Origin of the sequence: Pseudomonas fluorescens (genome assembly GCF_902497785.1) — a bacterium.
Taxonomy (GTDB): domain Bacteria; phylum Pseudomonadota; class Gammaproteobacteria; order Pseudomonadales; family Pseudomonadaceae; genus Aquipseudomonas; species Aquipseudomonas fluorescens_BO.
Map to the genome: position 1 here is coordinate 173015 of NZ_CABVHK010000012.1, position 57671 is coordinate 230685.

56 protein-coding genes (2 of these 56 running past the window's edge) are annotated in these 57671 nt (G+C 60.1%); 3 read left to right on the top strand and 53 right to left on the bottom strand.

The genetic code is table 11. From position 1 onward, the window contains the following. The 3 genes from F8N62_RS19175 to F8N62_RS19185 all read left to right on the top strand — a co-directional run. Window positions 1-115, top strand: partial view of an RHS repeat-associated core domain-containing protein gene (locus F8N62_RS19175; RefSeq protein WP_150712146.1) — the 3' portion only. Its footprint begins 956 nt before the window's first position; only the last 115 of its 1071 coding nucleotides appear in the window; the start codon falls outside the window, past its left edge; its stop codon occupies window positions 113-115. Window positions 116-323: 208 nt separating this feature from the next. Next, window positions 324-650 (top strand): hypothetical protein, encoded by a 327-nt coding sequence (locus tag F8N62_RS19180; protein WP_150712147.1) that lies wholly within the window; start codon window positions 324-326, stop codon window positions 648-650. 170 nt (window positions 651-820) lie between these two features. Then, complete coding sequence (locus F8N62_RS19185; RefSeq protein ID WP_150712148.1) at window positions 821-1825, top strand: RHS repeat-associated core domain-containing protein; 1005 nt, start codon at window positions 821-823, stop codon at window positions 1823-1825. 284 nt (window positions 1826-2109) lie between these two features. Here F8N62_RS19185 and flhB read toward each other — a convergent pair whose 3' ends face one another. The 53 genes from flhB to F8N62_RS19460 all read right to left on the bottom strand — a co-directional run. Continuing rightward, complete coding sequence (gene flhB / locus F8N62_RS19190; RefSeq protein WP_150712149.1) at window positions 2110-3249, bottom strand: flagellar biosynthesis protein FlhB; 1140 nt, start codon at window positions 3247-3249, stop codon at window positions 2110-2112. Between the two features lie 2 nt (window positions 3250-3251). Beyond that, on the bottom strand, window positions 3252-4034 hold the full coding sequence (gene fliR, locus F8N62_RS19195) for a flagellar biosynthetic protein FliR (protein ID WP_150712150.1): 783 nt from the start codon (window positions 4032-4034) through the stop codon (window positions 3252-3254). Between the two features lie 3 nt (window positions 4035-4037). Further along, window positions 4038-4307, bottom strand: coding sequence for a flagellar biosynthesis protein FliQ (fliQ, locus tag F8N62_RS19200; RefSeq protein WP_150712151.1), 270 nt, complete (start codon window positions 4305-4307; stop codon window positions 4038-4040). Continuing rightward, window positions 4304-5062 carry a flagellar type III secretion system pore protein FliP gene (fliP, locus tag F8N62_RS19205; protein WP_150712152.1) on the bottom strand — a complete coding sequence of 253 codons (759 nt, stop codon included), beginning with the start codon at window positions 5060-5062 and terminating at the stop codon, window positions 4304-4306. Before fliP ends, fliQ begins: the two co-directional genes overlap by 4 nt. Then, the gene (gene fliO / locus F8N62_RS19210) at window positions 5062-5505 is read right to left on the bottom strand and encodes a flagellar biosynthetic protein FliO (RefSeq protein WP_150712153.1); all 444 of its coding nucleotides are present in this window, start codon (window positions 5503-5505) and stop codon (window positions 5062-5064) included. The genes fliP and fliO overlap by 1 nt, the downstream gene beginning before the upstream one ends. Continuing rightward, window positions 5506-5964, bottom strand: coding sequence for a flagellar motor switch protein FliN (gene fliN, locus F8N62_RS19215; protein ID WP_150712154.1), 459 nt, complete (start codon window positions 5962-5964; stop codon window positions 5506-5508). Between the two features lie 67 nt (window positions 5965-6031). Further along, window positions 6032-7000 carry a flagellar motor switch protein FliM gene (gene fliM, locus F8N62_RS19220; protein WP_150712155.1) on the bottom strand — a complete coding sequence of 323 codons (969 nt, stop codon included), beginning with the start codon at window positions 6998-7000 and terminating at the stop codon, window positions 6032-6034. A gap of 9 nt (window positions 7001-7009) precedes the next feature. Continuing rightward, window positions 7010-7513, bottom strand: a complete 504-nt coding sequence (gene fliL, locus F8N62_RS19225) for a flagellar basal body-associated protein FliL (protein ID WP_150712156.1) — start codon at window positions 7511-7513, stop codon at window positions 7010-7012. A gap of 198 nt (window positions 7514-7711) precedes the next feature. Next, window positions 7712-9091: a flagellar hook-length control protein FliK gene (locus F8N62_RS19230; RefSeq protein ID WP_150712157.1), complete on the bottom strand. Its 1380-nt coding sequence runs from the start codon at window positions 9089-9091 to the stop codon at window positions 7712-7714. Between the two features lie 81 nt (window positions 9092-9172). Then, a complete protein-coding gene (locus F8N62_RS19235; RefSeq protein ID WP_150712158.1) occupies window positions 9173-9541 on the bottom strand; it encodes an Hpt domain-containing protein in 369 nt (122 codons plus the stop codon). Between the two features lie 30 nt (window positions 9542-9571). Beyond that, window positions 9572-11278: a fused response regulator/phosphatase gene (locus F8N62_RS19240; RefSeq protein WP_150712211.1), complete on the bottom strand. Its 1707-nt coding sequence runs from the start codon at window positions 11276-11278 to the stop codon at window positions 9572-9574. Between the two features lie 5 nt (window positions 11279-11283). Further along, window positions 11284-11589: an STAS domain-containing protein gene (locus F8N62_RS19245; protein ID WP_150712159.1), complete on the bottom strand. Its 306-nt coding sequence runs from the start codon at window positions 11587-11589 to the stop codon at window positions 11284-11286. A 153-nt stretch (window positions 11590-11742) separates the two neighbouring features. Beyond that, the gene (gene fliJ, locus F8N62_RS19250; protein WP_150712160.1) at window positions 11743-12192 is read right to left on the bottom strand and encodes a flagellar export protein FliJ; all 450 of its coding nucleotides are present in this window, start codon (window positions 12190-12192) and stop codon (window positions 11743-11745) included. A gap of 6 nt (window positions 12193-12198) precedes the next feature. Then, the gene (gene fliI / locus F8N62_RS19255) at window positions 12199-13557 is read right to left on the bottom strand and encodes a flagellar protein export ATPase FliI (RefSeq protein WP_150712161.1); all 1359 of its coding nucleotides are present in this window, start codon (window positions 13555-13557) and stop codon (window positions 12199-12201) included. Next, a complete protein-coding gene (fliH, locus tag F8N62_RS19260) occupies window positions 13547-14347 on the bottom strand; it encodes a flagellar assembly protein FliH (protein ID WP_150712162.1) in 801 nt (266 codons plus the stop codon). Before fliH ends, fliI begins: the two co-directional genes overlap by 11 nt. Window positions 14348-14354: 7 nt before the next feature. Continuing rightward, a complete protein-coding gene (gene fliG / locus F8N62_RS19265) occupies window positions 14355-15374 on the bottom strand; it encodes a flagellar motor switch protein FliG (protein ID WP_007958288.1) in 1020 nt (339 codons plus the stop codon). Further along, complete coding sequence (fliF, locus tag F8N62_RS19270) at window positions 15367-17151, bottom strand: flagellar basal-body MS-ring/collar protein FliF (protein ID WP_150712163.1); 1785 nt, start codon at window positions 17149-17151, stop codon at window positions 15367-15369. Before fliF ends, fliG begins: the two co-directional genes overlap by 8 nt. Before the next feature lie 15 nt (window positions 17152-17166). Continuing rightward, the gene (gene fliE, locus F8N62_RS19275) at window positions 17167-17496 is read right to left on the bottom strand and encodes a flagellar hook-basal body complex protein FliE (protein WP_150712164.1); all 330 of its coding nucleotides are present in this window, start codon (window positions 17494-17496) and stop codon (window positions 17167-17169) included. Between the two features lie 244 nt (window positions 17497-17740). Further along, on the bottom strand, window positions 17741-19126 hold the full coding sequence (gene fleR, locus F8N62_RS19280; protein WP_150712165.1) for a sigma-54-dependent response regulator transcription factor FleR: 1386 nt from the start codon (window positions 19124-19126) through the stop codon (window positions 17741-17743). Between the two features lie 5 nt (window positions 19127-19131). Next, entirely contained in the window at window positions 19132-20337 is a 1206-nt protein-coding gene (locus F8N62_RS19285) for a sensor histidine kinase (protein ID WP_191632405.1), read from the bottom strand. Between the two features lie 128 nt (window positions 20338-20465). After that, window positions 20466-21941: a sigma-54 dependent transcriptional regulator gene (locus tag F8N62_RS19290; RefSeq protein WP_150712167.1), complete on the bottom strand. Its 1476-nt coding sequence runs from the start codon at window positions 21939-21941 to the stop codon at window positions 20466-20468. Between the two features lie 172 nt (window positions 21942-22113). Then, complete coding sequence (locus F8N62_RS19295; RefSeq protein WP_150712168.1) at window positions 22114-22410, bottom strand: flagellar protein FliT; 297 nt, start codon at window positions 22408-22410, stop codon at window positions 22114-22116. A 10-nt stretch (window positions 22411-22420) separates the two neighbouring features. Further along, entirely contained in the window at window positions 22421-22816 is a 396-nt protein-coding gene (gene fliS, locus F8N62_RS19300; RefSeq protein ID WP_008035229.1) for a flagellar export chaperone FliS, read from the bottom strand. Window positions 22817-22945: 129 nt separating this feature from the next. Further along, complete coding sequence (gene fliD, locus F8N62_RS19305) at window positions 22946-24385, bottom strand: flagellar filament capping protein FliD (protein WP_150712169.1); 1440 nt, start codon at window positions 24383-24385, stop codon at window positions 22946-22948. Between the two features lie 82 nt (window positions 24386-24467). After that, a complete protein-coding gene (locus F8N62_RS19310) occupies window positions 24468-24830 on the bottom strand; it encodes a flagellar protein FlaG (RefSeq protein WP_150712170.1) in 363 nt (120 codons plus the stop codon). Window positions 24831-24902: 72 nt separating this feature from the next. After that, the gene (locus F8N62_RS19315) at window positions 24903-25748 is read right to left on the bottom strand and encodes a flagellin domain-containing protein (RefSeq protein ID WP_150712171.1); all 846 of its coding nucleotides are present in this window, start codon (window positions 25746-25748) and stop codon (window positions 24903-24905) included. Window positions 25749-25993: 245 nt separating this feature from the next. After that, window positions 25994-26269 (bottom strand): hypothetical protein, encoded by a 276-nt coding sequence (locus F8N62_RS19320; RefSeq protein ID WP_150712172.1) that lies wholly within the window; start codon window positions 26267-26269, stop codon window positions 25994-25996. Beyond that, entirely contained in the window at window positions 26266-27558 is a 1293-nt protein-coding gene (locus tag F8N62_RS19325; RefSeq protein WP_150712173.1) for a motility associated factor glycosyltransferase family protein, read from the bottom strand. The genes F8N62_RS19320 and F8N62_RS19325 overlap by 4 nt, the downstream gene beginning before the upstream one ends. An 85-nt stretch (window positions 27559-27643) precedes the next feature. Continuing rightward, the gene (locus F8N62_RS19330) at window positions 27644-28570 is read right to left on the bottom strand and encodes a ketoacyl-ACP synthase III (RefSeq protein WP_150712174.1); all 927 of its coding nucleotides are present in this window, start codon (window positions 28568-28570) and stop codon (window positions 27644-27646) included. Between the two features lie 194 nt (window positions 28571-28764). Then, on the bottom strand, window positions 28765-29478 hold the full coding sequence (locus F8N62_RS19335; protein ID WP_150712175.1) for an HAD family hydrolase: 714 nt from the start codon (window positions 29476-29478) through the stop codon (window positions 28765-28767). Then, window positions 29462-30454, bottom strand: coding sequence for an ATP-grasp domain-containing protein (locus tag F8N62_RS19340; protein ID WP_150712176.1), 993 nt, complete (start codon window positions 30452-30454; stop codon window positions 29462-29464). The genes F8N62_RS19335 and F8N62_RS19340 overlap by 17 nt, the downstream gene beginning before the upstream one ends. Next, a complete protein-coding gene (locus tag F8N62_RS19345) occupies window positions 30436-31026 on the bottom strand; it encodes a GNAT family N-acetyltransferase (RefSeq protein ID WP_150712177.1) in 591 nt (196 codons plus the stop codon). Before F8N62_RS19345 ends, F8N62_RS19340 begins: the two co-directional genes overlap by 19 nt. After that, window positions 31023-31775, bottom strand: a complete 753-nt coding sequence (locus tag F8N62_RS19350; RefSeq protein WP_150712178.1) for a TylF/MycF/NovP-related O-methyltransferase — start codon at window positions 31773-31775, stop codon at window positions 31023-31025. Before F8N62_RS19350 ends, F8N62_RS19345 begins: the two co-directional genes overlap by 4 nt. An 11-nt stretch (window positions 31776-31786) precedes the next feature. Further along, entirely contained in the window at window positions 31787-32674 is an 888-nt protein-coding gene (locus F8N62_RS19355) for a class I SAM-dependent methyltransferase (protein WP_150712179.1), read from the bottom strand. Further along, a complete protein-coding gene (gene pseF, locus F8N62_RS19360; RefSeq protein ID WP_150712180.1) occupies window positions 32671-33372 on the bottom strand; it encodes a pseudaminic acid cytidylyltransferase in 702 nt (233 codons plus the stop codon). Before pseF ends, F8N62_RS19355 begins: the two co-directional genes overlap by 4 nt. Continuing rightward, window positions 33369-34469 carry a pseudaminic acid synthase gene (gene pseI, locus F8N62_RS19365; RefSeq protein WP_224791388.1) on the bottom strand — a complete coding sequence of 367 codons (1101 nt, stop codon included), beginning with the start codon at window positions 34467-34469 and terminating at the stop codon, window positions 33369-33371. The genes pseF and pseI overlap by 4 nt, the downstream gene beginning before the upstream one ends. A gap of 36 nt (window positions 34470-34505) precedes the next feature. Next, on the bottom strand, window positions 34506-35675 hold the full coding sequence (pseC, locus tag F8N62_RS19370; protein WP_150712181.1) for a UDP-4-amino-4,6-dideoxy-N-acetyl-beta-L-altrosamine transaminase: 1170 nt from the start codon (window positions 35673-35675) through the stop codon (window positions 34506-34508). Between the two features lie 104 nt (window positions 35676-35779). Then, the gene (locus F8N62_RS19375) at window positions 35780-38713 is read right to left on the bottom strand and encodes a glycosyltransferase family 2 protein (RefSeq protein ID WP_150712182.1); all 2934 of its coding nucleotides are present in this window, start codon (window positions 38711-38713) and stop codon (window positions 35780-35782) included. 55 nt (window positions 38714-38768) lie between these two features. Further along, window positions 38769-39497 carry a cephalosporin hydroxylase family protein gene (locus F8N62_RS19380; protein WP_150712183.1) on the bottom strand — a complete coding sequence of 243 codons (729 nt, stop codon included), beginning with the start codon at window positions 39495-39497 and terminating at the stop codon, window positions 38769-38771. A gap of 30 nt (window positions 39498-39527) precedes the next feature. Next, a complete protein-coding gene (locus F8N62_RS19385; protein WP_150712184.1) occupies window positions 39528-40193 on the bottom strand; it encodes an acetyltransferase in 666 nt (221 codons plus the stop codon). Then, entirely contained in the window at window positions 40190-41311 is a 1122-nt protein-coding gene (locus F8N62_RS19390; RefSeq protein WP_150712185.1) for a DegT/DnrJ/EryC1/StrS family aminotransferase, read from the bottom strand. Before F8N62_RS19390 ends, F8N62_RS19385 begins: the two co-directional genes overlap by 4 nt. Continuing rightward, entirely contained in the window at window positions 41308-42534 is a 1227-nt protein-coding gene (locus tag F8N62_RS19395; RefSeq protein WP_150712186.1) for a class I SAM-dependent methyltransferase, read from the bottom strand. Before F8N62_RS19395 ends, F8N62_RS19390 begins: the two co-directional genes overlap by 4 nt. Further along, the gene (locus tag F8N62_RS19400) at window positions 42531-43091 is read right to left on the bottom strand and encodes a dTDP-4-dehydrorhamnose 3,5-epimerase family protein (RefSeq protein WP_150712187.1); all 561 of its coding nucleotides are present in this window, start codon (window positions 43089-43091) and stop codon (window positions 42531-42533) included. The genes F8N62_RS19395 and F8N62_RS19400 overlap by 4 nt, the downstream gene beginning before the upstream one ends. Beyond that, window positions 43088-44170 (bottom strand): CDP-glucose 4,6-dehydratase, encoded by a 1083-nt coding sequence (gene rfbG / locus F8N62_RS19405; RefSeq protein WP_150712188.1) that lies wholly within the window; start codon window positions 44168-44170, stop codon window positions 43088-43090. The genes F8N62_RS19400 and rfbG overlap by 4 nt, the downstream gene beginning before the upstream one ends. Further along, window positions 44152-44925, bottom strand: coding sequence for a glucose-1-phosphate cytidylyltransferase (gene rfbF, locus F8N62_RS19410; RefSeq protein WP_150712189.1), 774 nt, complete (start codon window positions 44923-44925; stop codon window positions 44152-44154). The genes rfbG and rfbF overlap by 19 nt, the downstream gene beginning before the upstream one ends. A 1051-nt stretch (window positions 44926-45976) precedes the next feature. Continuing rightward, window positions 45977-49555, bottom strand: a complete 3579-nt coding sequence (locus F8N62_RS19425; RefSeq protein WP_150712190.1) for a glycosyltransferase — start codon at window positions 49553-49555, stop codon at window positions 45977-45979. 126 nt (window positions 49556-49681) lie between these two features. After that, complete coding sequence (locus F8N62_RS19430; RefSeq protein ID WP_150712191.1) at window positions 49682-51286, bottom strand: flagellar hook-associated protein 3; 1605 nt, start codon at window positions 51284-51286, stop codon at window positions 49682-49684. Between the two features lie 13 nt (window positions 51287-51299). Beyond that, window positions 51300-53366: a flagellar hook-associated protein FlgK gene (flgK, locus tag F8N62_RS19435; RefSeq protein WP_150712192.1), complete on the bottom strand. Its 2067-nt coding sequence runs from the start codon at window positions 53364-53366 to the stop codon at window positions 51300-51302. A gap of 23 nt (window positions 53367-53389) precedes the next feature. Continuing rightward, on the bottom strand, window positions 53390-54694 hold the full coding sequence (gene flgJ, locus F8N62_RS19440) for a flagellar assembly peptidoglycan hydrolase FlgJ (protein WP_150712193.1): 1305 nt from the start codon (window positions 54692-54694) through the stop codon (window positions 53390-53392). An 11-nt stretch (window positions 54695-54705) separates the two neighbouring features. Then, window positions 54706-55794 carry a flagellar basal body P-ring protein FlgI gene (locus F8N62_RS19445; protein WP_150712213.1) on the bottom strand — a complete coding sequence of 363 codons (1089 nt, stop codon included), beginning with the start codon at window positions 55792-55794 and terminating at the stop codon, window positions 54706-54708. 27 nt (window positions 55795-55821) lie between these two features. After that, window positions 55822-56517 carry a flagellar basal body L-ring protein FlgH gene (gene flgH / locus F8N62_RS19450; protein WP_150712194.1) on the bottom strand — a complete coding sequence of 232 codons (696 nt, stop codon included), beginning with the start codon at window positions 56515-56517 and terminating at the stop codon, window positions 55822-55824. Window positions 56518-56569: 52 nt separating this feature from the next. Continuing rightward, the gene (flgG, locus tag F8N62_RS19455; RefSeq protein ID WP_150712195.1) at window positions 56570-57355 is read right to left on the bottom strand and encodes a flagellar basal-body rod protein FlgG; all 786 of its coding nucleotides are present in this window, start codon (window positions 57353-57355) and stop codon (window positions 56570-56572) included. 45 nt (window positions 57356-57400) lie between these two features. Beyond that, window positions 57401-57671, bottom strand: partial view of a flagellar basal body rod protein FlgF gene (locus tag F8N62_RS19460; protein ID WP_150712196.1) — the end only. It continues 470 nt past the right edge of the window; the window shows 271 of its 741 coding nt (coding positions 471-741); its start codon lies beyond the right edge, outside the window; the stop codon is at window positions 57401-57403.

Genomic DNA, 57671 nt, shown 5'->3' on the forward strand with positions numbered 1-57671 from the left:
CCCAATTTTTAAAGATATAGCAACATCATATAGAGATGAGATGCATGCGATCAGAAATGCAGGGAGCGTTATCAATAGAGCTAAAGAACTAAAAAAATATATACGGATTTATTAAACAACTAAAAACCTCTTTAAAATAAACACAATAAAGAAATAAAAATAAAGGGGACGGATTTATTTACGGACTAAAAAAGGGGACAGATTTAATTTCCAAAAAAAAAGGGGACAGACTCCAAAGAAAGGGGACAGATTTATTTACACGTAGTGAGTCAGTTGGCGATACCTATTTAATGGCGTGCAGCCGATACATTGAGCTAAATCCTGTGAGAGCTCATATCGTTTCCAGAGCGGAAAACTATCCGTGGTCGAGCTATCGTCTGCATGTAACAGAAACGACAAAAAACAACTGGCTGGATATAGAACCATGTTTCAAGGCGTTTGGTACAACTAAAATCGCTCGCCGTGAACATTATAGAAAATTTGTGGAGCAGGCCGCTCCAAGTGGAGAACTGAAGCTAATAAGAAATGCGCTTCAACGCGGGCAATTGACAGGTGCACCGCGCTTCGTGGAGGAAATAGAACACATCACAGGGCTTCGAATACTGGACAGAGGGCAAGGCAGGCCCGCTAAAGATCCCAACATCGATTAACGTGATCGCAATCCGCTTTTTTTCATGCAGCAAATAAATCCGTCCCCTTTTATCCTAAATCCGTCCCCTTTTATCTTTTTTTTCGCGAACCTATCAGTTCTGTCAGTACCCAGCCTGTGTGAATTCGCCAATACTGAAATCTGCACCTTTGGCTTTCGGAGCTCTTACCCATGCAATCGCCGAGCACGACCCCACTCTGCCAATATCACTACGATGCCCTCGACAAACTGGTCGCCAGCGCATTACCGAATGAGCCGAAGTATCAGCGTTTCTACTGCAAAGGTCGTTTGGCCACTGAAATTCATGGTGCGACGATCTATTCCATCGTTCAGCACGAAGACCAGTTGCTGGCACAGCAGCAAAGCCAGGGCAATGCGATCGACACCGCGTTACTGTCCACCGATCCACAGCGTTCGGTGCTGAACACAGGCAAGGCTAATCAACCGCGACAACACATTGCGTACACACCTTATGGCCATCGACCCGCTTCTAGCGGGCTGCTGAGTCTGGTCGCTTTCTGCGGGGAACGGCAGGATTCCAAGACGGGATGGTATTTGTTGGGGAATGGTTATAGGCCGTTTAATCCGGTGTTGATGAGGTTTACCAGCCCGGATAGTATAAGTCCATTTGGGAAGGGAGGTCTTAACGCGTATGTATATTGCGGTGGAGATCCTAGAAATCGGATAGATCCCACGGGACAAAATTGGTTCAGCAATATCAGTAACATGATAAAGATCTCGGCACCCAAAGAACTGAGCAGCGTTAAAACCGACAAAGTAATTAAGGCACTTAAAAAAGCTAACGAGTATTACGGAAGTGATTTTGAGCGCAACCTGCAAAACCTAACCGAAGTTCAACGCGCAGACGCCCTTTTTGAGCGCACCATCTTTATAAAAACACTATCGATAGAAGATTTAACAAAAAAAATAGCTGCATACCAACTTACTGGATCGCCGACTTTTCAGAAAGTCATTGAGTCACTTCATCGGACCACCACTAAAAAATTTGCTTCTCTCGACAACATCCAACAGCACTACCGTAACTTTCAGGCTGAAACAATTCTCGACCGCACTGTCTTAAAAGACCTCAGGAGGACGCAGCGCGCACCAAATACAAATTCTTCTCTAAACACCGCCCGCCCTACTTCGACCGCGAAAAACATCCGCAAGATTTAATCAAGAGTAAAAAAGACAAACAAAAGCGACCCAATAAACAAATAGTGATAAAGGGGACAGATTTATTTACACGTAGTGGGTCAGTTGGTGATACACACGTCGGCTTCAAGGAAAAAGAAAAAGGAGATTTATTTTTCGCAGGGCCTTTGCGTTGTTCAAGCTCAATCCATCGCGGGCAAGCCCGGCTCCCACAATGATCGCGGTGCTCTACAAAATTAGGGTCCACCACAGGACCTGTGGGAGCCGGGCTTGCCCGCGATGAGGCAGACCCTGTCAGCGCATTTTCAGGAATCGCGCCGCAGATCCGGTGGAATCGGCAGATTATCCTTGAGCGGTTCAGGGCGTTTGCCCTTGCCGGCGCGGTGCTGGCGGATCTGGTAGACGTAGGCCAGCACCTGAGCGACGGCAAGATAAAGGCCGCCCGGAATTTCTTCCTCGAGTTCCGTGGAGTAAAAGATCGACCGCGCCAGGGCCGGCGATTCCAGCAACAGCACCTCATTGGCCACGGCGATTTCACGGATCTTCAAGGCGAGGAAGTCGCTGCCCTTCGCCAGCAGCACCGGCGCACCGCCTTTTTCCGCATCGTACTTGAGCGCCACGGCGTAGTGGGTCGGGTTGGTGATGACCACGTCGGCCTCGGGAATCGCCGCCATCATCCGCCGCTGCGACATCTCCCGCTGCAGTTGACGGATGCGCTGTTTAACCTCTGGCTTCCCTTCCTGCTCCTTGTGCTCGTCGCGCACTTCCTGCTTGGTCATCAGCAGTTTCTGCTGGCTTTGGTAGATTTGCACCGGCACATCCACCGCCGCAATCAGAATCAGCCCGCACGCCATCCACAACGTGCTCCAGCCCACCAGTTGCACACTGTGGATGATCGCCTGCTCAAGCGGCTCATGGGCAATGCGCAACAGGTCGTCGATGTCGGATTGCAGGACGGTCAAGGCCACAAACAGGATCAGCAGAAATTTTGCCAGCGCCTTCAGCAGCTCGATCAGGGCCGTGCTGGAGAACATGCGCTTGAGCCCCGCCGCCGGGTTCATCCGGCTGAATTTCGGCGCCAGGCTCTTGCCGGAGAACAACCAGCCGCCCAAAGAAATCGGCCCCAAAAAGGCCGCCAGCAACAGCACCAAAAGTATCGGCTGCACCGCCAGTATTGCGATCTTGCCCGAGTGCATGAGGTAGCGACCCATCGCCTCCGGGGAGAGCAACACTTCCCGTGGCAGGGAAAAGTTCAGGCGCATGATTTCCAGCAGGTCCTGGGCCAGACCGCCGCCGTAGATCAACAAGCCGCCAGCACCGGCCAGCATGGTTGCCAGGGTATTAAGCTCCTTGGACCGGGCAATTTCGCCCTTGTCCCGCGAGTCCTTTTTGCGTTTCTCCGTGGGGTCTTCTGTTTTGTCCTGACCGCTCTCGCTCTCGGCCATGGCTAGCGCGCCTGTGCCATATCACGTAACAGCTGCAGGGCCTCGGTGGCCAATGGCCGATACTGATTGAGAATGTCGCCGAGACCGACCCAGAAAATCACCAGACCCAGGACCAGGGTCAGGGGAAAACCGATGGAAAAAATGTTCAGCTGAGGCGCCGCGCGCGTCATCACGCCAAAGGCGATGTTGACCACCAGCAACGCCGTGATCGCCGGCATGACCAGCAGCATCGCCGCCCCCAGTACCCAGCCCATCTTGTTGGCCAGTTCCCAAAAATGGTTGACCAGCATCGCGCTGCCGACCGGCAAGGTGGTGAAGCTTTCCGTCAACACTTCGAACACCACCAAGTGTCCGTTCATGCCGAGAAACAGCAGGGTTACCAGCATCGTCAAAAACTGCCCGATGACTGCCGCCGAGACGCCGTTGGTGGGGTCGACCATCGAAGCGAAGCCCATGCCCATTTGAATGGAAATGATCTGCCCGGCGACGACGAACGCCTGGAAAAACAGCTGGAGAGAGAGCCCCATCAAGGCGCCGATAATCACCTGTTCGGCGATCAGCAACAGCGCACTCAGGTCCAGCGCATGCACCTGCGGCATGGGTGGCAGGCCGGGCACGACGACCACGGTGATTGCCAGGGCGAAATACAGGCGGACGCGGGTCGGCACCAGGGTCGTGCCGAAGATCGGCATGGTCATCAGGACCGCGCCGATGCGAAACAACGGCAATATGAACGAAGCGACCCAGGTACTGATCTGGGTGTCGGTCAGCTGCAGCAGTGACATGGTTTAGCCGATGACCCGAGGAATGTTGCCGTACAACTGCAGGATGTATTCCATGAAGGTCTGCACCAGCCACGGGCCTGCCACAATCAGCGTGACCAGCATCACCAGCAGGCGCGGCAGGAAGCTCAGGGTCTGTTCGTTGATCTGGGTGGCGGCCTGGAACATGGCCACCAACAGCCCGACCAGCAGGCTCGGAATCACCAGCACGGCGACCATCAAGGTGGTCAGCCAGAGCGCTTCACGAAAGATGTCTACCGCGACTTCCGGCGTCATGGCGATACACCGCCGAAGCTGCTGGCCAGCGTGCCGATAATCAACGCCCAGCCATCCACCAGCACGAACAGCATGATTTTGAACGGCAGGGAAATGATCAGCGGCGAGAGCATCATCATGCCCATGGCCATCAGCACACTGGCGACGACCAGGTCGATGATCAGGAACGGAATGAAGATCATAAAGCCGATCTGGAACGCGGTTTTCAATTCAGAAGTGACAAAGGCCGGCACCAGAATGGTCAGGGGCGCCTGATCCGGCGTCGCAATATCCGTGCGCTTGGACAGGCGCATGAACAGCTCCAGATCACTGCTGCGGGTCTGGGCCAGCATGAAGTCCTTGATCGGCACCTGGGCCTTGGCCACGGCATCCTGAGCGGTGAGTTTTTCCGCCAGATACGGCTGCAAGGCGTCCTGATTCACTCGGTCAAAAACCGGCGCCATGATGAACATGGTCAGGAACAGTGCCATCCCCGTAAGGATCTGGTTCGACGGTGTCTGCTGCAGGCCCAGGGCCTGACGCAGGATCGAGAAGACAATGATGATCCGGGTGAAACTGGTCATCAGCATGACGAACGCCGGAATAAAACTCAGCGCGGTCATGATCAGCAGGATTTGCAGGCTGACCGAATATTCCTGAGCGCCTTCGGCATTGGTGCCCAGGGTGATCGCCGGGATCGACAACGGATCAGCAGCGAACGCCAGGGGCGCGGCCAGCATCAGGGCCAGCGTCAAAATGATGCGTAGCGCACCCATTACTTCTTATCCTTCTGATCCTTGCCCATCAGCTCCATCAGGCGCTGGGCAAATTCCGGGGTGGCTTTCTCGGTGACCGGCACGTGCACCGGCTCCTTGAGCACATGCAATGCGGTGATGGTGCCGGGGCTCAACCCGAGCAGAATCTGCTCGTTGCCGACCTGCACCAGCATCAATCGATCACGCGGACCCAGCGCGCGGGAGCCGATCAGTTCGATCACCTGCCCCTTGCCCGCCGGCCCTGCCTGCTGGACCCGACGCAGCAGCCAGGCGAGGAAAAAGATCAACCCCAGCACCAGCAGCAACCCCAGCACCAGCTGCGTCAATTGCCCCGCCACCCCGCTTCCGACCGCAGGTGCGGCTGCCGCGGCGGCGTTTGCCACGGGTTCGGCCGCCAGCGCACTGAACGGCAAGGCCAGCAACAACCCTGTCAGCGTTTTCACTCAGCGCAGCTTCTTGATGCGTTCGCTTGGGCTGATCACGTCGGTCAGGCGAATGCCGAACTTCTCGTTGACCACAACCACTTCGCCATGAGCGATCAACGTGCCGTTGACCAACACGTCCAGCGGTTCGCCGGCCAGACGATCAAGCTCGATCACCGAGCCCTGGTTGAGTTGCAGCAGGTTGCGGATGTTGATGTCAGTGCTGCCCACTTCCATGGAAATCGACACCGGAATGTCGAGGATCACGTCCAGGTTCGGACCGTCCAGCGTGACCGGGTCGTGGTTCTTCGGCACGCTGCCGAACTCTTCCATTGGCAGACGGTTGGACGGCGAGCTTGCGGCGTCGGCGGCCAGCAAGGCGTCGATGTCGTCCTGCCCGGCGTCACCGGTTTCTTCCAGGGCAGCAGCCCATTCATCGGCCAGTGCCTGGTCGTCCTGGGTATTCATATCGTTAGCCATCATGTGTCCTCGGCGGGCGCCCTTGAGCGGGAGCCGGCAGTTAATAGCAAAGGGGTTGGAGCGCCGCTTAACGGCGCTCTATCGGCTCGATCACTTGCAACGCGAGGTTGCCTTTGTGCGAGCCCATCTTGACCTTGAACGCAGGCACGCCGTTGGCGCGCATGATCATTTCGTCCGGCATTTCCACCGGAATGATGTCTCCCGGCTGCATGTGCAGAATGTCCCGCAGGCGCAACTGGCGGCGGGCAACCGTGGCGCCGATCGGCACATCAACGTCCAGCACGTCCTGACGCAGGGCATTGACCCAGCGCTCGTCCTGATCGTCGAGGTCCGACTGGAAGCCGGCGTCGAGCATTTCGCGCACCGGCTCGATCATCGAGTACGGCATGGTCACGTGCAGATCGCCGCCACCGCCGTCGAGTTCGATGTGGAACGTCGACACCACAACGGCTTCGCTCGGACCAACGATGTTGGCCATGGCCGGGTTCACTTCCGAGTTGATGTACTCGAAGTTCACTTCCATGATCGCCTGCCAGGCTTCCTTCAAGTCGACGAAGGCCTGCTCCAGCACCATGCGCACCACGCGCAACTCGGTCGGGGTGAACTCTCGCCCCTCGATCTTGGCGTGACGGCCATCGCCGCCGAAGAAGTTGTCCACCAGCTTAAACACCAGTTTGGCGTCGAGGATGAACAACGCAGTGCCGCGCAGCGGTTTGATCTTGACCAGGTTGAGGCTGGTCGGCACGTACAGCGAGTGCACGTATTCGCCGAACTTCATCACCTGCACGCCACCGACGGCAACGTCCGCCGAGCGGCGCAGCATGTTGAACATGCTGATGCGGGTGTAGCGGGCGAAACGCTCGTTGATCATTTCCAGGGTCGGCATGCGTCCGCGGACGATCCGGTCCTGACTGGTCAGGTCGTAGCTTTTGACGCTGCCGGGCTCGGCAGCGGTGTCGGTCTGTACCAGACCGTCGTCGACACCATGCAACAGCGCATCGATCTCATCCTGGGACAGCAGGTCCTGCACGGCCATGTCGTGTTCCTACTGCAGTACGAAATTGGTGAAAAGCAACTGTTCGATGACCACTTTGCCGAGTTCTTTCTGCGCCACTTCCTGGACGCTGGCGGTCGCCTTCTGGCGCAACATTTCCTGACCGACCGGCGACGCGAGCGTCGCGAAATCCTGTCCGGAGAACAACATGACGAGGTTATTGCGGATCACCGGCATGTGCACTTTGAGCGCTTCCAGATCGGCCTGATTGCGGCCCTGCATGGTGATGCTCACCTGCATGTAGCGCTGGCGGCCATTCTGGTTGTAATTGGCCACGAACGCCGGCGCCATTGGCTCGAAAAGCGCTGGCTGCTTGCCGACCGGGGCGGCTTCAGCCGTGGCGGCAGGCTTGCTCTGGGCGTTGTGCATGAAGAACCAGGTCGCCCCCACGGACAAGCCGATCGCCAGCAGCAGGGCCACCACGATCACAATGATCAGCTTGAGTTTGCCTTTGGTTGCGGGGTCTTTTACTGCTGCAGCTTCACTCTTCGCCATGCCAATAATCCGTCACTATTCGGGTTTTCACAGTCGCACGGCAAGGCAAGAGCAAGTGTTATGCCAGAAGTGTCGGGAGGGTAAAGGGTGTTCGGCAGGCTGGCGCTGAAATCAAAAGATCGCAGCCTCCGGCAGCTCCTACATTTAGATGACGTACACCCTGTAGGAGCTGCCGAAGGCTGCGATCTTTTGCGTTTATCAGGCGTAATAATCGACGGCGCTGGAACCGATGACACTGGTGGTGCTGGCCGCCACTTCGGCCACCGTCGGCGCAAGTTCTTCATCCATGCCATCAACACGACCACCACCGGCGCTGGTGCGTCCGCCTTGCCCCTGCTGCGCCTGTTCCTGACCCTGGCCCTGCCAGCCACGGGACTGGTCGGAAACGTTGACATCGACCTGACCCATGCCCTGCTGCGCAAACATCTCACGCAAGCGGTGCATCTGGCCGTCCAGTGCTTCGCGAACACTTGGGTGCGCGCTCATGAACGTCACTTGGGTCTGCTGATCCGGAACCATGTTCACCCGAATGTCGAGGCGGCCCAACTCGGCCGGTTGCAGCTGGATGTCCGCCGCCTTGAGGTTGACGCTGGACAGGTACATGACCCGGTTGACCACTTCTTCAGTCCAGCCGCTCTGATTCATGGTGATCGGCTGGTTCACCGGCAAGGCATTCGCGGTTTTCGGCGTGGCCGCTTGAGTCAGTGCCGCCAGACGGTTGGCGAAATCGTCGACACGGGTATCACTGCTGGCAGACTTCAAATCTTTTAGGCCGTCATCGATCAACCCGCTGAACGCCTTCTCGCCGCCCTGGCTGGTGCTGTCCTGGTCCGCCTGCACGTCGAGCATGCCTACCATGCCGGCGGCAAAGTTCTGCGCCGACGTAGGCTCGCCGTCAGCCTGCAATTGGGCAGAGGTCGGTGCTGCCTTGGACTGCGCCTGACTCGCCGCCGAAATATGACCGCCCTGCTCCATGGCCAAGCGCACCGCTGGCAATGCATCGAGAGGATCGGCTTCAGGATCGAAATCGCTGTCAATCGTTGCGGCAACAGGCGTCGCCGTTGCTGCGGACGCCGCGGCCATGCCCGGCACTTCGGCTAAGGGCTGTGCGGCGGCGACTGCTGGAGGTGCCTCGGCAACCGGGGTGGTCACCACGGGCTGCAACGCTGGCACCAACGAAGGATCGAGGGTCGGATCGGCGGGATTGGCCGGCGCGGTATCGGCCACTGGCGTTGCGGCGGCAGCTGGTGCCTCATCGCTGGCGGTCTTGTCGTCGCTCGGCGCCGGTTTGTCGGCGGGCAAGGAATTGCCGCTATCGGCAACTGCCGACTCAGGGGCGGCAGACTTGTCGTTGCCGATGTCTTTTTTGCCGGGACTGTCCGGGGTTTTATCGCGCACCGGCTTCACCGGGCTGTCAGTCGCCGCAGAGGGTTTGTTCTGGGCCTGATTGGCATACACCTGAGCGAAGCTGGACGCCTTGTCCCCGGGCTCAGCGGTCAGCGCCGATGAATTGGCGGAGGCAGCCTGAGTCTTGGCCTGTGCGGTGGCCTGTAAAAGAATATTGGGGGTAACGGGCATGAACGGTCTCCGCTGCACTGCAATCGTTGGTGCAATTGCGGAGATTGCTGCAAGGCTTGAGCCAGCTTTGCCCTGGCTGCTTTAAAAACGCCGGACGGTCGCTTTGTCAGCCATTGAACGCTGGCGTTCCGCCTCATAAAGCGGACGCACCAAGGCGAATTCGTCATTGATTTCCCGGACCAGCTGCTCGACACCTTTCAGGGTTGCGTGCCGGGTGATCTGCTCGAGCTCATGACACAGCTCTGCCAGTCGAAGGGCGCCCATGTTGCTGCAACTGCCTTTGAAACTGTGCGCCGTGGCGCCGAGCGTCTCGGCATCGCCAGCCTTGAGCAACAAACTCAAGCGCTCTTGGGAATCGGCGAGAAAGGTATCCAGCAACGTCGGATACTCATCCTCCATGACCTCTTGCAACGCGCTAAGCACATCGCGGTCCAGGTGTTTGTCAGCCACTTGCTCACTCCTTGATCAAGAATGCGTGGATTATGCCTGAGCCTCCCAGAAAAACTCCACGCGGGCACTTCGACCATCGTCGGCCCAGCTCGCATTACGGCTCAACTGGCGGATCAGGCTGACGCCACGTCCCGACAGACGGACGCCATCCACAGGGCGCGCCATCACCCGTTCGACATCAAATCCCTTGCCACTGTCTTCGACCCGAATCGCCAGGCAACCGCCCTCGCCTTTTGGCGTCACCTGCAGATACACCCGCACGTAGCCGTCCTGCAATTCGTCCAAGCGTGTATTGCGCTGCTGATAATAGCGGGTGAAACCCAGGGCATCGCGCTTGAGGCTCGAATCCAGTCCCAGCACGCCATGCTCCAGCGCATTGGAATACAGCTCCGCGAGCACACTGTAGAGCGCGCCGCTCTGGGCGCGCAAACCATGAACCTCCAACAGCAACTGCAATAAGTACGGCAGCGGATTGAAGCGTTTCAGGGTGGCGGCGCGAAACTCGAAACTCACCGACCAGTCCAGCGGGCAGGATTGACCACTGTCGGAGTAGACCAGGGCCGGCGGGCTCAATTGCGCCGCTTCCAGCAGACTGACCTCGACCATGCTGACATCGTCGCGGGCGTTGCCACCGAAAACGCGCAACGCCTGCTCGATCTCTTCGAACAGGTTATCCGGTTGAAGATTGGCCGCGAACACTCGCTGCAATCGCTCGACGCCGAACAACTGCTCGTTGGCATCACACGTATCGATCACCCCGTCGGACAACAGGAACACTCGATCGCCCACGGCCATCGGGAACACTTCGGTGCGGTCATCAAAGGTCTGCGGGCTGAGCACGCCGAGCGGCAAATGCCGCGCCGTCAGCGGTGTGCGCTCGCCAGTGACGATGTTGTGCAGGTAGCCGTCCGGCATCCCGCCGTTCCAGACTTCCACCGAGCGCCGCTGAAAACTCAGGCACAGCAGCGTTGCACAACAGAACATGTCGACCGGCAGAATGCGCTTGAGCTTGGCGTTCATTTCGCGCAGGGTTTCCGACAGGCCGTAGCCCTTGGCGGTCATGCCGTAGAACACTTCGGCCAGCGGCATGGCCCCGACCGCAGCGGGCAAGCCGTGGCCGGTGAAATCTCCGAGCAATACATGCATGTCGCCGGCCGGGGTAAACGCCGCCAGCAGCAGGTCGCCGTTGAACAGCGCATAGGGCGATTGCGAGTAGCGAATATTGGGAGCGTTGAGGCAGCCGGAATGGGCAACCTTGTCGAACACGGCCTTCGCCACGCGCTGCTCGTTCAGCAGGTAGTCGTGATGCCTGGCGATCTGGTCTCGTTGCTGCAGCACCGTCGCCTGCAGCCGGCGCAAGCGGTCCATCGCCTTGATTTTGGCGGCGAGGATCACCTGGTTGTAAGGTTTTGCCAGAAAGTCGTCACCGCCAGCCTCCAGACAGCGGGCCAAGGCTTCGCTTTCGCTCAGCGACGTCAGGAAGATGATCGGCACGAGGGTTTCGCCGGCAAGCGCCTTGATCTGCCGCGCCGCCTCGAAGCCGTCCATCACCGGCATCATCGCGTCCATCAGCACCAGTTGCGGTCGTTGCTGACGAAACACCTCAACCGCTTCGGCACCGTTGGCCGCCGTCAACACTTCGTGACCCTGACGGCGGACGATACTCGACAGCAGCATGCGGTCAGCCGCGCTGTCTTCGGCGATCAGGATCGTCAGGGTTTCGAACAACGATTGCACCGCTGTCACGCGACGTCGAAGATCTGTTCGAAATTGGAGATGGCGAGGATTTTCCGCACATCGGCATTGGCGTTGGTCAAGGTGACCTCGGCATTCTCGCCGCCCGCGTGATCACGCAACAGCAACAGCATGCCGAGCGCGGAACTGTCGAGGTAAGTGGCATCCTTCAAATCGACCTCGAAGGATTCAGGCTTTGGCTTAAGGTTTTCGTAGGACTCGCGAAATTCCTGATGCTTGGCGAAATCGAATCGTCCCTTGATCGATATCGTCAGCTTCTGCCCATCTTGGGAAATTTCTGTGACAACTGACATTGGACGGCTTCCTTGTCATTGGTGAACACGCTTGTACAAGGTTTAGCATCTGGTGAGGGTCGGGGCAAGATCAAAAAATCGCAGCCTGCGGCAGCTCCTACACAAGCCGTGTGCAAACCCGATTCTGTAGGAGCTGCCGCAGGCTGCGATCTTCTAGTACGGACTCTCACGCGGCAACCGCTGGGACAACTCGTCCAGCAGTTTCTGCTCGCGCCGGTCTTCCAGCTGCCGCGCCTCGTCCGCGTAGCGCTGAACCAGTTTGCGCAAGCCTTCGACACGGGCGAACGCCTGCTGCCAGGCTTCCCGCGCCTTGTTCAAATTGTTCTGATGCCACGCCAGACTCTGGCGCTGCTGATCGATAGCGACGCCCAGTTGCGCAAGGAAGCCCTGGTAGCCCAGTAACCATTGGCCGGAGACGCCGCTGCTGCCACGAATGATCCACTGTTCCTGATAGTCGAGGCGGAAGGCTTCAAGGTCGGCGAGTTTGCTTTCAGCCAGGCGCACCTGACCCTGAAAATGACCCAGGCGCTGGACGGCGGTTTTTTCGACCTTCTCGGCCATGTCCACCACTGGCGCGAGACGCCCTGCCCGACTCTGGGCCATGACCGCTTAACCGCCCGCCGCAGGCGCGAAGATCGAGCCGAGATAGGCTTCGCTTTCGCCCAGGCTGATGCTGTCGTTCAACCCCTGACGCAGGTATTTGACCAACTGTGGTTGCAGGGAAATCGCCAGGTCGGTTTCGCGATCACCGCCGGCCACATAGGCGCCAACACTGATCAGGTCGCGACTCTGTTGATAGCGCGACCACAGCTGCTTGAAGTATTGGGCGCGCTTCATGTGTTCCGGCGTGACCACCGACGGCATGACACGGCTGATCGACGCTTCGATGTCGATGGCCGGGTAATGCCCTTCTTCGGCCAGGCGCCGCGACAACACGATGTGCCCGTCGAGCACGCCCCGCGCCGCATCGGCAATCGGGTCCTGCTGGTCATCGCCTTCGGACAGCACGGTGTAAAACGCGGTGATCGAACCGCCGCCCTTCTCGGCGTTACCGGCGCGCTCTACCAGTTTCGGCAACTTGGCGAATACCGATGGCGGATAACCCTTGGTGGCCGGCGGTTCGCCAATGGCCAGGGCGATTTCCCGCTGGGCCTGGGCGAAACGGGTCAGCGAATCCATCAGCAACAAAACGTTCTTGCCCTTGTCGCGGAAATACTCGGCGATCCGCGTGCAATACATCGCGGCGCGCAGGCGCATCAGCGGCGCATCGTCCGCCGGCGAGGCGACGACCACCGAACGCTTGAGGCCTTCTTCACCGAGGATGTGCTCGATGAATTCCTTGACTTCACGACCCCGCTCACCGATCAGTCCGACGACAATAATGTCGGCCTCGGTGAAGCGGGTCATCATGCCCAACAGCACACTCTTGCCGACGCCGGTACCGGCGAACAGCCCGAGCCGCTGGCCGCGACCGACCGTCAACAAACCGTTGATCGAACGAATGCCCACGTCCAGCGGTTCGCTGATCGGATGGCGCTTGAGCGGGTTGATCGTCGGGCCGTCCATCGGCACCCAGTCTTCGGCCTTCATCCCGCCCTTGCCGTCCAGCGCACGGCCGGCGCCATCGAGCACCCGCCCGAGCATGCTCATGCCCATCGGCAGGCGACCGGTATCCGCCAACGGCACCACACGCGCGCCGGGCGCAATGCCAGCGACGCTGCCGACCGGCATCAGGAAAACTTTGCTGCCAGCGAAGCCCATGACTTCGGCTTCGACCTGCACCGGGTGATAACTGTCATCGTTGATGACCATGCAGCGACTGCCCATGGCAGCGCGCAAGCCTTCGGCTTCGAGTGTCAGGCCGACCATGCGCAGCAGACGGCCTTCGAGGATTGGCGCGCCGGCCAGCTCCGTGGCCTCGGCATAGGTGCCCAGGCGCTTGGCGAAGCTGGTGCGTTCAAGGCGCATCGGGATCTTCCGGTTCAGCGTCGACGACAGGCCTCGTGTCGATTGGCAACTCCAGGCTCAGGTCCGGCGCAGCCGGGTGCAGGGCCTGTTCGTGCATCTGATCGAACAGCTTGTCCATCACTCGCGCGACACGAGTCTCGACGGTAGCGTCAATGCGACTGTGCTCGGTCTCGACCCGGCAACCACCGGGCAACAACGTATCGTCCTCGACGATGCGCCAGGTTTCTTCATGGCGCTCGCGCAAGCTTTTGACCTGCTCGAAATCCTGCGGATTGATGTAGAGCCGCACATTGCCCACACCCAGCGGCAACAGCTTGAGGGCGTCGCGCATGACCAGTTCGATTTGCGTCGAGTCGATGGCCAGCTCGCGCTGAACCACCTGTTTGGTGATGTGCTGCACGAGGTCGACCAGGGACTTCTCGATCAGGGTGTCCTGTTCGGCGATGGGCTCGAACAGATGCCCCATCAATTGCTCCAGAGCGGCGACCTTGGCGGCCAGCGCCACGTCGGCTTCCTGACGGACCCTGAGCGTGGTGCTGTGAAAGCCTTCTTTCTCGCCGACCGCGAAGCCTTCGTTGTAGGCCTCCTGGCGAATGCTTTCGAGCTCTTCGAGGGTCAGTGGCTGGACTTCTTCCAGCGGCACTTCTTCCATCTCCGGCGGCTCGGGCTCGGGTTCCGGCTCGGGCTCCGGCACATGCGGATCGAAACTGGGCAGCGACCAGATGTCAAAACCCGCGACATCCTTGCCACGGATCAGGTCGGTCTGGGACTCATCATGTTTGGACGACATAGTGACCTTAGATCATCTCTTCGCCGCCCTTCCCGCCGAGAACGATTTCTCCGGCTTCGGCCATACGGCGAGCAATGGTGAGGATTTCTTTCTGCGCGGTTTCCACGTCGCTGACGCGCACCGGGCCTTTGGCCTCGAGGTCGTCGCGCAACAGTTCGGCCGCCCGTTTGGACATGTTCTTGAAGATCTTCTCCTTGACGCCTTCGTCCGACCCCTTGAGGGCCAGCACCAGCACGTCGGAGGACACTTCGCGCAGCAACGCCTGAATGCCGCGGTCGTCGACATCCGCCAGGTTGTTGAACACGAACATGAGGTCTTCGATCTGACCGGACAGGTCTTCGTCGACTTCGCGGATCGAGTCCATCAATTGACCTTCGATCGAGCTGTCGAGGAAGTTCATGATGTCAGCCGCACGCTTGATGCCACCCAGGGTGGTGCGCGAAGCATTCGAGTTGCCGGAGAACTGCTTCTCGAGAATCTGGTTGAGTTCTTTCAAGGCCGCTGGCTGCACGGTGTTCAACGAAGACACCCGCAGAATGATGTCCAGACGCACCTTGTGGTCGAAGTTGCCCAACACTTCGCCGGCCTGGTCCGGGTCGAGATACGCCACGACAATCGCCTGAATCTGCGGGTGCTCGTAACGGATCACGTCGGCGACGGCGCGCGGTTCCATCCACTTCAGGCTGTCGAGGCCACTGGTGTTGCCGCCCAGCAGGATCCGGTCGATCAGGCCGTTGGCCTTGTCTTCGCCCAGTGCCTGGGTGAGCATTTTGCGCACGTAGTCGTCGGAGCCGACGCCCAGGCTGGTCTGGTCGCCGACGATGTCGACGAACTCGCTCATGACCTGCTCGACCTGCTCGCGGTGCACGTTACCCATCTGCGCCATGGCCACACCGACACGCTGGACCTCTTTGGGCCCCATGTGGCGCAACACTTGTGCGGCATCGGTCGAACCGAGGGACAGCAGCAGAATCGCGGCTTTGTCGACCCGGGACAGTTTGGCGACAGCGGCTCGGTTATCACTCATCTGCGTTAATCCACTCTTTCACGACCTGGGCCACACGACCCGGATCTTCTGCCACCAGACTCTTGATTGCGTTCAACTGTGCGTCATAGCCTTCGCTCGGGCTCGGCAGCAGGATGCTGGTCGGGCCGCCGAGGCTGACGCGGTCGTTGGCCAGTTCGCCGTCCAGGCCGCCCATGCCACCGAGTTCGACGTCGCTGCCCAGGCCCAGCTGTTTGTTTTTGCCGCCATTGGTGATGTTGTTGAGCACCGGACGCAGCACGCCAAACACCAGGATCAGGATGAACAAGACACCCAACACTTGCTTGACGATGTCCCAGAACCACGGCTGGGAATAGAACGGAATATCGGCAATCACCTCGGCACGCTCGGCGGAGAACGGCATGTTGATCACGCTGACACTGTCGCCACGGCTGGCGTCGAAACCGACCGCGTCCTGAACCAGACGGGTGAAGCGCGCCAATTCGTCGGCGCTCCACGGCGCACGGGTGGTTTCGCCGTTGGCCGCGTTGAGCTTGACCTGATCGTCCACCACCACCGACACCGACAGGCGATTCAACCGGCCCTGTTGCTGTTTGGTGTGGCTGATGGAGCGGTCGAGTTCGAAGTTCTTGGTGGATTGTTGACGCTTGTCTGCCGGGTACGGCGCGAGCATCGGCTGGCCGGTGGCCGGGTCCATGATTTGCTGGCCGTTGGCATCAAGCAGCGGCTGACCTGGCTGCACCATGCCGGCCGACGCGGTGGCGCCACCGGTGGTTTGCGGCGCGGAAGCAGGCGCGGGCGGTTGGTTGCTCAGAGCACCCGGCACGCCTTGCGGGCCATTGCTGGCGGTGCGTTGCTCGTTGACCGACTGCTCGCTGCGCAACGCCGGTTGATCCGGGTTGAACTGCTCGGAAGTCGATTCGACGGCACTGAAGTCCACGTCGGCCGAAACTTCGGCTTTATAGCGGTCGTTACCCAGCACCGGTTGCAGAATGTTGTGCACACGCTGGGTGAGCATGCTTTCCATGCGACGGCTGTAATCGAATTGCTTGCCGGCCATGGTCAGTTCGGAGTTCTCCGCCTGATCCGACAGCAGGTTGCCCTTCTGGTCGACGACGGTGATTTGCGATTTGCTCAGTTCCGGAACGCTGGTGGCGACCAGGTTGATGATCGCCACGACCTGGCCTGGCTCCAGCGAGCGGCCGGAGTACAGCTCCACCAGAACCGACGCGCTTGGCTTGCGCTCATCGCGCACGAACACCGAGCTTTTCGGAATCGCCAGGTGCACGCGGGCACCCTTGACGTTGTTCAGGCTGGAGATGGTCCGCGCCAGTTCGCCTTCGAGGCCACGACGATACCGGGTCGCTTCCATGAACTGGCTGGTGCCCAGCCCCTGGTCCTTGTCGAGGATCTCGAAACCGATGTTGCCGTCGCTGGGAGTGACACCAGCGCCCGCGAGTTTGATGCGCGCACGGGACAGATCATCGGCCTTGACCAGCAAGGCACCGGAGTTCGGTTCAACGGTGTAAGGAATATCAGCGGCGGCCAGGGTGTCCATGACCTGCTTGGCGTCCATACCGGCAAGGCTGCCGTACAGAGGCCGGTAGTCCGGCTGTTGGGACCACAACACCACGGCGAAGCCAATCGCCACGCTCGCAGCCAGGCCGACCAACAGGCCCACCTGACGCAACATGGTCATCTCGGAGAGGTTTTCCAGGAAGGACAACCCGAACAGCGGCGGTTTGCCGTCTACCGGAGTGGCCTTGGCCGGAACATTATCGGCGATTGCTTCTGCCATGACTCAATATCGTCCTTAAACCGGCATCTGCATGATGTCTTGATAGGCCTGAACCAGCTTGTTACGCACTTGAGTCAACGCCTGGAAAGACACGCTGGCCTTCTGCGAGGAAATCATCACATCCGTCAGGTCGACGCCGCTCTTGCCAATTTCGAAGGCATTGGACAACTGACTCGACGCCTGCTGGGTGTCATTCACTTTATTGACGGCCTGGCCGAGCATGTCGGAAAAGCTGCTGCCACTCATTTCAGGGACGGCGGCAGTCGATTTCGACGCAGACATGGCATCCATTTGCATGGAACGCATGTCCAGCATCAATCGATTGAATTCAATACCTTGGCTCATGATCTACTCTCAATGGCAATCCGCAATTTTTTGACACTCACTCGGCGGGTAGTGAGGTGTTAGCAACAAGGGTGCCAGCTCGGTGGCTTTGCTTAACAAAAGCCTTTGCGGGGCTTCCTTGCGCAAACCTCATTGTGGGAGCGAGCCTGCTCGCGAAGGCGGCGTGACAGCCACATAAATGTCGACTGACACGCCCACTTCGCGAGCAGGCTCGCTCCCACAGAGGTTTCGCATGCATCCATTTTCAGGTGGCGAACAGGTAGGCCTCGACGTCCATGCCGGCATCGCGCATCTGCGCCAGCTTGTAGCGCAAGGTGCGCGGGCTGATGCCCAGGCGTTCGGCCGCTTCTTTGCGGCGACCGCGCTCGGAGCGCAAGGTGTCGATGATCATCTGGAACTCGCGACGCCGCAGATCGTCGCCCAGCGCTCCGGCAGATTCCGACTCAACCTCCACGGCGCGCACCGGCGCAGGCGTCAACGCTGGCAGCGGCGCGCAGGCCACAGGCCCGGTAAGGCAGAAATCCTGCGGCTGGATCAACCCGCCCTGCTGCAGAATCAATGCACGCTGAATCGCGTTATCCAGCTCGCGCACATTGCCTGGCCATGGATAACCGATCAGGCACGCCTGCGCCTCGGGCGAGAGTCTCGCCGCGGCATGCTTCATTTTATTGACGTGTTTGGCCAGCAGACGCTCGGCCAGCGGCAGGATGTCGGCAGTGCGCTCGCGCAAAGGACGCCAGGCCAACGGGAATACTGACAGCCGATAGTAAAGGTCTTCGCGAAAACGCCCCGCCGCCACTTCGCCGGCGAGGTCACGGTTGGTGGTCGCGACCACCCGGATATCCAGGATAATCGGCTTGCGTGCGCCGACCCGCTCGACTTCACGCTCTTGCAACACGCGCAACAACTTGGCCTGCAGACCCAGGGGCATTTCCGATATTTCGTCGAGCAGAATGGTGCCGCCGTCGGCTTGCTCGAACTTGCCCGCCTGCGCTGCAATAGCGCCGGTGAACGAGCCCTTTTCGTGGCCGAACAGCGTCGCTTCAAGCATGTTGTCCGGGATCGCGGCGCAGTTGATCGCAATGAACGGCTGGCTGGCACGATGAGAATGCTGATGGATGTAACGCGCCAACACTTCTTTACCGGTCCCGGATTCACCGGAGATCAGTACCGTGGAATCACTGCGCGCCACGCGTGCGGCCAATTCCAGTAACTGCGCACTGGCCGGCTCGAACGCGATTGGCCCCTCGCTGTCGGCAGCGCCGAGGCTGCCCAGCGCATGACGCGCCACCAGATCGAGCAGCGCTTTGGGCTCGAACGGCTTGACCAGGTAATCCGCCGCGCCCTGGCGCATCGCATCGACTGCCCGCTCCACAGCCCCGTGCGCCGTCATCAGCAACACCGGCAGTTGCGGCTGACGCGCGCGCAACAAGCCAAGCAGTTGGTGGCCATCCATGCCGGGCATGTTGACGTCGCTGAGCACCAGATTGAACGCCTCGCCTGCGACCGCCTCCAGCGCCTCTTCTGCCGAACCGACAGCCTTGTAATCGTGCCCCGCAAGCATCAGCGTATCCGCCAGCGCTTCACGCAACGCGCGGTCATCCTCGACCAGTAAAACCTTGATTGCCATGTCCTTCACTCCGCTCCCTGAGCGCCACGTTTCTCATCAGCAAACAGCGGCAGAATGACCTGCGCGCGAGTCCCGCGACCTGGCCGCGAGCGCAGTTGCAATTCTCCCTGATGGGCACGCGCCACCGCCTTGACCACCGTCAGGCCGAGGCCGGTTCCGGTGGTTTTGGTGGTAAAAAACGGTTCACCCAGACGCGCCAGCACCTTCGCATCGATGCCGCTGCCGCTATCGCTGACCGACACCCGCAGGTGGCTGTCACGGCTGTAGAGATGCACTTTCAAACGCACGTCACCGGCACTGGCCTGAATGGCGTTCTCGATCAGATTGAGAATCGCCCCGACCAGCGTGTCGCGGTTGCACAGCAATTCGCCCGCATGGCTGTCGCACTGCCAGCGGATCGGCAAATCCTGTACGTGAGTCAACGCGGCCGACTGCAAGGACTGCATCAGCATCTTCGGCGTGATGCGGTCGGTCAGCGGCAGTTCGCCGCGAGCGAACACCAGCATGTCGCGCACCTGATGTTCGAGCTCGTGCAGACGCTCTTTCAAGCGTCCGGCAAAGCGCTGTTGCGTGGCGACCGGCAGCTCTTGCTCAGTCAAGTGACTGGCGTAGAGCAACGCGGCGGACAAGGGTGTGCGAATTTGATGCGCCAGCGACGCGACCATTCGACCGAGGGACGACAGGCGTTCGTGACGGGCCAGTTGATCCTGCAGATGACGGGTTTCAGTCAAGTCATTGAGCAGCACCAACTGACCCGGCTCGGCATCCAGCGAGCGCGTGGCAATCGACAGCCGCCGACCGTCCTTGAGAGAAATTTCATGACCGTCGTCCTCGCGCGGCGCGAAACAACGAGCAATCACATGCCGCCAGAGCTCGCCTTCGAGGGGCAGACCGAGCAGTTCGCAGGCTGCGGGATTGGCTTCGCGCACGATGCCTTGTGCGTCAATGACAATGACGCCGCCGGGCAACAGATCAAGGAGGTTTTGCAGACGATTGGCCAGACGTTCCTTTTCCGCCAGTTCCTGCATCCGCTGAGCGCTGACCACCGCCAGCTCGCCCTTGAGCTCGGTGACCCGGGCTTCGAGCAGGCTGTAGGAATCGGTCAACTGGCTCGACATCTGATTGAACAGTGCAAATGCCTGCTCGAGACCAAGCCGGCTCGCCTGCTCTACGGACGACGGTTGCCCCAAGGTGTCAGGGACAGGAGACATCTGGGCGGCTTGGGGCATCGTGCTCTCTCGCGTGGCTGACCGTCAGTTAAACGGAACGTTGCGAGGGACGTAGCAATACCCGTGCCTAAAAAAAACCGCCTATAAATGAAGGACTTGAAAAACAGGCGTCAATCATCTGCCTGTTCATCACCGTCGCGACGGCTCATGCCGTACTTGCGCATCTTCTCCACCAGCGTGGTACGGCGAATGCGCAACCGTTCGGCGGCGCGTGCCACGATACCGTTGGCATCATCCAGCGCCTGCTGAATCAGGCCCTGCTCCAGACCACCGAGATAGTCTTTCAGGTCCAGGCCTTCCGGCGGCAGCATGGCGTTGGCGGTGAAGTCAGGCGTGTGACCATTGATGGCCACGCGCTCTTCCAGATCACTGCGCAGGCTGTCGACCAGTTGCTCGTCCTCGTCGTCGACGTAGCGGAATTTCTTCGGCAGCTCGACCACGCCGATCACCCCGTACGGGTGCATGATCGCCATGCGCTCCACCAGGTTGGCGAGTTCGCGGACGTTGCCCGGCCAGCCATGTCGGCACAGCGACATGATGGCTGCGGAGTTGAAGCGGATCGAACCGCGCTTCTCGTGCTCCATGCGCGAGATCAACTCGTTCATCAGCAACGGGATATCTTCGACACGTTCGCGCAATGGCGCCATTTCGATCGGGAACACGTTCAGACGGTAGTACAGGTCTTCGCGGAAGGTGCCGATCTCGATCATGCTTTCGAGATTCTTGTGGGTGGCCGCGATGATGCGCACATCGACGCTTTGGGTCTTGTTGCTGCCCACGCGCTCGAAGGTGCGCTCCTGCAATACGCGCAGCAGCTTGACCTGCATCGGCAACGGCATGTCGCCGATTTCATCGAGGAACAGCGTGCCGCCATTGGCCAGCTCGAAACGCCCGGCACGACTGGTGATGGCCCCGGTGAAAGCGCCCTTCTCGTGGCCGAACAATTCGCTTTCCAGCAACTCGGCCGGAATCGCGCCGCAGTTGACTGGAACGAACGGCGCATCGCGACGCTTGGAGTGATAGTGCAGGTTGCGCGCGACCACTTCCTTGCCCGTCCCGGACTCGCCGAGGATCAGCACGCTGGCGTCGGTGTCGGCGACTTGCTGCATCATCTGGCGGACGTGTTGAATCGCCCGGCTGGTGCCGACAAGACTGCGGAAAAGATTGGGTTCGCGATGACGACCGCGCTCGCGGGCCTGGTCATACATCTCGCGATAGACCTGGGCACGGTGCAGCGAATCGAGCAGCTTGCTGTAGCTGGGCGGCATTTCCAGGGTCGAAAGCACCCGGCGACGCTGGTCTTCAGGCAAGTCAACGGAAGAATTATCGCCCATCAACAAAACCGGAAGGAACTCATCCCAGGTAGCGAGTGTCTTTAACAAGCCCGGAAGTGCGCCAGGAGCATTGACCGTCCCGATCAGGACACAGATCACTTCACGACTTGATGACAAAGAGCCGACCGCCTGCTGCCAGTCATGGCTACCGCAGGGTAAATTTTCTTCGCCAAGAAAATTTAAAATCACCGCCAGGTCGCGGCGACGGACGCTATCGTCATCAATCAGCAGAATTTTGGTTTCACGCCACATGCAATAGCAACTTCCCTAGTCAACTCGATGCCCGAAAAATGAAGGGCAAGCTAGACGCTTGCAGGCACGTTAAACCTGTAGACGCCTGAAATCTGTTACCAGCCACTAGTTAAGTCAAAAAACCGTGCACAGTCAAATTTATGGCGCACATGTCTGGATTAACTGCGGATTATTAACCAAACAGATGGTAAACCTTTGCCGCGTTCTGTGCTTGGTGGATCTGCGACATCTCATCGACTATCGCCTGCCTCTCCCCCGTCGCGGCGTCTAGAAGCTGCTTGTACACCCCCAGCAATTCTTCGAGGTTGTCGCGCAACGCGGCCTCGTCCACCGAAGCTTCACTCAAGACGTCTTCCATGCAGGATCGGCAAGCCAGGTCCAATTCACCAATGGCTTCCCAGTTTCGCTCGGCCAGAGCACCGACCAGGCCTTCGCGGGTTGCTTCGATTCGCTGCAATACAAGACTCATGGTGATCTCCTTAAAACTGCGGACCCGGCGCGGCGATAGCATCCCAGCCGTCTTTGACGGTGCGAAGCAGGTCGGCGACTTCGTCGAGAATCTTTGGATCGGTTTTGACGTTGGCTTCAGTCAGACGCTTCATCATGTAGGTGTACAACTTGTCCAGCTCACCCACGGACTCGACGGAATTCTCCAGGTCCAGACCCTCACGCAAGCCGCCGATGATGCCGATCGCCTTACCGATGAAAATGCCTTTGTTCGGAATGTCTTTGCGCTCCATGGCTCCCTTGGCCTGAGCGATACGATCCAGGCCACCCTCCATGAGCATTTGCACCAGGCGATGGGGGCTGGCTTCGGAAGTCTGGGCCTGAGCGCCAATCTTCTGGTACTGCCGAAGGGCTAACATCGGGTTCATGCTTTACCTCATCAAAACTGTGTGATTCGTATAGCCAGTGTATCGACACGGCGTCAAAAATCTTTAGATCGAAACAAAAAAAGCCCGACAAGCGGAAATCGCTGCCGGGCTTTTGGCGCTTGCGCGCTATCAGGCGTTTTTCTGGGCGTTCATCGCGTCGAACATCGAGGTGATGTTGGCAGCCGTTGCCTTGAGCTTGCCGACCAGGTTGTCCATGTCGTTGTACTTCTTGGTCAGCACGTCTGTCAGCGTCTTGACCCGACGGTCCAGTGCCTCCTGCTGGTTGGCCAGGTTGGTTTTGACCTTCGCCAGATTGGTCGAACGCGCATCCAGAATGCCTTCGTTACCCGTGACGGTATAAGGCGTAATCACCGCGTTCATGCGCTCCAGCAGACCCTTGGCCGCATCACCGGTTGCCGCTGGATCACCGAGGAACAACGTCTGGATTTCACCACCCAGTTTCTGCGTAGTCATCGCATTAGTGAACTTGGTGCTATCAAAATCGAGCGCGCCGGTCTTCTGGTTGGTGGTAATACCCAACTGCGAAAGCACGGTCAGCTTGTCGCCTGCACCCACGTTCGCCAACGGATCACGGATCGACGCCAGAACGCTCCGGGCGAGCGGGTCGCCGGTCAATGCCGCCGCAACAGTCGGCTTGCCATCTTTATCCAGACCGGGCTTGGTCAGCGCGTTGACGCTGGTGACCACCTGGTTGTAGGCATCGACGAAGGTCTGGATCGATTTTTTCAAACCGTCATTGTTCGGTCCGACTGTCACAGTCGTCGTCAACCCGCCACCAGCCACCAGATTCAGTGTCAGGCCGGAAACAGCGCCCTCCACGGTGTTGGTTTTGCTCGGCACTTCCAGTCCGTCGATCGTCAGGCTCGCGTCAACGGCCAGTTCACCAATGGCACCGGCCGAGGTCGCCGTAGGCGTGGTGCCCATCTTCTGACCGGCGGTGATTTGCAGGCCGGCGATACCACTCATTGTGATATCGGACCCTTTCCCGGTAACGCTGGAGCCCACGACCAGTCGGGAACCAAAGGCGTCAGTGATAATGTTGGCACTGAAGCCATTGGCGCCTTGCTGGGTGTTGATCGCATCCCGAACCGATTGCAGGGTAGCGCCGGTGGGAATCTCGACAGGGCGGGAAATGCCATTTTGAGTGATGTTGAGCGTACCACTCGGAATGGCACTGCTTGGGCCACCGGCAAACGCGGCGGTCGCGACTTTCGAGGAGGTCGCGAGGTTGTTGACCTTGATGACATAGGTGCCGTTGACCGCGTTATTGCCGGCAACAGCGGTCAGCACTTTGGCGTCGGACGACGTAGCGCTGAACCCCAGGAATTGCGGGGTCTTCGTATCACCGAGCGCTTTGATCGCGGCCTGAAAATTCGCCAACACACTTTTGAGAGACCCGATACCGGAAATCTGCGCGGTATTGGTATTGGTCTGGCGGGTGATCTGATTCTGCTTGGCCGCTTTGTCAGCATCAACCAAGGCTTTGACGATAGCCGTGGTATCGAGGCCGGAGCCTAGACCCAGACCCGGTAGGATTGGACTTGCCATGTGGGACTCCCTTCAGTGTGTCGCCGGCCTTTTGACCATTTCAACGCCCAAAAGAACATAGCAACAAAATTCATGCCAGCCGTCAGGCTTTCGCGCTGAACAGCAGACTGCTTGCATCATTCAAACTGTTTGCCAGCTTGAGGATTTCTTCGTTGGGGATTTGGCGAACCACTTCACCCGATTCACTGGCGATCACTTTCACGATGACTTTGCCTGAAGGCTCATCAATCGAGAACTCCAGATTGCGCTTGATCGACTGAACGAACTTTTCGATTTCCTGAACGGCCATCTTCAGTTTGTCCTGATCGGTTGTCGCGTCTTTTGGCTCATCCTTGACCGTTGCCACTGCGGCATCGGCTCGAGGCTTCTCCACCGCCTTGTCAGCAACAGTCGTCGCCGGCTTCGCAGCTGGATAAGACAAGTTCAGCTTCGCGCTCATATCCATGTCCATCACCTCTTAAACTGAAAAAGCGAGAGAGCGCGCAAGCGCACTCCCCCGCCAAAACTCAACCGGCTATTACTGAAGCAGTTTCAGTACAGCGGATGGCAGTTGGTTGGCCTGAGCCAGAACTGCGGTGGAAGCTTGTTGCAGAGTGTTCTGCTTGGTCAGTTGTGCAGTTTCAGCAGCGAAGTCGGTGTCCTGTACGCGGCTCAGTGCAGCGCTGGCGTTTTCGTTGATGTTCTGCAGGTTGGAGATGGTGGTGGAGAAACGGTTTTGAGCAGCACCGAGGTCAGCACGAGTGGAGTTGATTTTGTCCAGTGCAGCGTCGATAGCCTTGATGGCCGCCGAAACGGAGTTGTGGTTACCCGAGTTGGAAGTACCGGAGATGGTAGTACCGGTCATGCCCAGGGCGCTGGCGTCGAAGCTCGTCGCCAGGGTCAGGGTGATCTGGTTGTCGGAAGTAGTACCCGCACCTACCTGGAATTCCATCGCGCCAGCGGTACCGTCGATCAGTGCCTTGCCGTTCAGGTTGGTGGACTGAGCAATACGGGTCAATTCAGCGATCGACTGTTGGTACTCTTTGTCCAGAGCGGTACGGTCAGCAGTGCCGTTGGAATCGTTTCGCGATTGCAGGGAGATTTCACGCATACGCTGCAGAATGTTGGTCGATTCCTGCAGAGCGCCTTCAGCGGTCTGAGCGATCGAAACACCGTCGTTGGCGTTTTTGATAGCCATGGTCTGACCACGGATCTGCGAGGTCATACGGTTAGCGATTTGCAGGCCGGCGGCGTCGTCTTTTGCGCTGTTGATTTTCAGGCCGGAAGACAGGCGAGTCATCGAAGTCGAAAGAGCATCGGAAGCCTTGTTCAGGTTCTTCTGAACATTCAGAGAAGTAGTGTTGGTGTTTACTGTCAAAGCCATGACGAATTCCTCGTTGGTTGGGTACTGCGGCTTCCGGCCCTGGCAACCGCCGGGTATGGCCTAGAGAACCTTCGTAATAGTTATCGTCGCGAATGCAGGTTGCTTTAGGGGATTTTGAAAAAATTTTGCCATCACACTGCCACCCTCAATGAAACAAGGGCTTAGCGCCAACGCGATGCAGGAAAAGTGACGCCAGGGAAATGCCGGGGGCGGGACAGCGAGGACTCGCCTGCCCCGGCATATTGCTAAAAAGCCTGGTTGGCCGTAGCCGCTTCGAGCAATTGGGGCAGTTCATGATCGAGATAGTCAGCTAGCGCCAACCAATCCTGGGCTTCCTGGCAGGCGAGCATGAGGGTGAGCAATGCCGTCCAGCGGGACTGGACTTCGACATTCTGCTGACCCATCACCGATTGCACCTCCGTGCATACCCCGACCATGAACAGCGCGGCTTCGACATCTCGTCCCAGCCGGAACAGCACCGAACAGTGCTGCGCCGGGGCAGCCAGAAGATGTTGAGTCATCGCGTGAGCTCCGGATGGAAAGTCGTGCCGACGATCTGCGCCCCTGCCCGACTGCTGTTATAGAACGCCACCCCGGGATGCCCGGCGATGTACCGCTCCAGCTCGCACAAATAGCTGCGGAAATTGAGCTGCGTCTTGACCCGCTGCCCCTGGCCGTCGAGTACCCAATGCCGGGCGGCGCCCACTTGCGGCCCAAGATCACCGTCATTCCAGCCGGTGTGGGTCTTGTTGTTCGGGAAAGCAAAATCAGCCCCGAACAGGGTGATCTGGCTGGCGCCCATTTTTACCGCCAGGTCCACCGCCGGATGAATAACACTGCCCCCGACAAACAGCTGCGCCTTGGGCAATTGCTGACGCATGTGCTCGTACACCGGGCTGGCGGAATAGGCCACATAACGCTTGCCCTGCCAGGCCTCTAAAACGGCTGGATCAACCAACGGCATGTAGACCAGCGTGATAGCGCTCGTGGCATCGCTGGGCAAATGTCGCGCCGAGATGCGCTGATCAATAGTGACCACCACATCCGGTGTGATGCCATGCTCGACCAGCGGCCGGTAGGCGGTATCGACACAAATGAACAGCGGCCGTTGCGACTGCTCGCGCACCGCACGCAGCGTGTCGAAATGCTGTTCCAGGCTCGGCCCGGTCGCAATCACAAACACCTCCCTGCCCGAGCAGGAGGCGAACAGCCCGGACGCATCGGCATCGCCGCGAACACGCTCAAAGGACGCCTGCAAACGTTCGGCGATCTCGGGATTAGCCGGATCGAATTCACGGTTATTGAAGGTCAGGTGGGTTTCGCTGATCAGCCGGTCGCGGATCTTCGCATTGAAGTCGTCCGCCAGCACCAGCTCGGACGGCAATGCGAAATATGGCAAGCGGATCTCCGCCAGCTCGCCGGCGTACAGCAGTTCGACTCGCGGATCGCCGAGCCATTGCTGCTGATCGAGCAGTTGCAGCACCAAGGCAAACACCGCGCCATTCAGAATGTGCACGTACACGCGTTCAAGCCCGGCACGCTCGAGCAATTGCAGCTGCAAATCACCCAAACCGGTGCCATAGACATGCACCACGGGACTCTCGACCGGCAGGGTTTGAGCCTGAAGCGCAGCTTCACGTTTGCGGTCATGGCGACTGGTCAGCTGAATGCCATTGATGCTCAACGTCGAGTCCAGGCCTTTCACCAGATCAGTTTGCAAGGTGGCACTGTTCTCGACCGACAGTCGATACCAGACCCTCGGCCAGCGTCGTTGAATCAACTCGCCGTTGCGCTCAAAGAACTCGCTCATGGGAGCCTCGCTTTTCATTTGGGCAAAAAAATAGCGTTCAAAGGTTACACCTCGAACGCTATTTTTTTGCCAAGCTTCAGGAAGATCAAGGGCGATAGATAATCGCCGAACCCCACGACAAACCAACACCGAAACCGCTCAACGCCACGCGCTTCCAGCTGGAGTCCAGCACGTGCTTTTCCAGCAGCAATGGAATGCTCGACGACACCGTGTTGCCAGTCTCGACCATATCCTTGATGAACTTCTCGGGCTCGCCCTCGAAACGTCGTGCCACGGCATCGACAATCGCCGCGCTGCCCTGATGGATGCAAAACGCATCGACATCGTCAGCCGTCAGCTGCGAATCGGCCAGCAGTTCATGCAAATGCGCCGGCACCTTGAGCAGCGCGAAGTTGAACACCTGACGGCCGTTCATGAAGAACACGCCATCGGTGACCTTCAGGTGCGGCGCGCCGGAACCGTCGGTGCCGAACTTGGCTTTGCCCAACTGCCAGGGCGCGTTCTCGCCCATCCAGGTGGCGGTCGCCGCATCGCCAAACAGCATCGTGGTGTTGCGGTCTTCGGGATCAACGATTTTCGAATACGGGTCCGCGGTGATCAGCAGGCCATTTTTCAAACCTGTGGCTTCCATGAAGCCCTTGATCGCGTAGATGCCATAGACATAGCCGGAGCAGCCCAGGGAAATATCGAACGCCGCCACGGTGGTCGGCAGGCCCAGTTTGTCCTGAACGATCGCCGCCGTGTGTGGCAGGCCTTCTTCGTCGCCGTTCTGGGTGACGACGATCACCACGTCGATGGCTTCGCGTTTCAAAACAGGGTTGTTGGCGAACAGCGCGTTGGCTGCTTCGACACACAGGTCCGACGTTTCTTGCCCGGCGTCTTTACGCGGCAGGAAGGCCGAACCGATTTTGCCCAGGATGAATTCTTCATCCTTCTCGAATTTTGCACCTTGTGCGTAATTGTCCACGCCGGCTACAGGAACGTAGCTCGCAATGCTTTTTATGCCAATCATTACGGCTTCCCAATAATAAACAGCCCAATACCACCGCTCGCAAGGAATCGAGGGGCGCCGACAAACAGAGAAAAACGCCGCCCCAATGGGGCGACAGCGGTAAGAACAAAAGGCTATCACTGGGCTGAAAACAGGCCAGGCGCCACCTTCCCGGTTAATACAATACAGTGAAGATGCGCGTTATGACTCGCAGGTCACGCTATTTTGCCGAATCGGGCCGACAAGCTGCCGCGTGACCGTTGAAAATGAGCGTCCAGCACGTCAGGTAGCGCGCCAAGGTCCGGGAGGGTGATTTGCGCATCATGGCCCGGTCGGGCGACGACGTCGCGGTGGCCACCGGTCTGCACCCGGACCGTCAAAGCGCCCAGCGGCCTGAGGTTCACGAAGTCCTTGGCCGGGTTGTCACCGACGTAAACCATGTCCGCCCAGCCACAACCTTCCGCCTGGCGAATAAGCTCGAAGCAGTGCGGCGACGGCTTGGCATGGCGGATACCAAAACGATGGGTGATCAGGACGCGTCGAAATTCAGGAAACAGGCCCAGTGCCTCGACCTTGTTTTTCTGCACGATCTTGTGCCCGTCGGTGACCAGATAAAGCGGCACTTGCCCGCGGTATCGGTCGAGCACCTCTCGCGCCGCCGGGAACAATTCGAGGCTCGGTCGATGATGCCGATAAACCTTCACGCACTCGGCCACGCGCGCTTTCGACAATTGTTCATGGGACGCCAGCCATCGGTCGAACACCCGCCCTCGCCCCTCGCGCTCAAGCACGTCCAGCATAAACGCCAGCGAACAGCCGGCGTTCCATCCATAGGCAACTTCGCCGTGACGGGCGACGGCGCCGAGCCCACTGGTGACGAAGGTGCTCTCGTCATAGAGCGTATCGTCGAGGTCAAAAATCAGGATCATGCAGCACCAGATCAGCGGGCAGACGTACCTGTCTTACCTCACCTGCAATTCGTTTGAAAACAACCGGCAGCCCGAGTCCGAACGCTTCGATGAGACTCCAGTAAAGGACGTCCAGACCTGCCGCAATCGCGGTCGTGGAAGCACCGCCAAAACGCGGATTGCATTCAATGATGCGCAGGCTGTCGTTGATCACGATTGCCTGCATCACCACCGGGCCACGCAAGTCCAGCGCCTCCAGCGCGCGAACCGCTTCACGTTCAAGCGCCTCACTGCGAAACGTGGTGGTGATCTGCGATTCGCCGCCCACCACACGGTCGCGACTGCGCAGCACCACGCCCACCACCGCACCGCTGTGATCGAGCCAGCCGTCGATACTGATTTCAGGCCCCGGCACAAAGGCCTGATAGATCGGCGCGTCGAGGTGTTTTGCGTGATGGCGAGCGGCCTCGAGAGGCAGATCAATCCCGATTGCCCGGGCGCCGGCACCGTAGCGCTCTTTCACCACATAAGAGTCGGCGCCGATGGCCTCGGGTGTCATGGCCGCATCGATGACCGGCAGCCCTGTGTCTTTGCCAAAGCGGGCAAAAGCCAGCTTGTCGAGACAGCGCTCGAGCGCTTCGGGGTCAGACACGACGACACCAATGCCCGCTTCGGCCAGCGTTGCGCGGTGGCGCGACCAAAACAGCAACTCGCCATCGCGGGTGGGGAAAATCACCGCGATCCGCCGTTCATGACACCCTCGGATCAGCGCCGGCAACTCGGCGTCGCTGAAGCGCGGCATCTGCCAGAACCCGTCCGCCACATAGCGCGCCGGCGCTTCAGGATCGAGATCGCCGGCAATCACCCGAGCATCGGGATCCAGCCGCTTGAGCGCTTGCTGCATCGCGCGCACCAACGGTGCCTTGCGCGAGGCGGACGTCACCAGCACATTGCAAGCGGTGGCTTTCAGGGCGCCGTTCACCGAGTACTTTTCCATTCAACAGCCAGCAAACCGTGGGCAAACGCGTCCGTGGGTTCGCCGTCAACCAGCACGTGCTCGCGCAAGCGGCCCTCGCAACTGAAACCCGACGCTTCAAGGGTGGCGATGTGGCGGCTGCGGTGCGCGAACGTTTCGGTGCACAGGCGCCGCAGTCCGAGATCGTCAAAGGCCAACCGTTTCATCAAGTCGAGGAAACGTGAAAACAGGGCGATGAGCTCGTCCGTATTCTGTTCGAGATCCGGGGTGAGCAAGAATGAAATCTCGGCCCTGCGGTTCGGCCAGGAAATATGCACCAGGCCGCCGTAGCCGATCAGGGCACCGGCACGCTCCAGCGCGACCAGAACCTGCGAGGGTTCAGGGCTGTCGACCTGCGGCCAGACATGCTCGGCGAAGTAGCGCGCCTGCTGTTCAGGTGATATCGGCGCAGTCTGGCGCAGCACATCCATCTGCGCATTTCGCCATTGCCGGATCGCTTCAATGTCGGCTGGCTGTACAGCCCGTACGTCCAGCACGCCGTCTGACAGTGTCGGGGTCGGCATGACCCGGTAGCGCACAGCATGTGGGCTCATTCGATCACCAGGTAAGAAGTCAGCGGATTGGAGGGATCCCGGCGTATGGCGTAACGGGACAGCCCCAGCACTTCGCGTACGGCGATGGTTTCACCGGGAAATTCAGGGGTGTTGAGTTCATCAAACGCCAGAATGCTGCCCTTGGTCAGGTACGGCAGGATAGCCTCCAGGCAATCGCGGGTCGGCTTGTAGATATCGAAGTCGAAGTAGGCCAGGGCCACGATGGTTTCGGGGTGATCCTTGAGATACCCGGGAAGCGACATCGTCGCGTCTCCCGTCACCAGCTCGTGTTTTTTCTTGTGGGGAATCGGTGCGTTTTGCGCGTGGAAGTCGAGTATCTCTTCGAGCTCTTCTTTCCAGTTCTCGACCACGCCATAGTCACCCGCCTGCACGCCGCCGCCATCCTGGGGCGCCACCGAAGGAAAGCCGTCAAAGGTATCGAAGCCGATGATCTTGCGGTTGTAATTGAAGGGCTCGTGAATGCCCCTCAACGTCGAGAACAAGGCCATGTTCTGCCCCCACCGCACACCAAACTCCATGATGACCCCGTGCACCGGCACGATCATCTGGTAGAGCATCTGCATGAAGTTGATCCGCGACAGCGTCTGCCGCGTGAGATAGAGGCCTAGGTTGTCCAGCAGTTCGCGGTCGGGAATCCGCGAGGCGCGAAGTCGATCGACCAGCAGCTGTTTGCGCTCGGTCTCGGACGGCGTCGAGCCGACAAATGTGCGTATGGTGTTGTCTGTCATGGTGTGACTCCTCAGGGTTTGGGTCTTAAGAACGCGGTCAGGTTGCGACCAAACCCCACATCAACGAGTGCAGCGTAAAAGCGGCTGGAGACTTCGATGCCGGCCTGCCCGATCAGCCGTTCGAGCATCAGCCGGGCCCGGTGGGCTGCCGGCCCCTGGGAACGATCGGCGACGTAATTCGAACCTTCATGCGCGAGAAAAAGGTCGATCGGAAAATCGCCCTGCATCGCCAGACACTCCCACTGCGTTGCCTCAGCTGTCTGGCGCAGGCTGTCAGCGGTGAAATACGACAGGTGATCAGGCACGGCGATCCAAAACCGGTCAGGTATTGCGCCTTGCGCATACAGCTCTTCGTGAAACGCCGAGCCATCGTTCGGCACAGTGACCACCAGAAGCCCGCCGGGAGCGACTAGACGGCGCAGTGATCGGAGCAGGCTCACAGGGTCCAGAACGTGCTCGAGGACGTTACCCAGCCAGACCAGATCGTAGTGTTTTTCAGAGGCGATACGGGCCTCGAGCAGTTCGAAGACATCACCTTGCTCGACATGCCTCGCGTAGTCCGGATTGACCTGCTGCACGCCGGCGCGACTGTAGTCGATACCTTGAACCTGCCACCCGAGCCGCTCGAAGAACCTGAGCACAAAGCCTTCGCCGCAGCCGACATCGAGGAGGCTGCCGGGCTGATCATCACCGCGCAGCGAGCGCGCCTGACTGGCCTTTTGCGCGATCCGCAGCTCGATGACTTCCAGTTCCTCGTCCGAGTAAGACTGCCGAAAGCTGCTACTGGCCGCGGTTTGAAAGTAAGCCTGCGCGTAATAGTCGCTCAAGGCCTGTGGCGTGGGGCGGTCCACCACTTCCAGAAAACCCAGCTCGTGCCGGCGTAGACGCGGGTCATTCATCCCGACATCCTTTCGTGTTTCAGCTCGGCAATCGCCCAGTCTTCCTCGGTATCGATGTCCTGCACCTGCATCGCCGGCAAAACGATCGAGCCGGTATTGGGCCCCATCAGCACGTGATCGCGCAGAAACGCTTCAGTGCGAAACCAGTACCACTGACCGGCATCGTGATAGGCGACCGGCAGGTCCTGGGACCTGGCGTTGAGGTGTTCAGGGAAGTTGAGGGCGATGCAGCCCTCGTCGTCACGTTGCAGCGAACGCCAGATCGGATAAGAAAAAGCGGCGACCGGCATGATCACGTCGAACCGGCTTCCCAGCAGTTGCGCGCGCCCGCCACTCAGGTCGGCGGGCCGTACAAACGGTGCCGTTGGATAGAGGCAACAGGCAAGATCGAACTGCACGCCCGCCTCGGCGTATTGCCCCAGCACTTCAAGCAGAACGTCCGACGTCGTGGCGTGATCATCTGCTGCCGCGGGCGAGCGCAGGAAGGGCACCTCGGCGCCCAGGGCGCGGGCGATGGCTGCAATCTCTGCGTCATCGGTACTGACCATGACGGTGTCGAAAGCGCCGCAGGCGAGCGCTGCGTCAATCGACCAGGCCAGCATGGGCCGCCCACGAAACAGGCGGATGTTCTTGCGTGGGATGCGCTTGCTGCCACCCCTGGCTGGAATGATCGCGACGGCGCGAGGTGTACCGGTCATGGCTCGATTCCGCCTTCGACCATCGACACCTCAAGTGGCTCGCCAAAGGCCAGCGCGCGCGTCGCCCGGCGCCCGAGCACCACCTCAAGAAACTTCGGTTTGAGCCCGTTGCCGGGGCGGATCGAGCGCACGTTGGCTTCGGTCAGCATTTCGCCCTTGGCGACAGGCGCGACGACATACAGTGAACGGCGATTCTTCAGCACAATCTGTTCCGAGCGGGTGGGCTCGAAGGCCGCCGCGCCGACCGCAACATGGGCGATGCGCGCCGTCGCCACGAGGTTAGCCAGTTCTGCCGGCTCCAGCGAAAAGGCGCTATCGACCCCGCCTTCTGCGCGAGACAGGGTGAAATGCTTTTCGATGAAACACGCGCCCAGCCCTACCGCAATAGCCGACACCACCGTGCCGAGCGTATGGTCGGACAGCCCGGACACCACGTCGAACCGCCGGGCGATCTCGGCGATCGTTGCCAGATTCGCTTCCTCTGGCGGCGCCGGATAAGCCGCTGTGCAGTGCAGCACCACAATCTGCGTGGCCCCGGCCCCACGCGCGGCCTCTACGGCTTCAGCAATTTCCTCAAGGGTGGCCATGCCCGTGGACATCACGATCGGCTTGCCCGTGCGCGCTACTTTGCGAATGAGCGCCAGGTCGATCAATTCAGGCGATGCAATTTTGTAGGCCGGTGCCCCCAGAGACTCGAGGAAGTCCACAGCCGTGGCGTCAAAGGGCGATGAAAACACGGTGATCCCGATCTGGCGACCATGCTCGAAGATCGCCTGGTGCCATTCCCACGGCGTGTGCGCTTCTTCATAAAGCTCATAGAGCCCGCGGCCATCCCACAGACCGCCCTTCACCAGAAATTCCGGCCCGCTGTGGTCAATGGTGATGGTGTCGGCGCGGTACGTCTGAATCTTCACCGCATCCGCACCCGCCTGCTTCGCGGCTTCAATGATGCGAAAGGCACGGTTGATGTCGCCGTTATGGTTCCCGGACATCTCGGCAACGATGTAAGGAGGCTCGGCCGGACCGATGCGACGCCCGGCGATGCTCAGGACCGGTTGCCGATCCTGTCGCGCGTCTGCTGTTTGCTGCCCTTTCACAAAGCCACTCCCGTTGTATGGGTGATCAATTAACTGTCAATCCAGAATTCGCCGCAGATGTTCCACCACTTCGTCCTGCTGCTCATCGGTCAGGTCGGGAAACAGCGGCAGGCTGATGGCCTCGGAAAAATACTGCTCGGCCTGTGGAAAATCACCGTCCTTGAAACCTTGTTCGCGATAGTAAGGCTGCAAATGCACGGGAATGTAGTGCAGGTTGACGCCAAGGCCCGCAGCCCGCAAAGCCTCGAACACCTGCGCCTGACTAAGCTTGATGCGCGACAGTTGCAACCGCACGACGTAAAGGTGCCAGGCAGACTCGGCGCCAGGCTGTTCGACCGGCAACGTCACAGGGAGCCCTGCCAGCAGTACTGCATAGCGCGCAGCCAGTTGACGACGCTTGGCGACGAAGGCATCCAGACGCGCCAGTTGCGACAGCCCCAGTGCGGCATGCAAATCCGTCATGCGGTAATTGAAACCCAGCTCCAGTTGCTGGTAGTACCACAACCCTGTGTCCGGCACCTTCATCTGCGCCGGATCACCGGTGATGCCGTGGCTGCGCAACCGTCGCAGGCGTTCGGCATACCCGGCATTGTTGGTCAGCACCATGCCGCCCTCGGCGCTGGTGATGATCTTGACCGGATGAAAACTGAAGATGGTCATGGCGGCGAACTGGCCACAGCCCACCGGCCGTCCCAGGTACGAGGCGCCCACCGCATGCGCGGCATCTTCGATCAAGATGAAACCGTAGCGCGCGGATAACTGCGCGATGGCGCGCATGTCGCAACTCTGCCCGGCGAACGCGACCGCGATCACCACCTTGGGGAGTTTTCCGGCGGCTTCGGCGACCTCGAGTTTTTCGGCGAGCAACCTCGCGTCAAGGTTCAAGGTGTGCGGATCAATGTCGACGAAATCGACGTCGGCGCCACAGTAGCGCGCGCAGTTGGCCGACGCGACGAAGGTGTTCGGACTGGTCCAGAGGTAATCGCCCGGGCCGAGCCCCGCGACAAGACAGGCAATGTGCAGCGCTGCCGTGGCGTTGCACACGGCGACCGCGTGCTGCGCCTGACAGTGGTCGGCCAAGGCGTTTTCGAAACGCTCGATGGTCGGGCCCTGAGTCAGCCAGGGGGACTTGAGCACTTCCATTACCGCGTCGATATCCGCCTGATCAATGTTCTGCCGGCCGTAGGGAATCCGCATAGGCATCATGAGCCGGACTCAACGCAACGCCTGACGCGCCGGCAACTGCGCGCACCTCTGAACATCAATTTGGCCTTGAACATGTCGCGTATCCTTTTGGTGGATCAGACTGCTTACGCAAGCAACTGCGCCCAGTTGACCGGGGACGGTTCGCTGAGGGAAAAAACCTTGCCGGTCAGGGCCAGGTTGCTGTTGTAAGACTCGTCGTGGGCAAAGCGCGCCTGCCATTTGTCGCGCAGGGCAGCCACAGCCTGGGAGTCGTCCGGCAAGGTTCCCGGATGGACAATCTGCACTTGCGGCGTCCACACCGTGAGCAACCCGGCGTCGGCCACTTTCAGGCACAGATCGACATCAGCGTAGGCATCATCGAAGTGCTCGCGATCCAGACCGCCGAGGGCGTCGAAGACTTCCTTGCGAATCATCAGGCAGGCACCGCTGACGGCCGCGTAATTCTGTTCGACGAGCAGCCGGCGCATGTAGCCTGAGGCGTCTTTTTTCTCGCCGACGAAGGGCGAAGCAATGCCGCCGTCGAGTCCGAGAATCAGCCCGGCACCGGTCACGCTGCCCGCGCGATCCACCAGCCTGGCCCCGACCACGCCGACTTCGGGACGCTGGGCCTGATTGAGCAAGGCCTCTATCCAGTTCGCGTTGACCACTTCGGCGTCCGCGGCCAGCAGCACCAGGTATTCGCCTTGAGCCTGTTCGGCGGCGAGGTTGATCAGGGCCGATGTGCTCAGGCGCTGTGCAGTCTTGACCAGACGAATCCGGCCCCGGCCATTGCGTTCCAGGCTGTCGAGCCAGGTGTGAAGCTCGGCGGACTGGCTGTGGTTATCGGCAATGACCACTTCGTTGTTTTGATAGCGCGTGCGCTGCAAGACACTGACCAGGCAGCGCTGCAAGTGCTCCAGGTTGTCCTGGCTCGGGATGATGATCGAGACCTTCGGGCGCCCCGCATGGCGGTATTCGATACGCAAACCACCCGATGCTTCGGCGCTGACCTGGGCTTGATAACCACGGGTCGCCAGATGACGGACCAGCGCCTGACGCTCGTGGTCGTGGGCGGTGGGTTCGGGGGCTGCGGTGATCAGCAACGGTTCCGGCAAATGCGCAAAACCGGCCAGGCCGCCGGCTTCGATCATGCGAAGCAGCAGGTCGAACTCGAGCGCCGAGGTGAACTCGCGGGCGAAACCGCCGACGTCCACCAACACTTCGCGGCGAATCAGCCAGTGCCGCGCAACCCATGACGGCAAGCTCTGCAACAGGTCGAGGTTAAAGGCCGGGCGGAACACATCCACCAGAGTGCCATCGGCCTGGCGATGAATCTCGTCCATCGCCACCGCACGGCAACCTTCGGCGTTTTGCAGCTCGAGGCTGGCACGCAGGAAGCCGGCAGCGGTGAACTCGTCGCCCGCCTCGGCCAGCAGCAACCAGTCCGAGGTCGACTGGCGAGCGATCTGGTTCAGCTTGTCGACGTAATTGGCCGCGCTGACCTTGACGAAATGCAGGGTGTTTTGCGCCGTGGTGACCGCCGGCAAATCACCCATGGTGAAGACCACCACCTTGAACGCCCGGAACGCGCTCCCCATCAGGCTATCGAAGGTGACCTGGAGCTTGTCCATGTCGGCGTCCAGATCGAGCAGCAGAATGTCGAACTGAGGGCCGCCCTGATTAGCCGCCAGGTGCTGGTTGATTTTCCGCACCGCGGTGTCGTTCGGTTGCCGGGCTTGCAGCCAGTTGTGCAGACGCCCCGACGGCATGCTGTCGAGCAATTGACGGCTGTCGAAGGTGGGGACGCTGTCCAGACGCTTGACCCAGTCGGTCAGTACCTGGGCGTCGGTGAGCTCATCCATATCCTGCAGCTGCTGCGCCAGTTTTTGCACCACGCGACGGTTGAACGCGCCCAGTTCCACCGCGTCCAGCAGACGGTTTTGAATCGTCGCCGGCGTGTCATTGGGATAAGTGCGTTGCAACGCTTCCTGCTTGAGCAATGCGCCTTCCATTTGCTCGAGTTGCAAGCGCCCTGCCGGCATCGAATGAAGCAGGAATTCGCACTGCGTCAGTTGATCGAAAAAGGCACTGTTATAGAACGGCATTTCAACGTATTGCTGGGCGCCGAAGACACGCTTCGGCCCCTGCGCCGGGTCCGTCCAGTACGACTCGAAAATCGGCTCGATGGTCAGCGCGTTGCGGATCGTCAGGCTCTCGGCGAGGGCAGCGAAACTTTGCAGCGCGACCTGCGCGGTCTGTTGTTCATTCAGGTCACTGATGCCGGTCGGCAACGATGCGAGAAACCCGGCAAAACGTTCGCGTTCGGCCACGGATCGGGCGTCTTTGAAACTCAAGGTCGTCATGATTTCAGTGTTGTGATCCGAGTGGCCATAGTTGACCTCGCGCACCACGTACGGCATCGGCAGAATTCGCGCCTTGGCCCGGGCCAGCATGTAGTAGACATGACCGATCTCCTGCCACTGGAAGATCGTCCCTTCAGGCATCGCGGCATACCAGTCACGCAACAGCGCAGTGCGGTGGACTGCATAGAACGGCGGAATGTACTGACTGGTGTAATCGATCACACGGTCCTGAGCGGACTCGGCGTTGTAGTCCTCCTGCACCTTTTTGTCACGGCGGTAGTACTGCACGTGAGTGGCATGGGTCAGGTACATCAGGCAATAGCCATGGCACAGACCGTAGTCAGGGTTGGCTTCGAGGAAGTTCACCGACTCGGCGAGGGCACCGTGCAACAGGAAATCATCGTCGGCGGCGAAGACCATGTACGGCGTGGTGACCTGCTCGACGCCATACGCCAGTTTGGCCTGAATTCCCCAATAGCCAAATTGCGGCAAGTGTCGATAGTCGATCGAATCTGCGACGCCCGCCACGCCTTCCGCAGCGACGGCCGATGAGTCGAGGACCAGGATCTTGCAAGGCAACGTGCGGTAGAACTGCAGTGCCCTGCGCAGGAACGCCGGGCGATTGTGTGTAATCAGCACCAGAGTGAACAGTTCACCCAGGGACTGCGTATTTTCAGAACCGTAAATGCCTTGCATATCCTTCCCCACCACAGACCGTTTTGCCTGATAAACGCTTGAAAAAAGTTGTCGCTCAACGCACCCGGCGCAGGTAGCCGTCTGGTGCAACAGTGATCAGCAATTTGCTGTGAATCGCCTGATCGATCTCGAAATCGCGGTTCTCTTCAAGGTAGGCCCACACCGCGGTTTTCGGGTTGTCACCCTTGCCCCACGGACGGTCTGGAAACGCGTCTTCGGGCATGTCTTCGACCACGGTGTCCATGACCACGCAGTAACTGCCCACCGACACCATCGGCGCATACAGGCGCAGTTCTTCGAGCACGTGTTCATGGGTGTGATTGGAGTCCAGCACCACCAGCACTTTCTTGCCCTGGATACGCTCGCGCACCTGATCGACGATGGCCGTGTCGATGCTCGAACCCTGAATCATCTGTATGCGTTTGCTCATCGGGTGAGCTTCGATCGCTTCGCGGTTGTGCGGGCGAATGTCGATGTCGACACCCAGCACTTCCCCGTGGCCCATCAGTTCCAGGATCGAGGCGTAAAACACCAGCGAACCGCCGTGGGCGATGCCGGTTTCAACGATCACGTCCGGACGCAGGTTCCAGATTATTTCCTGCATGGCGACCATGTCCTGAGGGAACTGGATGATCGGCCGGCCCATCCAGCTGAAGTTGTAGGTGTACTTGTGTCTGGCCGTGGTGCCGACCCAGCCCAGCGATTCGGCTTGCAACGCCTTGTCTTGCTGCAAGCCTGCGATGTTGTCTTTTACTTCTTCGCGAAACTGCTCATGGGGATTCATTGAAACGCTCCAGAAAAATAGGGAAACGGGTTACTTGAAAACCTTCCCGTCGGGGTAAGGCACCGCGTTGGTCTTGATGATCCTGGCGGGATTGCCCGCCACGACTGAAAAATCCGGTACATCTTTGGTCACGACGGCACCGGCCCCGATGGTGACCCAGCGACCGATGCGCAAACGCGGAAGAATCGTCGCGTTGGTGCCGATGAAGGTCCCGTCGCCGATCTCCACGCAACCGGCAATGCACACGCCTGGCGCCATGAACACCGAGTGGCCGATCTGTCCCTCATGCCCGACCACACTGCCGGCGCTGATACTGGTGTTGTCACCCAGCGTCACTTCGGCTTGCATGATCACGCCCTCTTGCAGGTAACTGCCCTGCCCCATGCGAATCATTGTGAGGTCGATGCCGGGGTGGATGAACTGACCCAGCGTGGCGCCGGCCTCAACCAACTCGCGAGTGGTCTCGTAGCGCAGACGGGTGTTGCCGGTGATCAGGTTGACGAAACGCGCGTTCGGCCCTTTTAGCTCACTGACCAGCGCAGATCCGCCCAGCACCGGCACGCCAAAAAACAACGTGCCGTGTTTGGCCGGATCATTGTCCAGAAACGCGAACTCGACATTCGGCGTGCTGCGTTTCACTGCATGCAACATGCGCACGGCTTCAGGGTTGGCCGCGCCCAGCAAATACAGGTTCACCGCGATACCCTTTGCGCGAGCAAGCCGTGCACGACGTCCACCACACGCTGCTGATCGGCATCGGTCATGTCGTGGTAACTCGGCAGGTTGAACGCGCGCTCCGGCAAGGCAAACGCCACCGGCGTGTCGACCACCTGCTCGCTGAACATCGGCAACGACGACAGTGGCCAGAAGAACACCCGGGCGTCGATATCGGCGGCCTGGAAAGCGCTGATCATTTCGTCGCGATGAATCCCCAGTTCGGCATCGAACACCACCGTGGGCATCCAGTAACCGTTACGCGCGTGTGCCGGCTCGGGGTTCAGCGTAACCCCGGGCAGCGCGGCCAGGGCGCTGGCGTAATTGGCGAAAATCGTCCGTTTGCGTTCGATCAACTCCTCGATCCGCTCGACCTGGGCGCAGCCAACGGCGGCTTGCAGGTTACTCATTTTGTATTTGAAGCCCATGAACTCGGGCCAGAATTGTTTGGTGCTGCCCGCGACTCGGCCGTGGTTGGACAAGGTCAGGACGCGCTCATACAAGGCTTTGTCCGAGGTGACGAAAATCCCGCCCTCCCCGGTGGTCATGGTTTTCGTGCCATGAAATGAAAACGCGCCGAACGCCCCCATAGAGCCGGCGGCCTTGCCGCGCCACTGCGAGCCGATGGCTTCGGCGGCATCTTCGATCACCGGGATACCGTGTTCGCGACCGATCGCCAACAAGGCATCCATGTCGCACAGGTTGCCGTAAAGATGTACGGCGAGAATGGCTTTGGTCCGGGGGGTAATTGCACGCCTGACGAGCTCCGGGTCCAGGCACCAGCTGTCGGGCTGAACATCGACGAACACCGGCGTAGCGCCCAGATAAGTGATGGGTGCCGCCGAAGCAATCCAGTTGGTATTGCCCAGAATCACTTCGTCGCCGGCGCCGATACCCAGCGCCGCCATGCCCATGTGCAGCGCGCCGGTGCAGCTTGAGGTCGCGATGGCATAGGTCGCCCCGAGGTGCTCGGCGAACCCGTGTTCGAAGCGCGTCAGGTATTCGTAACAACGCGCGCCCCAACCGTTCTGCACGGCATCCAGCGCATACCGGGCTTCCAGTTCACCGACGCTCGGTTTGGTGTAATGAATTCTGCTCATTGAATACTCAACTCCGGAACAGCGACGACAAACCGTGCACCCCAGGTTTTGACAAAGGCGAATTGCTCGGTGATTTCAGTCAGCAGGTTCCACGGCAAGACCAGGATGTAGTCAGGTTGCTCGAGGGCGATGCGCTCGGGCGACACCACCGGAATCCGGCTACCGGGCAAGTACTTGCCCTGCTTGTGCGGGTTGGCATCGGCCACCCAGGCCAACAGGTCCGGCTTGACCCCGGCGTAGTTGAGCAAGGTGTTGCCCTTGGCGGCAGCGCCGTAACCGACCACCCGCTTGCCCTCGGCTTTGGCCTTCAGCAGAAAGCGCAGCAGTTCGTGTTTGATCCGCTCCGCAGCCGGCGCGAGGGTCGCGTAGTACTCGGGGGTTTTCACCCCGGCGACAAGTTCGGCTTGCAGTTGCCGGGCGACTGCCGGCTGCACGTCACGACGAATGCCCTCGGCGCGCTGCACGAAAACCCGCAGCGAACCGCCGTGGGTCGACAGCTGACTGACGTCGAATATTTCCAGGCCATTGCGTTCGCACAAGGTCTGCACGGCGGTCAGTGACAAGTAGGAATAGTGTTCGTGATACAGCGTGTCGAACTGCTGCCCGGCCATCAGCGTCAGCAATTGTGGAAACTCGAACGTCGCCACGCCGGTTGGTTTGAGCAAGGTGGCGAAACCACCGAGGAAATCATTGATGTCTGGCACGTGGGCCAGCACGTTGTTGGCGGCCATCAGGTCCGCCGACCAGCCTTCGCTGACCAGTTGCGCAGCGCTGTTGCGACCGAAAAACACCTCGCGGATGTCCAGGCCTTTTTCCCGCGCTGCCTGCGCGGTGCTGCGGGTCGGCTCGACGCCCAGGCACGCAATGCCGCGCCCGGCGACGTACTGCAACAGGTAACCGTCGTTGGCGGCGATTTCCACCACGCGACTGTCGGCGGTCAGGCCGAAGCGCTCGACCATCTCGGCCACATAGCGCTCGGCATGCGCCAGCCAGGTGCTGGAGAACGAACTGAAATACGCATACTCAGCGTCGAACAGGCTGTCGGCGCTGGTGTAATCCTCGGTTTGCACCAGCCAGCACTGCTGACACACGGCGACTTTCAGTGGCACCCATTGCTCGGCCTGCTCCAGCTGGTCGGCGCGTACATAAGCGTTGGACGGCGGCGACGTACCGAGATCGATCAGCGGCAAGGCCAGAGAAGTCCCGCAACCACGGCAGTTCATAAACGCACTCCGGCGAAATGTGGATCGAGCAAGGGATGACTGGCGTCCCTGACTGACAGATTATTGACAGGCAACGGCCAGGCAATCGCCAGCCGTGGATCGTTCACCGACAAGCCGCCCTCGTGCTCCGGCGCGTAATCGGCGCTGTGCAGGTAGAGCAATTCGGCGTCGTCGGTCAGGGTCTGAAAGCCGTGGGCGAAACCGGCGGGGATCAGCAGACTGCGACCGTCGCCGGCCCGCAGGTGTTCGGCGTGCCAGTGCAGGAACGTCTCTGAGTCCGGGCGCAAATCCACCGCCACGTCCCAGACTTCACCGCGCAGGCAGGTGATCAGCTTGGCTTCCGGGGCATTGCCATTCTGGTAATGCAAGCCCCGCACACTGCCGCGTTCGCGGGTGCAGGAATGGTTGATCTGACGGATATGAAACGTTTGGCCGAAGGCGCTGAGGCTGCCTTCGCAGAACAGCCGCGCGAAGTGTCCGCGCTCATCTTCGAAGCGCTTGTGCTGCACGCTGAACAAGCCGTTCAGCGGCAATGCGTTCAACAGAAATTCGCTCACAGCGCGCCTCGGTACAGGTTCAACTGGCTCAATGTGACGGCACGCATGTCGTCGCCGTTTTGCCAGGCCAAGTGCCAATCGAGGGTCTGGGTCAGGCACTGCTGCAACGACCAGCGCGGTTGCCAGGCCAACAGTTGCCGGGCGCGGCTGCTGTCGAGGCGCAACAGACCCGCCTCATGCAAATCACTCGGCTCGATGCGTAAACCGCGCGCTTGTGGCCAGCGGCTGGCAAGCAGTTCGACCACTTCGCCGACGCTGCACATGTCGGCTTCGCTCGGGCCAAAGTTCCACGCACCGGCGAACTCGGGGCCTTTTTCGTAAAGCCCGGCGGCCAGTTGCAGGTAACCGGCCAGCGGCTCCAGCGCGTGCTGCCAAGGGCGCACGGCTTGCGGGTAGCGCAGCGTCACCGGCTCGTCCGCGGACCAGGCTTTCAGCACGTCGGGGATCAAACGTTCCGGGGCAAAATCGCCACCGCCCAGCACGTTGCCGGCACGCGCCGTGGCCAGGGCCAGACCGTGTTCGGCGTGTTTTTCGGCCGGGAAGAACGAGGCGGCGTAAGACTGCGCCAACAACTCGCAGCAGGCTTTGCTGCTGCTGTAGGGATCGTGGCCGCCGAGGGCTTCGTTTTCACGGTACGGCCACAGCCATTCCTGATTGGCGTAGACCTTGTCGGTGGTCACCAGCACGCAGGCGCGCACGCCGCCGACCTGACGGATCGCTTCGAGCAGATTGAGGGTGCCCATGACGTTGCTGGAATAAGTCCCCAGCGGATCGCGATAACCTTCGCGCACCAGCGGTTGGGCCGCCAGGTGCAGGACGATTTCCGGTCGGGTTTCGGCGATCAGTTCCAGCAAGGCGCCGAGGTCACGCAGATCGCCGCGTTGATCGTTGATGCCTTCGTGGACACGCGCGAGTTCGAACAGGCTCGGCTCGGTCGACGGATCAAGGGAAAACCCGCTGACCTCGGCGCCGAGGCTTTGCAGCCACAACGTCAGCCAGCTGCCTTTGAAGCCCGTGTGGCCCGTCAGCAGAACCCGCTTGCCGCGCCAGAAATCCGGGCTCAGTCCCATTGTTTCCATGGGGCCTCCCCGCTCTGCCACAGCTGCTCCAGGTGATTCTTGTCCCGCAGGGTGTCCATCGGATGCCAGAAGCCATCGTGCTGAAAGGCAGCCAAGTCGCCACGGTCGGCGAGGCCGATCAACGGCTCGGATTCCCAGACCGTATCGTCGGCCGTGATCAGCGGCAGAACCTTGGGCGACAACACGAAGAAACCGCCATTGATCCAGCCGCCGTCACCGCGCGGCTTTTCGGTAAAACCGCGGACAAGGTCGCCGTCGCGCTCAAGGGCACCGTAACGACCGGGCGGCTGCACCGCTGTGACCGTGGCGAGCTTGCCGTGGGACAAATGGAAATCCACCAGCGCACCGATGTTCAAATCGGACACGCCGTCGCCGTAGGTGAAACAGAACGCTTCTTCGTTTTCCAGGTAGCGGCCGGCACGACGCAAGCGCCCGCCAGTCATGGTGTCTTCACCGGTATCGATGAGGGTGACGCGCCAGGGCTCGCTGTAGTTCTGGTGAACGTCCATGCGGTTATTGCACATGTCGAACGTGACGTCGGAGGTGTGCAGGAAGTAGTTGGCGAAGAAGTCCTTGATCGCGTAACCCTTGTAGCCCAGGCAAATCACGAAGTCATGAATCCCGTGAGCGGAGTACTGCTTCATGATGTGCCAGAGAATTGGCTTGCCGCCGATTTCAATCATCGGTTTGGGTTTGAGGTGCGACTCCTCACTGATGCGCGTGCCCAGGCCGCCCGCCAAAATAACTGCCTTCATCGTTCCCCCTCTTGTTCGTCACCGGGCTCAGCCAAGCTGTCTGGAGCTTTTGCGGGCCTTCGGGATAAAACCTTGAATGCCGGTCAGGGCGCTTCTGGATTCACCGGAAGTGCTCGTTTTATGGCGATATCGGGGGAGCTTGCAGGAAACGCGCCAGCTCTTTCTCTGTGTTGGGGCGGGGTTTGGGGTTGGGTGTGGGCTTGAGTGAATATCCGTTTCTGCGGTGATGGCGGCTATTGGTTCCGCTCTTACAGCGGGTCACTTTGGAAAAGCCCCAAAGTAACCAAAGGGCTCTTGCCCCACCACTCGGCACCTCGCTTGGGCTCGGTGTGCCCTCACTCCGGCATTGCTCCGCGGGTCGCCGCGAAGGGCCATCCCTGGCCCAGCGCGGCTAAACCGGCATCCTTGCCGGTTTCCCCGCTGCGCAATACCTGCGTTCGGCCAGCGTGGTTTTATGGGGCGCTCAGATCAAAATCAAAAACGAGGCGGCCTGATAGCCGACCTGACGGTTAGTTCGACCAAGTCATCGCAGTTGAACACCAATGCCACGCCCACCACATTTCCCATGTGGGAGCGAGCTTGCTCGCGATAGCGGTTTATCATCCAACATCAATGTCGGCTGACACACCGCTATCGCGAGCAAGCTCGCTCCCACAGGGAAATTGCTCGGTCCAGAGGTTGTGCATGATCAAGGCAGCGCAGCGCGCCCGCTTGAAGCCACGGTCGGCCCGCAGGCCGCCGCGGTTTTGATGTTGATGTTGATGTTGATGTTGAGCGCCCCATAAAACCACGCTGGCCGAACGCAGGCATTGCGTAGCGGGGAAACCGGCAAGGATGCCGGTTTAGCCGCGCTGGGCCAGGGATGGCCCATCGCGGCGACCCGCGGAGCAATGCCGGAGTGAGGGCACACCGAGCCAGAGCGAGGTGCCGAGTGGTGGGGCAAGAGCGCTTTGGTTACTTTCGCGCTTTTCGAAAGTGACTCGCCGTAAGGGCGAAACCAATATCAGCCATCACCCAAAAAATGGATATACACCCAACCGCAAACCCAGAATCAACCAGGCAACCAAGCCTCAGCCCAATAATTCAGGTTATTACCCCGAAGCATATAGTCACGCAGCACTTCCTCACGCAACGCATCCCCCATCCGGTAACTCGCCTCCGGATCAGCCAGGTGCATGCGAATTGCCTCAAGCCATTCCTCGGTACTGTTGCTCACCACCTTGGTACACGGCAGGTAACCGCGATAAGCCTCAGTGTCCGTGCAGATCACCGGATAACCGCACGCGCCATATTCCAGCAGGCGCAAGTTGCTCTTGCAGTCGTTGAAGATGTGAAACTCCAACGGCGCCAACGCCAGATCGAGGTTCAGGCTCGCCAGTTTGCCGGGGTACGCCTGCAGGCCGACGGAGGGATGGAATTCGTGAACGAATGGCTTGAGTGCCGGTGGGCACATCCCGAAGAACACCCATTCCACTTCATCCGCCAGCAAACGAACGACATCGGCAATGATCGCCAGGTCCCCATCGTGACTGGTCCCCCCACCCCAACCGACCCGCGGTTTGCGCGACGTGCGTCGCTGGCTGCTCAACCCGTTCCACAGATACGGAGCGAGCATGTTCGGCACCACGCGAATATCGTCATGCATGCCTTTGAGCGCATCGGCCAGCGGTTGGGTCGACACCACGACCCGGTCGCACAGCCCTATCGCCCGCCGCACGATTTTTTCGACACCGACGATGGCCTTGCGCACGTGAGCATTCTTCTTCGGCACATCGATGACATAGTCATCGAGTTCGAAGATCCGGAACGCCCGCGAGCTGTTCTTCACCCGCTCGACTTCATTCACCGCGCCTTCGCTGTAGCGCCCTTGCAGGATGATGACGTCGGGCGACTGGCGCTCCAGTTCAATGTCCGAAGGCGTATGGAACGCCAGATTACCGAGCACTTGACCCGCCGCTTCCAGCTCGAGAAAGGGTTGGGTGACGCGGTAGTGACCCACTGCGGTCTCGTTGATCGGGATCGCCAGCACCCGCGGCAGCAGGTGACGGGTGAACGGATTCCAGTCGTTCTTGAAGCCGGGTTCCAGGCTGAAGTTATTGGTGTTCAGACTCAGGTTGACGTTATACGCCGGGTCTCTGGCAATGATCGGCAGCCAGCGATGATAAAAACGCTTCTGCTCAGCCACCAGCTCTGACCCCACCGTTCCGCTCGGCGCATCGCCAGCCACCCGGACTGTTTCAGCATAAGGCGTCCAGACCACCAGATAGCCCTTTTGCCTGACGCGCAGGCAGAAGTCCGGGCCGTTGAGCTGTTGCGCAAAAGCATGCTCGTCAAACCCCTGAAGCTCGTCGAATACCTGCTTGCGGACCAGCAGGCATTCAGTGCCCACAGCGCTTAAATTCTGCACCGTCTGCTGGCGCTGCATGTAGCCCGCCGTCGTCACCACTTCCCCGCGCCAAGGCACGCCGACCGGGCCGCGCATGCCCAATATCAGCGCCGAACCTTCGATGCGCCCCTTAGGGCTGACCATGCGGCCGCCGACCACGCCCACTTCCGGACGCAAACCGTGATTGAGCAATTCTGCAAGCCAGTCGCGGTTGACGATCTGGCTATCGGGGCTGAGCAACAGCACATATTCGCCGCGCGCCTGAGCCACGGCGAAGTTCTGCGCCGCCGCCGGGTTATCCGGGTAATCGCAATGCAGCACGCGCAATTTGTCGCCGCCCATTTGCGCCATGGCGGCCAGCCAGTCGCGCATGTCGATCGAGGTGCTGGCGTTGTCGACGATCAATAATTCGTAGTGAGCATAGGCCGTGTGCTCCAGCACACTCTCGACGCAGCGTTGCAGCCGACCGAGCCCGTCGCGCGTCACCACCACAATCGACACCAGCGGCTGAACGTCGTGTTGGTAGTCAATTCGATTGATCAGCGGCACTTTGCCTGGCCGCACCGTGTGCGCGGCACCGATACGATCAAGGTGCGCGGTCAGCACACGGGGGTTTTGTTCGATCACCTGCGGCAGGGCGAGCCATTGCGACAGGCCGAACGCGGACTCGACCAGCACTTGGGCGACATGCTCGACGACGTGCGCACCGTGGTTTTCAACAAGCCGCCAAACCAGGTCGTGGGGGCTGAGCTCGGCGAAGTCCGGATTGAACCCGCCGGCGGCCACAAAGCCTTGACGCTGCAGGGCCAGTGTTCGCCCGACATAGGGATAACTGCGCAACAGGTCCAGATTGAAATCGGACTTGAAAATCGGTTCGACTGACACGTCATTGCGCAGCCCGCCTTCATCGCTGTAGAGGCACAGCGCGTCGGGACTTTCGACCATACGCTCGGCGAGGAGCAGCAAGGCCAGTTCATTCAGTCGATCGCCGGCCCGCAGCAGCCAGAACCAGTGCGCACCGTCCATTTGCATCAGCAGGCCATTGAGCTGCTCAAGGCCATCGCCCTGCAAGGCCACACGGATCACGTTACCCGCCACGCTGTCGGTACGATTGCCACCGGAGAGCACCAGCACGGTTTCGGCGCCGTAGACTTGCCGTTCGATACTCTCCAGCGTGACAGCGAGCGCCGCATCGTCGGCGTCGGCATCAATCACCACGGGAACAATGCGCGGCTGCCATGCCCACGAGGCCAGGCGCGTAGGCAGCAGGCGTTGCTGGGCCGGGTTGAGGGTGCGACAGGCCAGCCATTGCTGATACACGTCGGCAAAGCTGTCACAGTTTTCACCGACCCGCGACTGGATCAGCGTCTGGGTAAAGCCCAATGAACGACTCAGGGCCATCTCATCCCAGGCATAGGGTTCGCCGAGGGCGGCACTGGCCAGATCGATAAAGCGCACATGCCCCGGCGCAGGCGCCGGCTCGCCGCTGCGCACCGCCAGCATCTGGACCAGCCAGCCCAGCTCGACCGCCACGGCCTGCTCGACGTCTGGCTGGTTGCTCAGGCGCGCCGGGTGCAAGCGTTCGAAGCTGAGCACCTGAGCGATGACCGCCAGGTTGCCACGGCGCAACAGACAGACAAACAAGGCGAAATCGAGACGGGCGACAAACCCTTCGCCGACCTGTGTCAGGGCTGGCAGATATTCCAGCACCTGGGAGGTGCGCAGCAGCGCGCCGCTCAGGTTGCTGAGGAAGTTGATGGTCGAGCTTTCCAGCACATCCAGCAGGTCTTCGCCCTTGAACATCGTGTCCCCCGAGGCAATGCTGGCGTTATCCAGCCGCTCGGGAAGCAGCAGGTAGTCGCCGTCGCAATACTGACGCTGGGCAACCACCAGGTTCACATCATCATGGTCGATGAAACCTTGCACTTGACGGGCAATACACTCAGGCAGCAGTTGATCGTCATCGCAGAGAAACTTGAGGTACTCCCCCGTGGCCTGCTCGGCGCAGGCCAGCAGATTTCCCTTGAACCCCAGGCGTTGTTCATTGCGCACATAACGCAGCGTCACGGCTTGCGGCACCGTGCAGGCCTGGACCAGTTCATGGATGTCGTCACTGTCGCTGTCGTCACACACAATCACTTCAAGCGACGTGTAGGTCTGGTTCAGGGCGCTGTGCAGCGCGGCCTGAAAGTACAGTGGGTTGTAGGCGGGAATGGCGATAGTGACAAGAGGAGCTGGTTTCACGGCAGGGAAACTCTCGAGCGGCGGGCGCTCACTCCATCAAGAGTGAAGCAGCCCTGAACCGCTGAAAAAAGACGGTTTGCACTCGGGTGTCCAGAGCCCTCGCGCCAACAGCGCGAAGGCCTTGACTCAGACTTTGTTGAACAGCCCCAACTGAGCGATTTTGCTGAACGCCAGCTGCGACGCCTGCAGCATGGTTTGCTGCAAGGTCAGGCGGGTCATCACCGTGGCCGGATCCGAATCCCGGATCGAGCCCTGGGTCTGCGTGTTGGCCACCACCAGTGCCTCGTTGATATCGGTCTGATTGATCAGCGACGCACCGCGTCCACCCACGGAACTGAGGCCGGAGGTCAACTGGTCGGTGCCGCTGGTCAGGTTACCAACCGCCGAACCCACGGCCGCGTTCAATTTCTGAATGGCGAGCGGGTCGTTGTTGGTCGGCGTCGACAGCGCGGTTTTCAGCTGGCTGACGGTGTCCAGCACGCTCTGCGTCTGGTGAGTGTTGACCGCAACCGAGAACTGGTCGCCGGCAACCATGGTCGGTGCTGGCGTGCCGCTCAGGGTAAAGGCCACGCCCGACGCGGTGGCGACGGAGCCCGCCAGTACGCCGCTGGAAACCGGCTTGCTGTTGGCGGTCAGTGGTGCGGCATACAAATCGAAAGCCGTGGGGCTGGTGAACTTCAGAATTGCCCCGCCTTCCGGGAAGCTGGCGTGGTAGGCCGCACTGTTGGTGATCTCCGTTTGGGTGACCACCTCGTTCGACACGTTGCCCGGTGCGCGCGAAGCGTTGAAGCTGTCCGGCTTGGCCGCCAGGGTGAAGCTGTAGGCATTCGGCGACCCGGCCGGCGGAAACACAGTCCCGGGAACGTCGCCAGACTTCATGTTGATGTTCAACTTCAGGTCGACACCGCGGAAGTTGATGGTCTGCGTCGCCGCACCATTGCTGGAACTGAACACGCCGTTGCCGGTGGCCTCGGACGTCACGTCGGCACCCGACGAGTCCCTGATTTCCATCTGCGTCGGGCTGAGGAAATTCACAGTGTAAGGCTCGCCACCGCGGAATTTGGCGTTGTAGGTCACGTCGGAATTGACCTGACCATTGGACAGCGACACACGACCGCCATCGACGGCAGGCGTAGGCGAGGTCATCGTGGCCTGCGTACGACTGGTGTTGATCGCCTGCTGGAACACCGCCCAACCGGTGCTGTTGGTGGCCATCGACTGGGTATCGCCAATCGGCAGGTCCAGCGTGACCTGGTCACCGTTATAGCTGTAGGTGCCGTCGGAATTGCGCGTGAACGGAATGGTGTCACCCTTGGAACCGGCGAAAATGTACTTGCCGTTCTCGTCCTTGGTGTTCATCAGGCTCAGCAGTTGCTCTTCGATCTGGCTCAGCTCCGAAGCATTGGCCTGGCGGTCGGCATCGGTGTAACCGGCGTTGCCGGCACCCAGGGCCAGTTCCTTGGCGCGTTGCAGCACGTTGCCGATGCTGGTCATCACCGCTTCGGTCTGGCCGAGCGCGTTCTTGATCGTGGTGATGTTGTTCGAAAACTGGTCGAGCATCGAAGCCTGCTGACCCAATTGCAGCAGACGCGAAGCGCCGACCGGATCATCGGCAGCGGTGTTGACGCGAACGAGGCTGCTGGCCTCTTCGCTGCTCTTCACCACGTTGGCGAAATTCTTTTGATAGTTGGCAGCTGAGGACTCGTAAAACTGGGCGGTAGAAATGCGCATGGGCTACGACTCCTTAAAGACTGTTGATCAGTGTGCTGAAAATTGCCTGCGCAGCCTTGATGATCTGCGAAGACGCGGTGTAGTACTGCTGATACTTGACCAGGTTGCCGGTTTCCTCATCGAGGTCGACACCCGAAAGCGAGTCGCGCGCACCCTTGGCATTCGCCAGGATGGCCCCGGTGGCCGCGCTGTCGAGCTTGCCCTGTGCCGCCTTGGAACCCACGCCCTCGACCAGTTTGCCGTAAGCGTCGTTCAGGGAAATGCCCTTGCTGGCGGAACCGGTGTCCACGGTCTGCGCGGTCTGCAAGTCGGCCAGTGCGGTGCCGTTGCGGTTGTCCAGGCTGCCCGGCTGGCTGAGCGTCACGTTGATCCCGGCGCCGCTGCTTGGCGCGCCGGCGATGGTCATGCTGAAGGCCGCGGTGTACTGAGTGGCGGGCGGCGGCGGGATCGGCGCACCCGTCGCATCCTGGAGAGGAATGTTCAGGTTCAGGGTGTTGCTCTCACCCGGCTTGATCGTGCCGCTGCTGATCACCCCACCCTTGGCATCGAGAAACTGGTAGGTCTGGCTGGCGCCGTCGGCGGACACCGCCCCAAACACAACCTTGGCCGGCGTGGAGTTTTTCAGGCCGTTCTGCATCGCGGTGGTGGTGGCCGCGTCGTAGATGTCGAATTTGGTGGTCAGGGTCGGTTGACCGCTGGCCGGAATCGTCAGGGTGCCGTTGCCGCTGCCGCTCGCTGCAATGGCCGCGCCCAGCGGTGCCGCGATGGCCAGACGCTTGGAGTCGGTCATCTCGGTCTTGATATTGGCCGCCGCGTTGCGGGTCGGGGTGATCCTGAAGCTGTCACCGGGCGTGGCGCTGACTGCATTGAACTTCATCTCGACGCCGTCGATGACCGGAGCCGTTGCCGGCGGCGTAGTGCTGTAAGTGCCCAGAGGCGTGTTGTCCGGCAGGCGCTGAATGGTGTAATCGGTGGCGGTAGTGAACGTGATCTTGTAATCGTTGATGGTCAGCTTGCCGGTGTCCTTGATGCTCACATCAAAGTTGCCGGTGCCGACGTTGCTGGTACTGGCCACGCTGCGCTGGGAAATCTGTGCCAACGAATTGATGCTGTTGAACAGGTTCGAACCGAACGCGCCGTTCTTGTCGATGCCCTGGGCCTGAAGGCTGTTCATCTGATCGGCGACGACCAGCGCCACGCGACCCAGTTCGTTCATGGCCGGATCGAGCACGGTGCTGCGATAACGCAGCAGACCACCGATCTCGCCACCGGTCATGATCGAGGTGATGTCGATGGTGCTCGAACCGCGGTTGAGTTGCAGCGACAAGCGACCCGGATCGTCTTTGCCCGGTACCACTTCAAGCTTGCTGGCGCTGTTGCCCATGACCAGCGGCTGACCGCTGCCCAGGTAAATATCGAGGCTGCCTTCACGCTCCACCACTTGCGCACCGGTGAAGGTCGACAGTTGGCGCACGGTTTCATTGCGCGCATCGAGCAGCTCGTTCGGCATGCCGCCGGAGCTGGAAACCTCGGAGATCCGCTGGTTCAACTGCGCGACGGTAGCAGCCAGTTTATTGATCTGGTCCGCCATGTTCGTCAGGTTGCCGTTGATGTTGGCATTCTGTTGCGTCAGCTGCGTGGAGATCGAATTGAAACGGTTGCTCAAGGCCTGCGCATCGCTGAGCAGCAACTGGCGGGACGCGTCGTCACCCGGCTTGGCGTTGACGTTTTGCACCGAGGCGAAAAACTTGGTCAGCGCGCCGTTCAGGCCGGTGCCCGTATCGGAAAGCAGCTTGTCCAGCGGCGTGACCTGATTCAGGTAGGCCGCCGAATCACTGTTGAGCGACGTGGTGGTTTGCAACTGCGCATCGAGGTAGCTGTTGTACACCCGACGCACATCGGCCAGCGTGGTGCCGGTGCCGATAAACACATTGCCGAACTGCTGCGAGGCCTTGGTGCCCTGCACTGTTTGCTGGCGCGAGTAACCGGCCGTGTCGACGTTGGCAATGTTGTTACCGGTGGTCATCAACGAGGATTGACCCGCTTGCAGACCCGACATCCCGATATTGAGCAAACTCATGGTTCAGACCTTAATCCTGGTGCCTATAAAGGCGTGGTGGAAACGCCCGCCGCAGCGTAGTTCTGGTAACTCGTCATCTGCTTGGCTATCTGCGAAATCTTGCTTGCGTAGTCCGGGTCGGTTGCGTAACCGGCCTTCTGCAACTCGCGTACAAACTGTTCTGGGTTATCGGCCGACTTCAGAACATCTTGATAGCGATTGTTCGATTGCAGCAGCGTCACAAGGTCATGAAAGCTGTCCTTGTACGAGTCGTAGGAACGGAACTCGGCCGTCTCCTTGACCATCGCGCCATTCCTGAATTCGCTGGTGATCGCCCGTGCCGAATTACCCTGCCAATTGCTGCTGGCCTTGATGCCGAACAGGTTGTGGCTGCTGCTGCCGTCTTGCTGGCGCATGACCGATTTGCCCCAACCGGTTTCCAGCGCAGCCTGAGCCACGAGGTAGCGCGGATCGACACCAATGCGCTCGGCGGCTTCTTTGGCCATCGGCAGCATGGTGTTGACGAATTCGTCGGCGGAACTGAACGCTTTCTTCGCCGGCGCCAAGGGAATTTGCGCAATCGCACGCCCCTGAATCTGCAGGCTGCCGTTCGATGCCGCCTGGGCATTCGCCAGCCAGTCGCCATTGAACAACGGCCCCGCACCGGTCTGCGTGGTAACGCGCTCTGGCAATCGAGTCTTGTTGATCGTCGCGACGGTCGCCGCAGCCGGGGTCGTCGCCGAAGGCACCAGGCCTGCCAGCAAGCGATCCGCCAGTTTTGGTGGCAATGCCAGCCGCCGCTGATTGATCAGCGCCATGTCATTGCGGTGCGCGCCCTCACCTGCCCCTTGCGGCGCATGGATCGAACGCGAGGCCCACAACGGGCGCTGACCATTGACCCGCGACAGCGGCCCGTCGGTCCCGACCGTGCCCGCCGCCACTGGCGTCTGCGCCGCCGCTTTGGCCGCTTCCTGCTTGGCCGCCGACAACGTTGCCGCTTCGCCCGGCGCCAGTGGTTTGTTTTTCGACATCTGGCGCATCAGCACGTCCGCCAGACCAATACCACCGCCCTCGCGGGACATGGAAACGGCCAACTGCTGATCGTACATTTCCTGATACTGCTTGGCGGCCGGCGTGTTGAGCGGATTGTCCTCGCCCAGGGAATCGGTGGCCTTGCGCATGGACTTGAGCATTTCACCGAGAAACAGCGACTCGAATTCCTGCGCCACTTTGCGCATGTTGGCGTCACTGTCCTTGTCGCCGACCTTGAGCTGGTTCAGCCGGTTCAGGTCCGAATACGAACCCGAATCGCTGCTGCCGACACCCAGGCCACCCTTGCGCATCTCCATGGTCGTCGTCCTCAGATCACGATCAAGTCGGCTTGCAACGCGCCGGCCTGTTTCAAGGCTTCAAGGATCGCCATCAAGTCACCCGGCGCCGCGCCGACCTGGTTCACCGCCCGCACGATCTCGTCGAGGGTGGTGCCCGGGCCGAACTTGAACATCGGCTTGGCTTCCTGTTGCGCGTTGACTCGCGAGCGCGGCACGACGGCGGTCTGACCATTGGACAGAGGGCCGGGCTGGCTGACGATCGGGTCTTCGGTGATGGTCACGGTCAGGCTGCCGTGGGTCACGGCGGCCGGGGACACCTTGACGTTCTGGCCGATCACGATGGTGCCGGTGCGCGAGTTGATGATGACTTTCGCCACTGCCTGACCCGGATCGACTTCAAGGTTTTCCAGGATCGACAGGTAGTCGACGCGCTGGCTCGGATCCAGTGGCGCACTGACGCGAATGGAACCGCCATCGATGGCCTGGGCCACGCCAGGGCCGAGCAGGTCGTTGATCTTGTCGACGATGCGCTTGGCGGTGGTGAAGTCGGAACGGTTGAGGTTCAGCGTCAGGCTGTTGCCCTGATTGAAACCGCTCGGTACCGAGCGCTCCACCGACGCACCGCCGGGGATGCGACCGGCCGACGGAACGTTGACAGTGATCTTCGAGCCGTCACGGCCTTCCGCATCAAAACCGCCGACCACCAGGTTGCCCTGAGCGACCGCGTACACATTGCCGTCGATCCCCTTGAGCGGCGTCAGCAGCAAGGTGCCGCCGCGCAGGCTCTTGGAGTTACCGATGGAGGACACGGTGATGTCGACCTGCTGACCGGGTTTGGCGAAGGCCGGCAAATCGGCACTGATCGACACCGCCGCCACGTTCTTCAACTGCACGTTGCCGGAACCCGCCGGCACCTTGATGCCGAACTGCGAGAGCATGTTGTTGAACGTCTGCAGGGTGAACGGGGTTTGCGTCGTCTGGTCACCGGTGCCGTTAAGCCCGACCACCAGGCCATAACCGATCAATTGGTTGGACCGCACGCCGGAGATGCTGGCGATATCCTTCAGCCGCTCGGCTTGAGCGCTGAAGGCCGCAGACAGCAAAAACGCAGCCACCATCAGGTGTTTGAAAGTCAACGTGGCCACCTAGAAAGGGAACAGCGGGCTGAGGAAGAAACGGTCGAACCAGCCTGGCTGACTCGCATCGGCAAACGCACCGGTGCCCGAGTAGGTAATGCGTGCATCGGCGACGCGGGTCGACGAAACGGTGTTGTCGGTGGAGATGTCATCGGCGCGAACCAGACCGGCAATCCGTACCAGCTCATCGCCGGTATTGAGGGTCAGCCACTTCTCGCCGCGTACGGCGATGATGCCGTTGGGCAGTACATCAGCCACGGTCACGGTGATCGAGCCGGTCAGGCTGTTGCTCTGACCGGACTTGCTGTCGCCCTTGGTGGCGCGGTCGCCTTCGTAACCCACGTCCAGACTCAGACTACCGCTGCCCACCGGATCACTGGTGCTCAAGCCGCCGCCGAAGAACGAGCTCAGGCCGATGTCGGTCTTGCTGTTCTTGCCGATCTGCGAGTTGGCGTTCTTGCTCGCCTGGGTGCGCTCGTTCAGGGTGATGGTGATGATGTCACCGACCCGGAACGCCTTGCGGTCGCTGTACAGGTTCTGTTCAAAACCGGCCTGATAGATCGAGCCGTTATTCGCGGCAGCCGGCAACGGCGTACGCGGCAACACCGGTGCGTAGTAAGGGTCATTCGGCTTGGGCGGCGGGGCGACACAGCCCGCGAGCGCGGTGATCCCACTCAGTGCCAGAACAGATACAAAGCGATTCATGACCCTACCTCACGGTGTTGCAGGCGACCTCATGGCCGCCTCATAGACTTGATTACAGATTCTGCGTTACGAACGAGAGCATCTGGTCGGCGGTGGAGATCACCTTGGAGTTCATCTCGTAGGCGCGCTGAGTGGTGATCATGTTGACCATCTCTTCAACGGTGCTGACGTTGGACGTTTCCAGGGTGTTCTGCAGCGTGGTGCCGAAACCGGCCAGGCCAGGCGTGCCGACTTGCGGCGCGCCACTCGCGGCGGTTTCCAGGAACAGGTTGTTACCCACGGCCTGCAAGCCTGCCGGGTTGATGAAGTCGGCGGTTTGCAGGTTGCCGATCACCTGGGCGGCCGGGTTGCCGGCGATGGTGATGGACACGGTGCCGTCGCGACCGACCGTGAAGGTCTGGGCGTCGTTGGGAATGACAATCGCAGGCTCCAGCGCGAAGCCGCTGGAGTTGACGATCTGACCGTTGGAGTCGAGGTGGAACGTACCGTCACGGGTGTAGGACGTGGTGCCGTCCGGTTGCAGAATCTGGAAGAAGCCGCGACCGTCGATGGCCATGTCCAAAGGTTGCTCGGTGGTTTGCAGACTGCCGGCGTTGAAGTTTTTCTGGGTGCCGACGATGCGCACACCGGTACCCAGTTGCAGGCCCGACGGCAATTCGCTGTCCTGGGTCGACTGGGCGCCTGGCTGGCGTTTGATCTGATAGAGCAAGTCCTGGAACTCGGCGCGGTCACGTTTGAAACCCGTGGTCGACACGTTGGCCAGGTTGTTGGAAATGGTCGTCAGGTTGGTGTCCTGGGCGGACAGACCTGTTTTGGCAACCCATAGAGCCGGAAGCATTCGATTCTCCTCGTGCGCCTGTTTTACGGCGCGACGTTCTGATAATTAGCTGATCTGCAAGACCCGAGCCATGGCCTGGTCATCGTCTTTTGCGGTGTTCATCATCTTGATGTGCAGTTCGAACTGCTTGGCCAGCGCCAGTACCGAGGTCATCTCTTCCACGGCATTGACGTTGCTCGACTCGAGGAAACCGGACACCAGTTTGACGTTGGCATCGGCTTGCGCCGGCTGGCCGTCCTTGGTGTGGATCGAACCGTCCAGGCCTTTGGTCATGTTCTTGAAGTCAGGGTTGACCAGTTTGATGCGATCGACTTCC

Coding starts and splice junctions, on each gene's coding strand:
- pseF (WP_150712180.1), bottom strand. CDS start 33,372: ATGACCGGTACACCTCGCGCCGTCGCGATCATTCCAGCCAGGGGTGGC.
- F8N62_RS19285 (WP_191632405.1), bottom strand. CDS start 20,337: ATGTCTCCTGTCCCTGACACCTTGGGGCAACCGTCGTCCGTAGAGCAG.
- fliE (WP_150712164.1), bottom strand. CDS start 17,496: ATGAGCCAAGGTATTGAATTCAATCGATTGATGCTGGACATGCGTTCC.
- F8N62_RS19230 (WP_150712157.1), bottom strand. CDS start 9,091: ATGCCCGTTACCCCCAATATTCTTTTACAGGCCACCGCACAGGCCAAG.
- fliS (WP_008035229.1), bottom strand. CDS start 22,816: ATGAACCCGATGTTAGCCCTTCGGCAGTACCAGAAGATTGGCGCTCAG.
- F8N62_RS19355 (WP_150712179.1), bottom strand. CDS start 32,674: ATGAATGACCCGCGTCTACGCCGGCACGAGCTGGGTTTTCTGGAAGTG.
- fliL (WP_150712156.1), bottom strand. CDS start 7,513: ATGGCGAAGAGTGAAGCTGCAGCAGTAAAAGACCCCGCAACCAAAGGC.
- F8N62_RS19350 (WP_150712178.1), bottom strand. CDS start 31,775: ATGACAGACAACACCATACGCACATTTGTCGGCTCGACGCCGTCCGAG.
- F8N62_RS19375 (WP_150712182.1), bottom strand. CDS start 38,713: ATGCAAGGCATTTACGGTTCTGAAAATACGCAGTCCCTGGGTGAACTG.
- F8N62_RS19445 (WP_150712213.1), bottom strand. CDS start 55,794: ATGGTGGCTGCGTTTTTGCTGTCTGCGGCCTTCAGCGCTCAAGCCGAG.
- F8N62_RS19320 (WP_150712172.1), bottom strand. CDS start 26,269: ATGACTCAACATCTTCTGGCTGCCCCGGCGCAGCACTGTTCGGTGCTG.
- fliM (WP_150712155.1), bottom strand. CDS start 7,000: ATGGCCGTGCAGGACCTGCTGTCCCAGGATGAGATCGATGCGCTGTTG.
- F8N62_RS19315 (WP_150712171.1), bottom strand. CDS start 25,748: ATGGCTTTGACAGTAAACACCAACACTACTTCTCTGAATGTTCAGAAG.
- flgJ (WP_150712193.1), bottom strand. CDS start 54,694: ATGGAGATGCGCAAGGGTGGCCTGGGTGTCGGCAGCAGCGATTCGGGT.
- F8N62_RS19345 (WP_150712177.1), bottom strand. CDS start 31,026: ATGAGCCCACATGCTGTGCGCTACCGGGTCATGCCGACCCCGACACTG.
- rfbG (WP_150712188.1), bottom strand. CDS start 44,170: ATGGAAACAATGGGACTGAGCCCGGATTTCTGGCGCGGCAAGCGGGTT.
- fleR (WP_150712165.1), bottom strand. CDS start 19,126: ATGGCAATCAAGGTTTTACTGGTCGAGGATGACCGCGCGTTGCGTGAA.
- fliR (WP_150712150.1), bottom strand. CDS start 4,034: ATGTCACTGCTGCAGCTGACCGACACCCAGATCAGTACCTGGGTCGCT.
- flhB (WP_150712149.1), bottom strand. CDS start 3,249: ATGGCCGAGAGCGAGAGCGGTCAGGACAAAACAGAAGACCCCACGGAG.
- fliG (WP_007958288.1), bottom strand. CDS start 15,374: ATGAGTGATAACCGAGCCGCTGTCGCCAAACTGTCCCGGGTCGACAAA.
- flgG (WP_150712195.1), bottom strand. CDS start 57,355: ATGCTTCCGGCTCTATGGGTTGCCAAAACAGGTCTGTCCGCCCAGGAC.
- F8N62_RS19325 (WP_150712173.1), bottom strand. CDS start 27,558: ATGAGCGAGTTCTTTGAGCGCAACGGCGAGTTGATTCAACGACGCTGG.
- F8N62_RS19380 (WP_150712183.1), bottom strand. CDS start 39,497: ATGAATCCCCATGAGCAGTTTCGCGAAGAAGTAAAAGACAACATCGCA.
- F8N62_RS19185 (WP_150712148.1), top strand. CDS start 821: ATGCAATCGCCGAGCACGACCCCACTCTGCCAATATCACTACGATGCC.
- F8N62_RS19430 (WP_150712191.1), bottom strand. CDS start 51,286: ATGCGCATTTCTACCGCCCAGTTTTACGAGTCCTCAGCTGCCAACTAT.
- F8N62_RS19390 (WP_150712185.1), bottom strand. CDS start 41,311: ATGAGCAGAATTCATTACACCAAACCGAGCGTCGGTGAACTGGAAGCC.
- pseC (WP_150712181.1), bottom strand. CDS start 35,675: ATGATGCCTATGCGGATTCCCTACGGCCGGCAGAACATTGATCAGGCG.
- F8N62_RS19290 (WP_150712167.1), bottom strand. CDS start 21,941: ATGTGGCGTGAAACCAAAATTCTGCTGATTGATGACGATAGCGTCCGT.
- fliF (WP_150712163.1), bottom strand. CDS start 17,151: ATGGCAGAAGCAATCGCCGATAATGTTCCGGCCAAGGCCACTCCGGTA.
- rfbF (WP_150712189.1), bottom strand. CDS start 44,925: ATGAAGGCAGTTATTTTGGCGGGCGGCCTGGGCACGCGCATCAGTGAG.
- F8N62_RS19395 (WP_150712186.1), bottom strand. CDS start 42,534: ATGAACTGCCGTGGTTGCGGGACTTCTCTGGCCTTGCCGCTGATCGAT.
- fliH (WP_150712162.1), bottom strand. CDS start 14,347: ATGTCGTCCAAACATGATGAGTCCCAGACCGACCTGATCCGTGGCAAG.
- fliQ (WP_150712151.1), bottom strand. CDS start 4,307: ATGACGCCGGAAGTCGCGGTAGACATCTTTCGTGAAGCGCTCTGGCTG.
- flgH (WP_150712194.1), bottom strand. CDS start 56,517: ATGAATCGCTTTGTATCTGTTCTGGCACTGAGTGGGATCACCGCGCTC.
- fliJ (WP_150712160.1), bottom strand. CDS start 12,192: ATGGCCCAGAGTCGGGCAGGGCGTCTCGCGCCAGTGGTGGACATGGCC.
- F8N62_RS19330 (WP_150712174.1), bottom strand. CDS start 28,570: ATGATTGGCATAAAAAGCATTGCGAGCTACGTTCCTGTAGCCGGCGTG.
- fliN (WP_150712154.1), bottom strand. CDS start 5,964: ATGGCTAACGATATGAATACCCAGGACGACCAGGCACTGGCCGATGAA.
- fliD (WP_150712169.1), bottom strand. CDS start 24,385: ATGGCAAGTCCAATCCTACCGGGTCTGGGTCTAGGCTCCGGCCTCGAT.
- F8N62_RS19295 (WP_150712168.1), bottom strand. CDS start 22,410: ATGAGTCTTGTATTGCAGCGAATCGAAGCAACCCGCGAAGGCCTGGTC.
- fliP (WP_150712152.1), bottom strand. CDS start 5,062: ATGGGTGCGCTACGCATCATTTTGACGCTGGCCCTGATGCTGGCCGCG.
- F8N62_RS19310 (WP_150712170.1), bottom strand. CDS start 24,830: ATGGATATGAGCGCGAAGCTGAACTTGTCTTATCCAGCTGCGAAGCCG.
- F8N62_RS19245 (WP_150712159.1), bottom strand. CDS start 11,589: ATGTCAGTTGTCACAGAAATTTCCCAAGATGGGCAGAAGCTGACGATA.
- F8N62_RS19335 (WP_150712175.1), bottom strand. CDS start 29,478: ATGATCCTGATTTTTGACCTCGACGATACGCTCTATGACGAGAGCACC.
- flgK (WP_150712192.1), bottom strand. CDS start 53,366: ATGAGTTTGCTCAATATCGGGATGTCGGGTCTGCAAGCGGGTCAATCC.
- F8N62_RS19340 (WP_150712176.1), bottom strand. CDS start 30,454: ATGGAAAAGTACTCGGTGAACGGCGCCCTGAAAGCCACCGCTTGCAAT.
- fliI (WP_150712161.1), bottom strand. CDS start 13,557: ATGCGCCTTGAACGCACCAGCTTCGCCAAGCGCCTGGGCACCTATGCC.